A 57671-nucleotide genomic window follows, 5' to 3' on the forward strand; every position below is an offset into this window, starting at 1 on the left:
GCAAAAAATCGATCAAGTGAAAGACCAGGCTGAAAAAGAAATTGAAGCCGCCAAGGAATCGGTCACCGATAAGACCCAAACAGCCGGAGAGTATGTCGACGACTCGGTGATTACCACGCAAGTCAAGGCGGCGATTTTAAACGACCCGTTGCTGAACGCCTCCCATATTGAGGTGACCACCGTCAAAGGCGTGGTGACATTGAGCGGCACAGCGGATTCCGAGCAAAGCATCAGCAGGGCGGTGGAAGTAGTCGGCAGCCAGAAACATGTGAAAGCGGTTGAAAACAATCTGGTTGTTAATGTTTTACCGGATAAAATTTAATATATTTTATCTATTATTGTTGTTGCATTGTTGAATGCGGTTCTTGTTATAGTCGCCTTTAATGAAAGGATCGTATAAATGCAATTAGAGATGTAACTGTATTAAGGAACGACCAAAGCTCGCCAGCTTCTCGGGGAGCCTTGGTACTTTCAAAAATCTAAATACCAGTAGACGCGATAGCGCATAAGCAGGAGCGACAGATCTTGTATGCTATATGCATTGTCGTTATTTCTTACGACCCACAAGGAGCAATTTTTATGAAACGGTTATATTTGGCGCTTATTTTTCTCTGCATACTGAGCAGTTTCTCTGTAGGTGCGGAAGAGTTTATTATCAAGCCGCAAACCCAAGGCGAGGTTACGTTTGTCACCGGTGGAGTCGGGGAGAATGAACGGAATGCGATGCAAGCCATGCGGGCTGAATACAATTTGAATCTGCTATTTTCGGTAAGGGATACAGGGGAATATCTCAGTGACGTGACGGTTCGTATCACGGATTCACGGGGTAATACGCTGATGGAATCTGTGTCTGATGGCCCTATGCTATTCGCCAAACTTAAGCCTGGTCGTTATATCATTAGCGCAGATCGAGGAGATGGCCAGGTAATCCATAAAAAGGTAATGGTCAAGCAGCGAACTGCACTGTCGTTTACTTGGCCTCAAGAGCAAGGGAACTAGTACTCAGTCAATCTTGTTATGCCGTGTAAAAATTGTTTAGCTCAGCGTAAATCCGCTCATCTCTTCGACAGGCTCAGGACGAACGGATTTACTTTTACCCGCCAAAATAGAATTGACTGAGTACTAGGCGGTGTCTCGTTTTTCTTCTGAGTATTTTGGTGCTGTTTTTCAGATAGGTTCTTCATTGATAGCGGGTCCTGCCAGCTATTCTGATTGGGTGGAAATGTCTGCTGTCGATGGAACATGTTGGGGAGAGGGAAGCAAACGATTGAACTCTGTTTTGACTACTTGGTAACACTCGCAGACCCGTTCTTCCAACCCCGTTCGATCCAGCACCGTGATACGGCCACGGCTGTAATCAATCAATGCAGCTCGCTGCAATTTTCCGGCAGCCTCTGTGACGCCCTCGCGGCGTACGCCGAGCATATTGGCGATTAATTCCTGAGTCATATTCAACTCATTTGAAGGGAGTCGGTCGAGGCTTAATAGCAGCCAACGGCAGAGTTGTTGGTCTAGGGAGTGATGTCGGTTGCAGACTGCCGTTTGTGCCATCTGGGTAATCAATGCCTGGGTATAGCGCAGCAATAAATGATGTAGCGTTCCGTAGCGACGCCCCCCAAAGCGGTCGAATTCCTGCATAAGCAAGTTCGCCCGCAGCCGGTAAGCGTAGCCAGCACTCTGCACAACCGCACGATTAGGCATAGTTCCTCCTCCCATAAAAAGTGCGACGCCAATGATGCCATCGTTACCGACCACGGCGATCTCGGCCGATGCACCATTCTCCATAACGTAAAGCAGTGATACGATACTGGTCGTGGAAAAGTAGGCATGAGACAACTTGTCCCCCGGCTCGTAAAGGACTTTGCCGAGCGGCATCTGGACCAGTTCCATTTGGAGGGAAAGGCGCTCGTATTCATCCGGGGGCAGGGAACCGAGGAGATGGTTTTGTCGAGGGCTGTGTAGATCAGTCATGAATGATATCCATATTTGTGGGTCAAGATTGAATGGCTCCACCAATGAGGCTTAGGCTGGGTGGAAAATCCGAAGAGACAGGGTAGAAATAGTCTTTGTATTTTATAGCACAGTGAGCGTTTTAGCTTCAAATTACTGATCGGGATCGGTTGGATAAAACAGTGTAGAACCAAGTGGCGGTCATCGGGGAATTGATCCCCTGAATCGCCGAGAATTGCTTCGGGATTGGTACTTACTGCCTCAGGTCTGGAGCGTGATCGTAATAGCTCCATTCGATGAAGGTCTATTCGATGTTATTCGGTGGAGAACCAAGGCGAATTGAATCCAGCTTAGCGAAATCTATACCTAATCATCGACATTAGCTTTATGTGCGTTAGCGTACTGACACCGCTTGGTGTTGTAGTTATATTATTGTTTAATTCGGCCTGTGTGCGTTTATGGAACCGTCTTTGATCTAATCACTAATTCAAGGCGAGACTACGTTCTCTTTTAGAACGATGATCAGCACAACCGGAATGTTGCTCTCCTTATAACTGCGAGATATACACATGGCTAGAACCCGCCGTATCCATCTAATCAACCCGAAAGCCGATACTTTTGCGACCCGACCCTTATTCTTCGGTAAGGCGCTTTATTCTCCTGTTGCAGGACTTTTAGCTATAGCGGCACTGATTCCTGAACACGACTACGAAATCATTCTGACCGATGAAAACATCGAAGCTATTGATTTCGATCTAACTGTCGATATGGTGGGTATTTCATCAATGACGTCCTATGTAAACCGGGGTTATGAAATCGCCGATACGTTCCGGGCTCGCGGTGTTCCCGTCATCATGGGCGGCGTGCATGTCAGCTATCTGCCGCAAGAAGCGCTCAAACATGCCGATGCGGTAGTGGTCGGAGAAGCCGAGCTGATCATGGACAAAGTTCTCGAAGATTTGCTCCACGGTCGGTTAAATGGTATTTACAAGGCCGAAAACCTGCATTCGATGATCGACATGCCGAAACCACGGCAAGGATTGCTAAAAAGCAACCGCTACATTAACAAGGGCTTCGTCCAGACCTCCCGGGGCTGTCATCACGGCTGCACCTTTTGCGCCGAACCGACGATGTATGGCCTGCGCTTTCGCTACCGGCCCATCGAAGATCTTATTGCCGAGATCGAGCACATCGAAGAGCGGGTGATCCTGCTCAACGACGCCGATTTTTTCGGTACGCCGAGTCGGGCCATCGAGGTCATGAGAGCATTCAAGGGCCGGGGGTTGAAATGGCAGGCCGCCGTGAACAGCCGTGACGCCAAGGATGAGCGCCTATTGGAATTGGCGGGGGAAAGCGGCTGTTTCATGCTGTCCATCGGCTTTGAGTCGATCTCGAAGCAAACCCTGCGTAACGTGCATAAGTGTCAGAACGATCCTGAATCCTACCACGAACTGGTCGAAAAACTGCACCGATACGGCATCATGGTGCTCGGCCTGTTCATGTTCGGCTTTGAAGGCGACGAACCGACCGTGTTCGACGAAACCTTGAAGTTCAACATAGATGCCAAGTTCGACATGTGCGGCTATTCGCTATTGACCCCATATCCTGGCACCATCAATTGGTTTGAGATGATGCGCCGCAAGCAGATCGTCTCTTTCGACTGGGACAAATACGATCAATCCCACATCGTCTTCAAGCCGGCCGGGTTATCGGCCGATCAGTTTTACCGCGGTTACCTGAACACCTATGACGGATTTTATACGCTGCCTTCAATGCTGCAACGTTTCCCGTGGGACGGCTCCCGCAACCGCGCTAACTGGGCCATCTACAATGCATTCTTCCGCAAAGGCGGCGTTGTGACCCGCGATCCCGATCAACTCATCGCAAGGCCGACGCCTGAACCCGAATTCGCGGCTATGCCGCCGCTGATGCCGCAAAAAGCCGCGTGGCGTGAACTGGTGATGGGGGCGACTGGAGAGGCGGGCGGGTGAGTGATTTTCGAATAACGCGGCTTGCCGGGTTTTCCGGTTTCCGTTGCTGTAAAGGCACGGAAGCCTATTACATGGCGAACAGATTTATACTTTAAAGCGCTCATATTTTCGGTTTTTGACAGGTTGCGCATGCCTTTAGAAATTATCATAAGAATCAACCTAACAGGTACGCATAGCGCACCCCGCGGTAAGTTGAAAAAACCGAAAACTCAACCGTTCAGAGTATGTGTTCTATACCGTACAGACTAAGTTTGACCTGGGCGATACACTATTTTGTGCTTAAGGCATATTTTCATGGATATCATGATCGACCTCTTACTGGCTGTTGTGATACGACTATGAATTTTGTTAATACTGAGGTTTTTAAATTATTTCGTAGTCATGTATTTGATTGTCGAGAGTATCCGGGCTAATGCATTATCGTTTCATCGAAGGAGTGATCTCAGGGCCAAAGCATACTGTTTTGGTTTTCAATTTAAAGCGTTTATCTATCAGGAGAACTACCATGTCAACTGGCACAATCTTACTTATAATTTTAATTCTTATGTTGATCGGGGTCATTCCAGCGTGGCCACATAGCCGGGGATGGGGCTACGGACCTAGCGGAGGGCTTGGACTGGTGCTGGTTATCTTGTTGGTCCTGGTCTTGATGGGTGTAGTCTAGCCGCGGATTAACATCTTCTGTCCGTACCTTCGGAGCAAAGCCGATGCAGGTTGTCTCATTACCAAGGTGAGAGGTTTATAAACCAAGCTGAAAAATATGCACCTAATCTGGCATATTATCCGGAAATTTAGCTTGTTTTGAGCCTGTTAACCGACCAGAGAACTCATGCATCAGCAATGCGCCAAGTATGAGTAGTGTGCCTATTGCCACTTTAACGGTCAGCGGTTCATGATTAACGGCATGCCCCAATAGCAAAGCCATGACCGGTGAAACTAAGGTAATCAGTGCAACCTTGGTAGCACTCTGATGGATGAGTAAATAGTAATAAAGCACAAAGCCGATCGTCGTGGCTATCACCCCCAAGTAGACAATAGATGCCAGACTGATGGGTGAAATTTCAGTGGGCCAATGACCATCAAATGTTGCCCAGGTAATCAGATAAGCCGGCAGAGACAACAACAGGCCGCCAGTGACCTGGGATAATGCCGGTATTTTTCCATCAATGCGTTTGACCCAAACCGAACTGACAGCCTGCAAAAATGTAGACACCAGTACGCCGATGATACCCAGCACTGCGTTATGACCCAATTGCCATGCCGAGCCGAACATGATCCACAAGCCGCTAATGCCCAGAATATAGGCCAGAAGGTTGCCCAGAGTCAGGCTCCGCTCACCTAGCCAGATCGCCGCCAGTAAAGCGGTCATCAACGGCAAAAGACCGAATATCACCGAAATCCAGCCGGAAGGAATAAACTGCGCCGCCCAATAAACCACCAGCATCGATCCGTAAATTTGCACGGCCACGGCAAGATAAGTCTGTCGCGCTTTACGATGCCAGGCCAGGCGTTGTCCGGACAGACCCAGCATCAATAAGATGCACGCCGTACCGATTGCCATTCGCCCGGTTACCCCGAACAGAAACCCCGGTCCTTCGCCGCTCCATTTGATAGCCAGCGGTGTCGTCGCCCAAAGTAAAACAATACTGATGTAGGCCAGATGTATACGCATCAATTTAAATCGGGTGCTGTAAAGAAAGAGGATGGTACCGATTTTCGATAGTGCCATTCATCAATGGATAACTTACTTGGCCGGCGCTAATTCAAAAATAATGAGTTCGGCGGCATCGTCGCCCACGTTTTCTACCGACATCAACTCACCCGTTTCCCAAAAAACGTCACCGGCAGAGTAGGTGTTGGCTTTGCCGCCCTCGACGACTTTTAATGTGCCTTTAACCACATAACGAGGTCCCGGTCCTTCATGGGTATGCCAAGGTGTTTTAAATGCGGGTGGGAACGCCACCCGTATCATTTTGGTATCGATGTTCGCACTGGAAAGTTCCAGTTTCTTTTCTAATAAAATAGTTCTATTCAGGCCGGTTTTCTCTAGGGCCGAGGCAGCTTGTATGCTGCTCAAGAATAGCGCTGTAAACGTTGCCAGAATAAAGCACGTTGATTTGATAGTTTGAATTTTTAACATCTACCGACCTCTCGATTTTATGTTTTAGGGGGATAAACTTAATGCGTAAGTTGTTAACTGCTGTTCTATCGCTTGATCATTTTGTAGCTTATAGCTTTCTTAACGCCGTTTAAATAAAAAGTATACGCTACTGCCTGTTTTTTCTATTTGTTAAATTCTTTAAATGCACACAGAATATGCGCATCATTATAACGCTTTGACCGACTTACCAAATTAAAGAGACGATAGGATTATTGCTCTGGATTTTTTAACTACCAGCATTTAAAACACAACACCGCACTCACGCATGAATATTGACAACATCACTCAAGTAAAAAACTACTTGCTTAATCTGCAAGACCAAATCTGCACGGCGCTTGAGTCTGTAGAACCTGACGCCCGCTTTATTGAAGATCTTTGGGACAGGGCTGAAGGTGGCGGCGGCAGAACCCGCGTCTTGGCAAATGGGCAGGTTATCGAACAGGGCGGCGTTAATTTTTCGCATGTATCCGGTTTTAAGCTTCCGCCTTCGGCAACGGCTAAGCGACCGGAACTTGCAGACCGGCAGTTTCAGGCGATGGGCGTGTCGCTGGTCATTCATCCCAACAATCCTTACGTGCCGACATCGCATGCCAATGTGCGGTTTTTAATCGCGGAAAAACCAGGTGAACCGACTATCTGGTGGTTCGGCGGCGGTTTTGACTTAACGCCGTTTTACCCGTTTAAAGAAGATGTGCTGCACTGGCATCAAACCGCCCGCGCTGCCTGTCAATCTTTCGGCGATGACATCTATCCGACTTACAAAAAATGGTGCGACGAGTATTTTTTCCTTAAACACCGTAATGAAACCCGTGGCGTAGGCGGGCTGTTTTTCGATGATTTGAACGAATGGGGTTTTGAGAAATCTTTCGCTTTTATGCAAAGCGTGGGCAATCATTATATCGATGCATATTTGCCTATCATACAAAAACGCCAGGACATGCCTTATGGCGATAGGGAGCGCGATTTTCAGCTATACCGCCGGGGGCGTTATGTTGAATTTAACCTGGTTTATGATCGCGGCACCTTGTTTGGTTTGCAATCGGGCGGACGTACCGAATCGATTTTAATGTCCATGCCCCCGGTAGCTCACTGGAAATACAACTGGCAGCCAGAGCCGGGCAGTGCGGAGGCCATGCTCTATGAGGAATATTTAAAGCCCCAAAACTGGCTGGGTGCTTGAGTAGGTAATAAAAAATATACGAAAATTAAAAAATTCTTACCACGAAGAAAAAACAAAGCAAAAACTTCGTGTCCTTCGTGTGTTCGTGGTGATATGTTTAATACTTCCTGCTTAATCATTAGAACTTGCCTGAGACTAAATTGAAACCTATAATCGAGCATTTTTGTAATGGGCGGCAGGTTGCGGCCTATTTATTCCTTTAATTACAGACGGAAGCAATGACTAGCCACATTATGCCAACCTACGGCCGTTTACCCATAACCTTCGAACGGGGAGAAGGTGCATGGTTGTTTGATCAAAATAATAATCGCTACCTGGATGCGGTATCCGGCATAGCGGTGTGCAGCTTGGGTCATGCTCATCCTGCCATACATCAAGCTATCTGCAAACAAAGTGAAAAACTGCTGCACACCTCAAACCTGTACGGTATCGCCGTTCAGGAACAGTTGGCCGACAAACTGGCCGAAAAAAGCGGCATGGATAATGTGTTTTTTTGCAATTCCGGTGCGGAAGCCAATGAAGCAGCAATCAAATTGGCGCGCAAATACGGTTACGAGCAGGGTATAGAAAATCCGGCGATTATTGTCATGGAAAGAAGTTTTCATGGTCGCACGCTGGCAACGCTGAGCGCGACCGGCAACGCTAAAATCCAACAAGGCTTTGCGCCGCTGGTTGAAGGCTTTATTCGTGTGCCTTACAACGACGTCAACGCCATCGAACAAGCGGTTGAGCAGAATAAGAACGTCGTTGCGGTGTTGGTTGAACCGATACAGGGTGAGGGCGGCGTCAACATTCCTGCCGCCGATTATCTTAACCGAATCCGCAGTCTGTGCGACCGGCATAACCTGCTGATGATGCTCGATGAAATTCAGACCGGTGTAGGCCGTACCGGTAAGTTTCTCGCGTTTCAGCACAACGCCATACTTCCGGATGTCTGCACGCTGGCTAAAGCCTTGGGCAACGGCGTACCCATTGGCGCCTGTCTTGCCCAAGGCAAAGCGGCCAAGGTATTCACCGCAGGCAATCACGGCTCCACTTTTGGCGGCAATCCGTTAGCCTGTAGCGCGGCTTTAGCGGTCTTGGCGACATTGGACGCTGAAAACCTGATCGATCAGGCCGCGCAAAAAGGCGATGCTATCTGTTCTGCATTTAAAGACCGGTTACAGGGCAATGCTCATGTTGTCGATATTCGTCACAAAGGCCTGATGATCGGCATCGAACTCGACAGTCCATGTACTGAGTTAGTGCAAGCAGCGCTGCAAAATAACTTGTTGATTAATGTTACCAGTGAAAAAACCATTCGTTTATTGCCGCCATTAATCATTAACGATCAACAAATCACTCAACTTGTAGAAACCTTATCGGCTCTTATTCATAAGCATACAGACACTCCCTATGAATCCTAGACATTTTATCAGCCTGCTTGACTTATCCGGCGACGAATTGCGTAGCTTGATCAACAGAGGCATCGTCCTAAAAAATAACCGTGATCCTGATTACCAACCGTTAAAAGGTCAGGTCTTGGCGATGATTTTTGAAAAATCGTCGACGCGCACCCGCATTTCATTTGAATCCGGCATGAGTCATTTCGGCGGCAGCGCCTTGTTTTTATCGCCCAGAGATACCCAGTTGGGCCGGGGCGAACCGCTGCAAGACAGTGCCAGAGTCATTTCCAGTATGGTCGATTGCATCATGCTTAGAACCGATAAGCACGAAACGGTGACCACCTTCGCCCAATATTCAAGCGTCCCTGTGATCAATGGCTTGACCGATTTACAGCATCCCTGCCAATTACTGGCCGACATGCAGACTTATTTTGAACATCGCGGCGACATCAAAGGCAAAACGGTGACCTGGATCGGCGACGGCAATAATATGTGCCACTCCTATATCCATGCGGCAACGGTGCTGGACTTTACGTTGAATATTGCCTGCCCAAAAGACTATCAGCCGTTAACAGCCATCGTCGAAGCTGCCGGAGAACGCGTCCGGTTTTTTGATACGCCTTTGGCCGCCGCTCAAAATTCAGATCTGGTGGTCACCGATGTTTGGGCCAGTATGGGGCAGGAAGAAGAACAAAAACAACGCGAGATGGCCTTTAAGGATTATCAGGTCAACGCCGAGATCATGAAAGCTGCGAATAGTGACGCGCTGTTTATGCACTGTTTGCCCGCTCATCGGGGTGAGGAAGTCAGCGCCGAAGTGATTGACGGCTCTCAAAGCGTTATCTTTGATGAAGCTGAAAATCGCCTGCATGCACAAAAGGCACTGCTGGAATTTCTCCTGTGCAAAAAATCACGTTAGAATTAACCTTAATCGCATCGGTCCTCTATCGATTGCGACGCATCTACCATTCCTGGCAGTCGGTCGCATAGGTTCCTTACCGATTGCGGCACTTCCGCCATCCCTGGCAGTCGTCAGGTGAACAACCCTAGAGATTCAAGTGAAAAAAATACTAAACTCGTTTTTTATCTTACTGGTAACTTTTGGTTCGGCCCAAGCTGAAACCGTCTATGTTACCGACAATTTGAATTTATCACTCAGGAGTGAAGAAAATAACAGCAGTAAAGTTGTAAAGCTGCTTCCGACCGGCACCCCCCTTACGGTAATAGAAGAAAACAGAAGCACCGGATTCGCTCACGTCCGACTGAATGATGGCACGGAAGGCTACATGCCGATCCGTAATACCATGAAGGAACCACCCAGCCGTGCTCAATTAGAGGTTGTCAACAAAAGTATGGCGGCGTTGCAGTCTGAAAATGCCACACTCAAGGCCGAACTAGCCACAGTAAAAGAATCCATTACGCCCGGAACGACTCTTGAACAGTCTTTGGCAACAGAACGGGATCAGTTAAACAGGGAGCTCAACGAGCTGAAAAAAACCGCGGCCAGCACCATCGAGTTAAAAAACCAGCGCGATGAACTTCAAGAACGCGTGGTTAATGTTGAACGGGAATTGCAACAATTCAAGCTTGAAAATCAAGCGTTGCAAGATACCGCCAATCAAGACTGGTTTTTATACGGCGGCATACTGGCTCTTATCGGTGTTATTTTAGGATTTATTTTGCCTAAACTCAGCTGGCGCCGTAGCAGAAGCAGCTGGGATTCGTATTAATTAAGGCAAAAGGCGAAAGGCAAAAGGCAAAAAAGCCCGGTTCCTTCGCCTTTCGCCTTTCGCCTTTTTCGCCCTTAGACTTTAATTTTAATTATGAGTGACAAAAACACCCGCACTTTCTCTTCCCTGGTCGTTGATGGCATGGAGCGCGCACCGAGCCGCGCCATGTTGCACGCCGTCGGTTTTAACAATGAAGATTTCAAGAAACCGCAAATAGGCATTGCTTCCACATGGAGCATGGTCACGCCTTGCAATATGCATATCAACAAGCTGGCCGATGCGGCAGCGGTTGGCGTTAACAATGCCGACGGCAAGGCCGTGATCTTTAACACCATCACCATTTCCGATGGCATTTCAATGGGCACCGAGGGCATGAAATATTCGCTGGTGTCCCGCGAAGTGATTGCCGACTCGATTGAAACCGTGGTCGGTTGCCAGGGTTTTGACGGTGTCGTCGCGATCGGCGGCTGCGACAAAAACATGCCGGGCTGCATGATTGCTTTGGCACGTTTAAACCGCCCGGCTGTGTTTGTTTACGGCGGAACGATTATGCCCGGCTGTCACAAAGACAAAAAACTGGATGTGGTTTCCGTATTTGAAGCGGTCGGCGCCAGAGCCAACAACCAGATCGATGATGCCGAGCTGGCTGAAATTGAAGCCAAAGCTATACCGGGAGCGGGTTCCTGCGGCGGCATGTACACCGCCAACACGATGGCGTCGGCCATTGAAGCGCTGGGCATGAGCTTGCCTAATAGCTCAGCTCAGGCAGCCATTTCAAACGACAAACGTCTGGATTGCGAACGCGCCGGCGCGGCCGTTTTGGAACTATTGAAAAAGGATATCAAGCCCAGAGACATCATGACCAAAGCCGCGTTTGAGAATGCCATTACCGTAGTTATTGCACTCGGCGGCTCGACCAATGCGGTATTGCACATCCTGGCGATGGCTAATTCAACCGGCGTGGATATTACCCTGGACGACTTCACCCGCATCGGCAAACATGTACCTATGCTGGCCGATTTAAAGCCCAGCGGCCGTTATTTGATGACCGAATTGATCGAAATCGGCGGCATACAACCGTTGATGAAAATCCTGCTGGACAAAGGGTTGCTGCACGGCGATTGTTTAACCGTTACCGGCCTTACGCTGGCGGAAAATCTGGCTGATGTTAATCCGTATCCTGAAGACCAGGATGTGATTCATTCTCTGGATAATCCGATCAAAAAAGACAGTCATTTGGTGGTGATGTACGGCAATCTGGCTTCAGAAGGCGCGGTCGCCAAAATTACCGGCAAGGAAGGGCTAGTGTTTACCGGCACAGCCAAAGTGTTCGATGCCGAAGAACAGGCGTTGAAAAGTATTTTAAACGGCGATATCGTCAAAGGGGACGTCATCGTTATCCGCTACGAGGGCCCCAAAGGTGGTCCCGGCATGAGAGAAATGCTTACTCCTACCTCGGCGGTCATGGGCAAAGGTTTGGGCAAGGAAGTGGCGTTAATTACCGACGGCCGGTTTTCCGGCGGCACCCACGGTTTCGTGGTCGGGCATATCACGCCTGAAGCTTATGTCGGCGGCGCACTGGCGATAGTCGAGAATGGCGATACTATCACCATCGACGCGGAAAACAACGAATTGAAACTGCATGTCAACGAACATGAAATAGCTCGTCGTTTTGAAAAATGGACACAACCCGCGCCGCGTTATACCCGTGGCGTGTTGGCGAAATATGCCAAGTTGGTGAGTTCTGCTTCGTTAGGCGCGGTTACGGATAATTTGGATTGATGTATGGTACTCATCGCGTACCTTTTCAATTTTCTGGCTATTCTAAAATTGGTACGCGATGCGTCGTACCCTACTCGGCTAGATAATTTGGAGTAACCATGAGTGACGAAGTAAGGTTGAATCATTTTTTTTCCGTATTACGGGAGAAACACAACGTATTTTCGGATAATTATACTTTCTTTGCTCCCAAGCTAGCTCCCCGGTTTAATAGCTTTAAATTTATCCGTCCAGATGAGATGAAGCTATCCGAAATTCTGGCTATGCTGCTAAATCCGCAGGGAGATCATGCACAGGGAGATATTTTTTTGCGGCTATTTTTCGCGGAAATAGATCTCACCTACCCAATTTATAAGAGCAACATTAAAATTGGCTGTGAGGTTTCTACAGACAGGATAGAAAACAAATCGCGACGTATTGATATTGAAATCAATTTTGGTGATCAATTCGGGCTTGCCATTGAAAATAAGCCTTGGACATATGACCAATTTCAGCAACTTAGTGATTACGCTAAGCAAATGCAAAATAAATTTGGTGAAAACTGGTGTTTAATTTATCTGTCAGGGGACGACTCGAATCCTAGTGAAGGTAGCGTATCTCCAGCGCAGCTTGAGACGTGGGAAGAAAATAACCAATACAAAAAAATAAATTTTGGTCAGATTTTGGAATGGCTAAAAAAGTGTGAGGCACAATGTCAAGCGGATCATGTGCGGCATTTTTTACGCGATTTTATTGGTTATTGTAGAAGTGAATTTTTGGGAGAGACAGACATGGTAGATGCTAATTTGATAAAAGATTTTGCCTTAAAATGCGAAAACCTAGAATTGTCACTTGCTATTGGGCAACAAATGATAGCTATAAAAGAAGAGTTGCTCAAAAAATTTGTGGCGGATTTAGAAACACAATTTAAAGATGCTCTCCCAAGCTGGGAATTCACACCGGACAAAAATTTTAGCTATTGGTCGTGTAAGCGGAATCCTTTTAAATTTCATAAGGTAGAGTGGGAAAATTATTGTCTCGCAATTGAATTCGATAAAAATCAATGTATTGGACTGGCTTTTGGGGTTCGTAAAATGGATGACAATATTCCTGATTTGCCTGATGACGTTCTTAAAAATTTGAATGAGAAATTAAATAAGTCAGGGTTAAAAAGTTCATGGTGGCCTTGGTATCAAAATTTCCCTTCGCCATATTTTGAGTGGTGGAATAATATTGAGCCTTGGCTTGATATTCAGTCTGGAGAAATGGCTAAGAGAGTCATAGATGAAATTGTGGCGTTGGCACATGAATCAGAAGCAATTATTGATGAAGCAGAGCTTGCCGTAGGATGGGCTTTAGTCCCGTAGGTTGAGTTAGTAGCTTATTGAGCGTAGCGAGATAACGTAACCTACATATACTCCTGGAGTTTGAAAATCAGCAAACATTGCGCACATCTGACTGAAATGAGGGTGACATAATGAATACAGCCGAATTAATTTACCAAAAAGCAAAGGCATTGCCCGAAGTTGAGGCGCGAGAAATTCTGGATTTCATGGAATTTTTGGAAACCAAGCGCCGAGGCGAAAGCGAAACTGCTTATCTTTTGCAAGAACCGGAAAATGCCCGAAGACTGTTGGCGGCGGCGGACAACATCCGGGCTGGACGATGCGTTGAAGCACGGGAATTGCTGCCCGATGATTAATTTCGAGCAGCAAGGATGGGAAACTACCTGTTTTGGAAGCAAGCCGACAAGACCAAGGTTAAGCGTATCAATCAGTTAATCAGGGATATTCAACGCGATCCATTCGATGGCATTGGTAAGCCCGAAGCCTTGCGCCACGGGTTGACGGGATTATGGTCACGCCGTATTGATGACGACTGCATGGGTGCAGGAGGTAGAGCAATGCAGGAGCAATTGCCGAGGACATCGGCTGATTTATTCAGTGAGCGACAGAAAAATCATCATTGCCCAATGCCGTTATCACTATGGTGATTGAAGCTGGAACTTGGGAACTAGCCAATAACATTCTTGCCAAACAAACCATGAAACCACAAAACTCATTCGTCAGCTGGTTTAGGGATTCATCCCCCTACATTCACGCCCACCGCAATAAAACCTTTGTTATTTTCTTTGGTGGCGAAGCGGTGCTGGCTGATGATTTCGATCACCACGTTCACGATTTCGCCTTACTGAACAGCCTGGGCATACGCCTGGTTTTGGTCCACGGCATACGTCCGCAGATCGACCAGCGGCTCGTCAAGCTGGACGTTTCCGCCCGTTTTCACAAAAACCTGCGCATTACCGACGATGTCGCGTTGCAATGCGTTAAGGAAGCCGCCGGACTGGTCCGCGTGGAAATTGAAGCGCTGCTATCTATGGGGCTGGCCAACTCGCCGATGGCGGGGGCTAAAATCAAGGTGGCCTCGGGAAATTTTGTCGTCGCCAAACCGATAGGCGTGATCGACGGCATCGATTACTGCCATACTGGGGAAGTTCGTCGTATCGACGGTGCGGCCATTCATCAGCAACTCGACCAGGACAATGTGGTGTTAATCTCGCCGGTCGGTTATTCGCCGAGCGGCGAAGTCTTCAATCTGTCGGCAGAACAAGTCGCTACGGCGGTTTCGATTACGTTAAAAGCCGAAAAACTGGTTTTGTTGACCGAACAAAGCTGCTGCAATCCCGATAACGGCGAGCAAATCCAGCAAATGACCACCGCCGAAGCCGACGCTTTTTTACAGCAACACCCGGACATATCAACCGATATCAGCTTGCCGCTCAAAGCCGCTATGCAAAGCTGCCAATCCGGGATCGACCGTGTGCATTTAATTAATCGGGCCATTGACGGTGCGCTGCTGCTGGAGTTATTCAGCCGCGACGGCATAGGCACGCTGATCAGCTCGACGGCTTTTGAAGAACTGCGCCCGGCCACGTTGAACGACATCGGCGGCATTCTGGAGTTGATCAAGCCGCTGGAGCAGCAAGGCAAGCTGGCCAAGCGCTCCAGGGAAAAAATTGAAATGGAAATCGCCGACTATATTGTTATCGAACGCGACGGCCTGATTATCGGCTGTACCGCATTACATCCTGACGTGCAAGGCCGGTTCGGCGCCATTGCCTGCCTTGCTGTGCATCCGGATTATCAGGGATCGGCCAGAGGCAATCGCATGCTTGAATATGTCTATCGCAGGGCGGGAGAACTCAGGCTTAAGAAATTATTCGTGTTGTCTACGCAAACCATGCACTGGTTTATTGAACGGGGGTTTTTATCGTCATCTATTACCGATCTCCCCGATCAGCTCAAGGTGTTATATAACCCGCAAAGAAACTCTAAAATTCTTTGTAAAGAAATCGCATAGAATCTTCCCATGACCAATAACCCCGCCTGTATATCAATCCTGCAACTATCTGATTTGCATATTCTGGCGGAACCGGAAGATAAAATGCTGGGAATTAATACTGAGCATTATTTTCATGCCTGTCTTGAGCAGGCCTTTACTGAAAATCGTCATTTCGATTTGATTTTGCTGACGGGTGATTTGGCTCAGGATCCTTGCCTTGCAAGCTACCAACGCATCTTAAACAGCCTTGAAGTCTATGGAACGCCATGTATCTGCCTGCCCGGCAATCATGACGATTATAAGTTTATGCAGCAGATATTTAATACCGACAGGATTAACTGCCGCAAACAGGTTAAGCTGGGTAATTGGCAGCTGATTAGCCTGAACAGCCAAATACCTGGAAAACCCGGTGGTCGTTTATCAAATGAGGAATTGGCATTTCTTGAAAACTGCTTAACTGAAAACCCAGATCGCCATGCGCTTGTCGCAGTCCATCATCATTTTCTGGAAACTAAAAGTCCCTGGATGGATACCATGATTATAGAAAACAGTCGGGAGTTATTGGCGATAATTGATAAATACCCGCAAGTAAAAGTCATAACTACGGGGCATATCCATCAAGTCATGGATATAAAGACAGCAGCTCTTCGGGTATTGGGAGTGCCTTCAACCTGCTTTCAATTTGCACCTGAAACCCTTGAATTCAGTGTGAGCGATGCGGCTCCGGGTTATCGATTAATAGAGCTGTATGCAGACGGTCGGGTTGAATCCGAGGTTGTCCGTTTGCCGGAGCCATTGACCGAATTGCGGGCAAATGCACATGGATATTGAAAACAGGGTCAAAGCCATATATGCGCTGAAAAATGAAGCGCATCGTTCTCGTTCGATGTAAAAGACAGGCTGGTTATTTCCGGGACTAAACAGCTAATCGATTAATTTTTAATGCCAATACCTTTATGCAAAAGATAAAGGCTAAATAATGTCAGGGTAATAATAAATCCACCGGTAATGATAAATGTCATCTGAATATCAACATCCGTCACACCTATCAAGCCGTAACGAAAGGCGTTAATCATATATAAGATAGGATTTCCCATAGAGATATTCTGCCAAATACTGGGCAACATATTTACCGAATAGAAAACGCCTCCCAGATAGCTTAACGGAGTTAATACAAAGTTCGGGATAATCGAAATATCGTCAAAACTCTCGGCGAGTATCGCATTGATAAAGCCAGCCAAAGAAAATACAGTGGCTGTCAGCACGGCGATTGACAGGGCAATAGCGATGTTATTAACGGTAATATCTGTAAATAACAAAGAAATCAAAGTTACAACAATACCCACCAGTAATCCGCGGATGATGCCGCCGCTTACATAGCCGCCAAGAATCACCCAGTTGGGTATCGGGGCAACCAGTAGTTCTTCAATATTACGTTGGAATTTGGTCGAGTAAAACGAAGACACTACATTGGCGTAGGAATGGCTGATAACCGACATTAAAATAATGCCGGGAACGATATAGTCCATGTAGCTGGCGCCGCTGATAGTGCCTATACGGTCGCCGATTAACTTGCCGAAAATCAGAAAATACAGTGCGGTGGTGATAGCCGGCGGCAGTAAGGTTTGCGGCCAGATACGGATAAATCGGAATATCTCTTTGGTAACAATGGTTCTAAAGGCAATAGAGTAATTCATTATTTATTACCTGTCGCTTTTGAGCCGATGGGGTTTGAGTCAATCAAATCCATAAATAATTGTTCCAACCGATTAGTCTTGTTTTTCAAGCTGGTGACTTCGATATTCTGTGCGGTTAATTGACTGAATAGCTTATTAAGGCTGTGCTCTTTAGGTACGGCGACACTAAGCGTCTTGTCAGTCACACGCTCAATTTGGCAGCCTTCAAGCACAGGCGCCGCAGCAATAGGGCGAGCCAGATCCAGTACAAAATGTTCGACATGCAGTCTCGCCAGCAAACTTGCCATATCGGAATTTTCGACAATTTTCCCATGATTGATGATAGCGATATTGCGACACAGACTTTCCGCTTCTTCGAGATAGTGCGTGGTTAAAATGATAGTCGTGCCTTGCTGATTCACTTCCTGCATCATTTGCCACATGGAACGGCGTATTTCTATATCGACGCCTGCGGTTGGTTCATCAAGAATCAATAACTTGGGCGCATGCACCAGGGCGCGGGCTATCATGACCCGGCGTTTCATGCCGCCTGACAAGCGCCTAGAAACAGTATCGCGCTTGTCCCATAAATCCATTTGTTTAAGACAGTATTCGGTGCGTTGCAGCGCAAGTTTACGCGACAGCCCGTAATAGCCGGCCTGATTGAGCAAAATACTCTTGACGGTGTCGAACTGATTAAAATTGACCTCCTGCGGAACCAGGCCGATACAGCTTTTGGCTTTTGCTCGCTCACGTCTTAAGTCATGCCCGAAGATACTGACTGAGCCGCTGGATTCATTGACCAGTGAGCTGATAATGCCTATAGCCGTTGACTTGCCGGCGCCATTCGGTCCCAGCAAGGCAAAGAAATCGCCGGCCTCAACATCAAGATCAATGCCTTTTAAGGCTTCAAAGCCGTTATTATAGATTTTTCTGAGATTACGCAGAGATAATGCATTCATGCTGAAACTAACACTTAACGGAAGCCTTTAAATAAGTTAAATTACGCGTTGCATCCATGTGTTTGGATGGTTAAAACCGTGTGATTTTATCAGATATTAACACGCTTCATAGACAAAACTGGATAACTAGTGCTGAAGAAACCTCCCGAAACCGTTGCTGCTGTAGACTTGGGGTCTAACAGCTTTCACATGATTGTTTGCAGTTTAACAAATGGTAATTTACAAACTCTCGATCGTCTTAAAGAAATGGTCAGGCTTGCGTCCGGCCTGGATAAAAAGAATTACCTCAAGATCGATACTCAAGAAAGGGCTTTAGAGTGCCTGGAACGGTTCGGTCAAAGGATCCGTAACTTTCCGCCGGAAAGCGTCCGCGTTGTCGGCACCAGTACCTTGCGCATGGCTAAAAACTCGCAACAGTTTTTGGAAAAGGCTGAAAAAGCGCTAAACCATCCGATCCATATCATTTCGGGCATCGAAGAAGCCCGCTTGATCTACCAGGGTGTCGCGCACAGTCTGGGCAGTAACGCCAATTTACGGCTGGTTATGGACATAGGCGGCGGCAGCACCGAATACATCATAGGCTCTGGCGACACGCCCAGAATAAAAGAAAGCACGCCCATGGGCTGCGTGCTGGTAAGTAACGCCTTTTTTAAAGACGGGAAGCTATCCGGAAATGCGTTCATACAGGCAACTTTGTTCGCCGAACAACAGCTTGAGCCGATTCAGAAACAATTTCAGCGCAAGAACTGGGACGAAGCCATCGGCGCATCAGGCAGTCTAAAGGCCATTGATAAAGTTCTTCAGGCCAAAAACTGGAGCAATAACGGCATAACCCGCGAAGGATTGGAGCATTTGGTCGCCCATATTAATCAGTGCAGTCATATTGATGAACTTAACTTGCCGGAACTCGATCCTGAACGTCTTCCTGTATTTCCAGGCGGTGTCGCCATCGTCTACGCCACTTTCAAAAGCTTAGGCATTGAGCAAATGACTGTTTCCGATGGAGCGCTTAGGGAAGGGCTCATTCAGGATTTACTGGGTCGGCTCTATGATCATGATATTCGCTCCGCAACCGTGCAGGCCTTGGCGGATCGTTATCATATTGATAAAGAACACGCCGCTCGCGTTAAACAGACGATCAGCTATATTCTGGAGCAATTGGGTGAAGATTTTTGCGGGCCTAACCACGAACACGTTGTGCAATTTTTAAACTGGGCAGCAGACCTGCATGAGATCGGTCAAGACATCGCCCACAGCCAGTACCATAAACACAGCGCTTATATCATTGAGAATGGTGACTTTGCAGGTTTTTCCAGACAGGATCAGGTTCTGTTATCAACCATTGTAAGATCGCATCGGCGTAAGCTCTCTCGCTCTCTTTTTAGTGGACTACCGTCTCCGTGGAATGTTGATGCGCCCATTCTGACTATTATTTTGCGACTGTCGGTATTGTTGCACCGCAATCGTCAGGAACATGACAAACCCGATTTTAAAATATCGCTAACAAAATCAAAAATTCGCTTGCAGTTTCCAGACTATTGGCTGACTCAGGCGCCGCTGACCCATGCCGATTTGATTCAGGAAGCCGACTATTTAAAATCGGCAGGATTCAAGTTGGAGTTTTCTTAACCGCCGGATTATGAAAATTTTATTCGGCAATCATTCGATGCGTTGCTCTCAGTATACCGTTACGCTGCTCCATGCACTCGTGCGCATTTTGTTATATGGCTTTTGTGCATTATTAATTTTATGCATGATGTTGGTTCTTTTTGGCGTTGGCAACAAACCCGAGCTTGAAGTGGGATGGTCGCCTACCCGTGAAGACTTGGTCAGGGCAAAAAAAATCCTGCATGAAGGTTCTAAAACCAAACCTGATGAGATCGGTATCATTGAGTTAACCGAAGCCGATCTCAATCTTGCCGGCAATTATTTGTTAAACCGCTACAGCAAAAGCGCAGCCGATTTGGATTTTAAAAACAATGAGCTGAGATTTAAAGTCACCATTACTTTGCCCGAAAACAGCCTAGGCAAGTATTTAAACATCAGTTTTAGATTAGGCAATATTGAAGGCAACGATCTTCCCGTAATAACCAAATTTAAAGCCGGAAAATTGTTGTTGCCGGCAAAATTGGCCGCTTTTGTTATCGACACTGTTATTCAGCACTCATCGTTGAATGAATATTTCATTCTGGCAACCCGGCCTATCAAGGCGGTTAAAATTGACGCGGAAAAACTTACCATTACCTACTATCCGAACAAGGATACATTGATTCAGGCGCGAAACTTCCTGACTCACACAGGCGACAATTCTACGTTGAATATTTACCAGCAAAAACTCGCGGACATCGTCACCAAACATGACCCGGCATGGCGCTTATCGCTGGCGGACTTGTTGCGCCCATTGTTTGAACTGGCTTACCAGCGCTCTACACTGGAAAGTGCCATAGATGAAAACAGGGTTGTTATTTCCGCGATCAATGACTACGTCAATAAACAGGAGACCAAAAAACTCCTGTCTACGCCTGATTCTACGCCGACGGCCGGGCAACAATATGCTGCTTTTTTATACAAGCGCATAGATCTGGCTCAACATTTCATAGGTTCAGCAGCGCTTACCGCATCGGTAAACAAGCAAGCGGCCCAGATTGCCGGTGAAGAAAAAGAATTAAGCGATGCACACGGCGGTAGCGGATTCAGTTTTATTGACTTGGCTGCCGATAAAGCAGGTACACGCTTTGGTGAAATGGCAACATCATCGCCGGAAAATGCCCGGAAAATGCAAAAAGCCATGTCACGGATAAAAGATTACAGCGATTTTATGCCGGACCCCAGAGACCTTCCCGAACATATGAATGAGGTCGACTTTAAACAGCGCTTCGAATCCGTAAACAGTCCCGTTTATCAGGAAATTTCAAAGCAGATTGATGCCCGTATTTCGGCAACACCCATTTATAACGTAGAATAAAAAAAGGGAGCGTAAGCTCCCTAAATGCAATTTCGGGAATGACCGACCGGTCATTCCCGAATCATCAACTTCAATTAAAAGTAGAACCTGATGTGCCAGGCAAAACAGGCATTTTCTGTTTAGGGAATTCACCGGTCAAACCATTCAAAAAAGCTACAATATCCGCAACTTCTTCTTTAGTTAAATCCTTGCCCAATTGCAGTTTTGCCATCAAGGTTACCGCGCTATCCAGCGTTTTAACCGAACCGTTGTGGAAATAAGGCGCAGTCAAAGCGATGTTACGTAAAGTCGGTACTTTAAATAAATGCTCATCGGCTTGATTTTTGCTGACTTCCGCTAAACCTTTATCCTTACTGATATGATATTGCGCTTCCCAGTAACCGTTGGGAATGACAGGAAACTTCTGGAACACTCCGGGGCCATTGAACGCCGGGCCGCTATGGCAAGTGGTACAACCCAATTCCGCAACTTTTTCCATGCCGCGAACCTGTTGCGCCGATAAGGCTGATTTATCGCCGGAAACATACTTGTCATAAGGACTGTTAGGCGTAATCAAGGTTCTTTCATAAGCCGCAATCGCTTTAGTTACAGCGTCTTTAGTAATGGTATCCGTACCAAAAGCCTGCTCAAAAGGCAGCTTGTAACCTTCAATCGACTTCAAGCGCGCGACAACCTCATCCCAGTTTTTCATGCCCATTTCAATCGGATTGGTCACGGGACCTGCTGCCTGCGCTTCCAGACTTGCCGCTCTGCCATCCCAAAACTGGACGGTATTAAACGCAGCATTCCAAACTGTCGGCGCACTACGTCCGCCCGTTTGACCGTTAACACCCATAGAATTCGGCCTGTTGTCTTCTCCGCCCAGCATGGTGTTATGACAAGAAGAGCAGGAAACTGTACCGGTAGAAGATAAACGCGGATCATGATAGAGCATTTGACCTAACTCGACTTTAGCCGGAGTAGTAGGATTATCAGCAGGTGCATCAACCTGTGTCGGTAAAGCATCCCAAGCCGAGGCTACCGAAATTGAACTTGCTAACGCCAACGCGCTAACCAGCGAACGAATTTTAAACATACCACTCTCTCCAATATTATTTGTTATTAATGTGAGGGGAACCCTAAGGAGCCCGGTAATCTTACTGTACATCCAATGGGATTGTAAGATATGCAGCGGATAAGGTACAACCAAATTTCCTTGCATGAGTTTAACCGTCTGGTTATAGGGGAAATGCTTGCTTCATGGGATTCCCGGCGCTACGAGCTACTTGCCGTCATTCTATGGGTTGCTCTCTATATATTTAAGTAATAAACAACTGTTGTAGTACACGTTAAATGCCAGGAAAAAGATGACCTTAACAACTATCTATTGTAAGAGCCATCAAAAAACCGTCCGGCAAAAAAATATCCGGGCTCTGTTATGTTATTACTGTTGCCTATCGACCGTAGTAATAGCCGGTAAAACTTAAGCTCTTGCTATGGACGGCGTGTAGGAGTAGAGCGCAAACAGCAGTCGCTTTACGACTATGGGGGTGGCGTCGTCGTTTCTCTGGCCTTTCCCCGCAGAAGAGGGCACAGAGGCGCGGAATTTTGAAATGCAATAAGCAATATGAAATTCATCATGCGCCGCAACTCAATCTTATTCAAAATGGACCTCTATCGCCGGTTATTGTCTCGATTTTTACCCCGACTAAAACTTCTTTCATTATCAGTCAGCGGGGGTTTACACTGCACCGTGAGATAAGGGAGTCAAACCTTAGATTGCTCTGCACACTGCAACAGGAGATTAATAATGCGCAAAATAATGATCAACCAAATCGCTGAAAATACCCCGTCTTCCGATCTGAATTTTCTGGATCTGGAGCAGTTGGCTCAAGTAGAGTTTACTTCGGAGTGTCTGGAGTACCCTATAGAATCGGCCTTATTGTTGACGGAGGATTCGGGGTCGGGATGGCGGGCGGCAAGCGGCGGTGAGCAAACGATCCGTCTGTTCTTCGATCAACCTCGCACTATAGAGCATATTTTTCTGATATTCGATGAGCCGCAGCAATCGCGGACCCAGGAGTTTGTCCTGCTTTGGCTGATGGATAAAGAAAGCTCTTATCGAGAGATTCTGCGTCAGCAATATCACTTTAGTCCGCCCGACACCACGCGTGAAATCGAGCATTATGAGGTCAGGCTTAATCAATTAAAGGTATTGGAATTAAGAATAATTCCAGACATCAGTGGGGGTGAAGCTTGTGCCAGACTTAAACAGTTGCGTCTCGCGTAAATGCCGATTCTAATAGTCATGGCTGTCCAATTGCATACGAATAGCCAAAACAAATAATAAAAAATAGCATGAGCTTATGAGCTTATAGCTAAATCAACTAAAGAGGAGAGATAGTTATGATGTTTCCAACATCTGCATCAGTTGTTATCGCATTATTGATGGGTATTGTAGGGGGCGCATTCGTGATTTGGGAATTACGACGCGTTCTTAGCTATGACCCCGGTAATGAAGCCATGCAAGCCATTGCAAAGGCTATTCAAGAAGGATCGGCGGCTTTTTTGTCGCGTGAGTATCGTGTCATTGCGATTTTTGTCGTTATCGTCGCTACGGTTATTTCCACATTTTTGCATTGGCAGACTGCACTTTGTTTTGTGGTGGGCGCGATTGCATCGGCAGGCGCGGGCTATCTGGGTATGTATGTGGCGGTTCGGGCCAACGTCCGAACTGCAGCGGCAGCCGGTCGCAATCTGCATGAAGGGTTACGCGTTGCCTTTGGCAGCGGCTCGATTATGGGCATGGCTGTGGTCAGTTTTAGTCTGGTCGGCATGACGGTATTGTTTTTGATATTTAACGGCAATCCGAATCAGCTTACTTATATTACCGGCTTCGGTTTTGGCGCCAGCAGTATTGCGCTGTTCGCCAGGGTCGGCGGCGGCATTTATACCAAAGCCGCTGATGTGGGCGCTGACTTGGTAGGTAAGGTAGAACAAGGCATCCCCGAAGACGATCCACGTAATCCCGCCGTCATTGCCGATAATGTGGGTGATAATGTGGGTGATGTCGCAGGCATGGGGGCCGACTTATTTGAAAGTTATAGTGGTTCCATTATTGCTGCCGCAACGCTGGGCGCGGCATTGGGTGCAAAGTCGCCGGCTTTTATCGGCTTGCCTTTTCTGGTTGCCGCCGTAGGCATAATTGCCAGTCTTTTTGGTATTTATATGGTGACCGGCGAAGAACAAAAACAGTCGGAAAACGGTAATAATTCCAGAACCGCCCGCATAGCCCGGTTTATCGGGCAATATGTAATAAAAATTGATGAAAATGCCAGTCTGGATGATTTGTTGAAAGCGTTACGCCATTCCGTTTGGGGTGCTTCAGTGATCATTCTGGGACTTTCTTTAATCGCTGTATTGATTTCGGGTGTCAGTTTCAATTATTGGCTGGTTATTCTGGTCGGTTTGGTGGCGGGTAATGCCATTGCTTATGTAACCGAGTATTACACGGCGTACACCGAAAAACCCACGCAAGCCATTGCTCACGCAACGCAAACGGGCGCGGCAACAACCATTATCCAAGGTTTGGCCGTGGGCATGATGAGTACCGTATTTCCGGTATTGATTGTCGCGGCGGCTATCTTGCTGAGTATCTGGCTGGGTCATAAAGCCGACGGCACTATTGCTGCAGGTCTCTATGCGGTAGCTCTGGCGGGTGTGGGGATGTTAAGTACTCTGGGCGTTACGTTGGCGACTGATGCTTATGGGCCTGTAGCCGATAATGCGGGCGGCATTGCTGAGATGAGTCATTTGCCCAGTGAAGTGCGCCATCGCACCGACGCGCTGGATAGTTTGGGTAATACTACTGCCGCTACCGGCAAAGGCTTTGCGATAGGCTCGGCGGTATTGACGGCGTTGGCCTTATTGGCCGCTTATGTGACGGCCGCAAAAATCGACAATTTGAATATTCTGGGGCCTACCATGCTGCCGGGTATCCTGATTGGCGCGATGATGCCTTATCTGTTTTCCGCACTGACCATGATGGCGGTGGGCAAAGCGGCTCACGAGATTGTTGTTGAGGTGCGTCGCCAGTTTCGCGAAATTCCAGGCTTAATGGAAGGTACAGGGCAGCCTGATTATGCAACTTGTGTCGGTATCAGCACCGAAAGCGCTTTGCGTGAAATGATATTGCCCGGCGCATTGGCGGTTGTTGTGCCGCTGGTTGTGGGGCATGTATTGGGTAAAGAAGCCCTGGCGGGTATGCTGGTCGGCACCATGTCTTCCGGCTTCCTGCTGGCGGTGATGATGGCTAATGCGGGCGGTGCCTGGGACAATGCGAAAAAATGGATTGAAACAGGGCAATATGGCGGTAAGGGTTCCGACTCTCACAAAGCTGCTGTGGTCGGCGATACTGTCGGTGATCCGTTCAAAGACACCAGCGGCCCGTCTTTAAATATTTTGATTAAGCTGATGACCATAGTCAGTCTTGTGTTTGCTACTTCATTTGGTTCGGGGTGGTTTAACTTTTAAAAAACGCGTCCATTATGGTTATGCCATTTGCCTGTTTTCGATTAGGCAAATGGCAGGCTCGGATGCAAAGTTGCTACTAAGCTAAGTTTTGGAATCTAATTTGCGAGGTTGATATGTTTAAATGGCTGAGTGTTTTGTTCATGATGACTGTTTTGTCCGGCTGCGGTTATAACACGCTACAGTCCGGCGATGAGGGTATTAAAGCGGCATGGGCAGAGGTGCTAAACCAGTACCAGCGCCGTGCCGATCTGGTGCCTAATCTGGTGAATGTGGTGAAAGGTTATGCTGCTCACGAAAAGGATGTGCTTACCCAAGTTACCGAGGCTCGTGCCAAAGTCGGGTCGTTACAGGCCACGCCGGAATTGGTTGATGATGAGCAGGCATTCCAGAAGTTTATTGCCGCTCAGGGGCAGATGACCAGTGCGATTTCACGGCTGCTGGCAGTGGCCGAAAACTATCCGCAACTGAAAGCCGATGGTTTGTTCAGGGATTTGCAAGCGCAACTGGAAGGTACGGAAAATCGTATTACCGTGGCGCGTAATCGCTATATTGGTGCGGTCAAGGATTACAATATTACCGTGCGCTCTTTTCCTTCCAACCTTACGGCGATGATGTTCGGTCACAAAGCCAAACCGAGCTTTACCGTAGAAAATGAACAAGCTATTGCAAAGCCGCCTACAGTCGACTTTGGTGCGCCTGCGCCGGCTGGCGGACAGTAGAATGTTGTCTGCGATATTTCCCCGCGTCCGTTACGGGCTCGGGTTTTTCCTGCTGTTGTTTTGTATGGTGTCTTGGGCGATAGTCGGTGTTCCCGAGCTATCGCGTCGAGTCACTGATCTTACCACTACACTCAGTGCCGAACAGATAACTAAATTGGAAAATAAGTTGGCGGCATTTGAAGCCAAAAAAGGCAGTCAGATCGCAGTATTAATAGTCCCGACTACTCAACCTAAAGATATATCTGAATTTGGCATAGAGGTTGCCGATTTATGGCAAATAGGCCGCAAAGGCGTCGATGACGGGGTCATTCTAATAGTGGCAAAAGATGATCGAAAGTTGCGCCTGGAAGTTGGCTACGGTCTGGAGGGTGTTATTCCCGACGCAGTTGCCAAAAGGGTGATAGCCGAGACCATTACGCCGCATTTTAAGGAAGGCGACTACGCGGGCGGGATTGATGCAGGCGTTACGCAGCTAATGATGTTGATTGAAGGAGAGGCTTTGCCGGCACCGTCTGAAAATTCAGGTGAAAGTCTGGGTGAGGGATCTTTTATGTTTGTTTTGATTGGCGGCTTAATCGCAGGTTTTGCGCTGTCGGCCATGATGGGCCGAGTCATGGGAGGCATGCTTGCTGGGTTGGGTAGTGGTGTGGTAGCTGCACTGGTTTTGGGATTAGCTTTTTCGGCAGCGTTATTTGTCGGCTTAATGGTTTTTTTTATCGTTGGGGTTCGCTCAACGGGTGGACGCGGTTGGTCCAGCGGCGGGGGCTTTGGCGGGAGTAGTGGTGGCGGTTCATGGGGCGGTGGCGGTGGCCGCTTTGGCGGAGGAGGGGCGTCAGGATCATGGTAAATATTAAGCGTTGGTTTCGGCATGCCTTTATGCTGCCGTGGCGATGGCGGGTGTTGTTCCCCAAGGCGGTACTCGGAGATATAGAAAAAGCAGTAAAATATTCCGAGCATCAGCACAGCGGAGAACTCCGTTTTGCCATTGAAAATGTACTTGCATTGAGTCAGGTTTGGCGTGGTATATCGGCTCGTCAGCGTGCGATAGAGGTGTTTTCAGATTTACGGGTCTGGGATACTGAACAAAACAGCGGCGTTTTGATTTATCTGTTGCTGGCGGACCGTGAAGTCCATATTGTCGCAGACCGGGGTATTGCCAAGTGCGTAGAGCAAGTCGAGTGGGATGCCATAGCCCAGGATATGCAACAAGAATTCCTGCGCGGTGATTTTCTGCGTGGGTCGCTGCAAGGTATTGAACGTATTACAATGTTGCTGGCTACTCATTTTCCACCCGGTGCGGATAATCCCAATGAGCTTTCCAATAAGCCTGTTATCGTTTAGCATTGATAGCTTAGCCTCTTTAATTAATTATCTTGCCTATCTTTTATTGGCTGAAGATAGGGCTTTTAGTTCTATCCACTCATACAGGATAGTCATTTAGGATTGACGAATTTGTTGTTTCCATATACTATTGCGCGGTTATGTTAGCTCGATTACCTGAATATATAGACCCCTTGCACCTGGCTGATAAGCGTGGTGAATTAAAGGGGCAAATACCTGTAAGTAGCTTGGATCGTTTGGCCGACGTGCTGTTCAACGATACAGGAGCTGTAGCTGTGGATCTTTTTTTTGGTCGGGAAGGAAGATTGGCCAAAGTTGAAGGGCAAATAGAAGCGGTTCTGGAACTTAAGTGCCAAAACTGCCTGCAAGGAGTGCAATGGCCTGTCAAAAACACCATCAAGCTAGGTATTGTTACTTCAATAGATCAAGCAGACAGATTGCCCGAGGATTATGAGCCGTTGTTAGTTGATGAAGAAAAAATCCTTTTAAAGAGCATTATTGAAGACGAATTGTTACTTATTTTGCCTGCATTCCCCAAGCACCAGCACAATTGTCTCGCCCATAAGTCGGGCAATAATAAAGTAGACTTTTTACTGAATGAACAGCAGTCGTCCACCGAAAACCCTTTTTCCATCTTAGCCAAATTAAAAAACACTGGAGATTTATAATGGCCGTACAAAAAAGTAAAGTATCGCGTTCAAGACGTGGTCAACGTCGTTCACACGATGCGTTAACAGGTAGAACTTTGTCTCAAGATCCAATGACAGGTGAAACTCATATTCGTCACCATGTTACTCCAGATGGTTTCTTTAAAGGCCGCCAAATCGTAAGCAACGGCGACGAAGATTAATAAATCTTTCCACCTTGCAGCATGATGATATGCCGAAGTTGATCAAATCAGGTCAGGTTCGGCTTTTTTATAATAACTCAGGAGTCATCCGTAAGCGTGAGCCTAACAATTTCGATTGATGCAATGGGCGGGGATTACGGTCCTGAAGTCACCATTCCGGCATCATTGGATTGTTTAAAAAACAATCCAGACTTAAAACTGATCTTAGTGGGCGATGAAGCTGTTCTCAATCCGCAGTTAGCCCATGCATTAATTGATTACCAAGACAGACTCAGTATTCAGCACGCATCCCAGTGTGTTGAAATGGATGAGTCTCCATCCAAAGCGCTAAAAAATAAAAAAGATTCGTCAATGCGGGTTGCTATCAACCTGGTCCGCGACGGGCGCGCAGATGCTTGTGTTAGTGCCGGCAATACCGGAGCCTTAATGGCGACTGCCCGTTTTGTACTAAAAATGATTCCGGGTATTGATCGGCCCGCGATTATTTCCACATTACCTTCAATTAACGGACATACCCATGCACTTGATCTGGGGGCCAATGTGGATTGCACTGCGGAGCACCTTTTTCAATTTGCGGTAATGGGCGCCGAGTTGGTTAAGGCGGTAGAAAATATTGATAACCCCAAGGTGGGATTATTAAATATTGGCGAAGAAGACATGAAAGGTAATGAGCAGGTTAAGGCGGCCGCAAAGTTACTGGAGAATTCATCGTTAAACTACATAGGCTATGTCGAAGGCGACTCCTTAAATGCAGGTCATATCGCAGTTGATTTGATTGTTGCCGATGGTTTTGTTGGTAATGTCGCGCTCAAATCCATTGAAGGTGCAGCAAAAATGATTGGAACTGCGTTGAGAGAGGCTTTTGGCAAAAACATTGTCACCAAGTTGGCGGGGTTGCTGGTCTATCCGGTACTCAAATCATTTAAAAAACGCATCGATCCGCGCTTGTATAATGGAGCGAGTTTTTTAGGGTTGCGCGGCCTGGTTATTAAAAGCCATGGCGGTGCTGATGTGCTGGCGTTTAAAACAGCTATTCATCTTGCTGAAATTGAAGTCAAGAAAGATGTTATTAGAAAAATAAGCGAACAAGTCGAAAAAACTTTGGCTCTGAGAGAGAATGCATGACTCGTTATTCAAGAGTAATCGGTACCGGTGGTTATTTACCGGAAGAAGTTCGTACCAATGAACAAATATCACAAACTGTTGATACTTCCGATAGTTGGATTTTTGAGCGTACCGGCATTAAAAGCCGTCGCATTGCGGGAGCTGATGAAACAGCCTCAAGTATGGCTGAAATTGCTGCAAGACAAGCCATAGAAGCCGCCGCTTGTGATCCCGAAGAAATTGATTTGATTGTTGTTGCGACCGGGACGCCTGATCGTGTTTATCCTAGTACCGGCTGTTTATTGCAGCGGCGCTTGGGTATTAAAAACTGCGTCGCCTTTGATGTGCAGGCCGCCTGTTCAGGTTCGATTTTTGCGTTGAGCATTGCCGATCAATATATAAAATCGGGCGCAGCCAAGAAGGTTCTTGTTGTAGGGTCTGAAATCTGTTCGCGCGTTGTTGACTGGACTGATCGGGGCACTTGCATCTTGTTCGGTGATGGCGCAGGCGCGGTATTGCTGAGCGCATCGGATGAGGCCGGTATTTTATCGACGCATATTCATTCTGACGGTGAATATGAAGATCTGCTGTATTGCCCGAATCCTCAGGCGGCTACCGAGGCGAATAAACATGAAGCCGGTTACATCAACATGCGTGGTAACGAAGTGTTCAAGGTGGCTGTCAACACGCTGGGCCGCATAGTCGATGAAACCTTGGCTGCAAATAACATGCAGCAATCCGATGTTGACTGGTTGGTTCCTCATCAGGCGAATACGCGGATTATTGCGGCGACAGCAAAAAAATTAAAAATGTCCATGGATCATGTTATTTTAACCCTTGAAAATCAGGGTAATACTTCATCTGCGTCCGTGTTGCTCGCCCTCAATGAAGGTATTCGGGACGGTCGTATTCAGCGCGGACAAGTCGTTTTGCTTGAAGCATTTGGAGCGGGATTCACTTGGGGTTCTGCATTAATTAAATACTAAAAGCGTATGGAAATGAATAACCAAATTTATAACTTAGCTTTTGTTTTTCCAGGTCAGGGTTCGCAATCTGTCGGTATGTTGACTGATTTGGCTGCCAGCTATCCTGAAGTTAAACATACTTTTGAAAGGGCATCCGATGCGCTGGGCAAAGATTTATGGTCTATTGTCGCAGAAGGTCCGGAAGACGAGCTTAATCAAACGCATAATACACAACCTGCAATGCTGTCCGCCGGTGTGGCCGTTTGGGAGGTCTGGTGTAAACACAGTAATGTTCGTCCCGCATGGATGGCAGGACACAGCTTGGGCGAATATACTGCCTTGGTGTGTTCGGGCGCCATGTCGTTTGAAGATGGCATAAGGCTGGTTGCAGCAAGAGGGCGACTGATGCAGGAAGCTGTGCCTGCCGGTGTCGGCGCAATGGCGGCAATTTTGGGTCTTGAAGACCATCAGGTTGTTAAGGTTTGCGCCGATGCGGCTGAGGACGAAATAGTTTCGGCAGTTAACTTCAATTCGCCGGGGCAGGTAGTCATTGCAGGTAATGTTGCTGCCGTTGAAAGAGCAATGCTTGCGGCAAAAGCAATAGGCGCGAAACGAGCTGTATTGTTGCCGGTTAGTGTTCCTTCGCATTGCGCATTAATGGAGTCAGCGGCCAAAAAGCTGGATGAACAATTACAACATACTATGATTGACACTCCAAAAATGACGTTGATTCATAATGTGGATGTTGCATCGCACAGCGCCCCTGAAGTCATCCGTAACGCATTAAAAGAACAACTCTATAAGCCGGTGCGTTGGGCCGATAGTATCAAGTTTATGCATGATCAGGGCGTTACCTGTTTTGTTGAATGCGGTCCGGGCAAGGTGTTAATCGGGCTGAACAAACGCATCGCCAAGGATGCCGAACAACTATCTATTTATGATCCGGAAACATTAAATAAAGTATTGGAGCAACTCAATGGATAAACAAGTAGCTTTAGTAACGGGCGCCAGTCGTGGCATCGGTCGGGCAATCGCAGAAAGATTGGCGCAGGATGGTTTTTTTGTTATCGGTACCGCCACCACAGAGAATGGCGCTGATTCAATTTCAGCCTATCTGGGCGAGCATGGCAAAGGCCTAAAGCTTGATGTCGCTAATCCGGATTCTATTGCAGACGTCATGAAAATTGTTAATGACGAGTTCGGAGCGCCGACCGTGCTGGTCAATAATGCAGGTATCACTCGGGATAATTTGTTGATGCGCATGAAAGACGAGGAGTGGGATGATATTATCAATACCAACCTGACTTCGGTTTTTCGTATGAGCAAAGCAGTACTGCGCGGCATGATGAAAGCCAAAACAGGTCGTATTATCAATATTTCATCTGTAGTAGGTTCAACCGGCAATGCAGGGCAGGCAAATTACGCCGCAGCAAAAGCCGGAATGGTTGGCTTTGCCAAGTCTATGGCCAAAGAAGTGGGTTCGCGTAATATCACCATCAATACAGTGTCGCCTGGGTTTATCGATACTGATATGACCAAGGAACTGAGTGATGATATTAAGAATACCTTGCTGTCGTCTATTCCCCTGTCTCGTTTGGGTAAGGCGGAAGAAATAGCGCATACGGTTTCATTTCTGGCTTCTGATGGCGCAGCCTATATCACTGGTGAAAACATTCATGTAAATGGTGGCATGTTCATGCCGTAAGAGGTGTTGCCTATAGGCCGTATCAGTATGTTCATGCCTTAATATTGTGACATTGGCGCAATATAAAGTATAATTCCCCCGCCGTCTGGAATTTCCGGAGACGGGATTTCAAATAAAACTAATAACAATACTATTGTAGGTCTCAGATTAGACGCTGGGAAACTTACATTGTTTGAGGACAATAATTATGAGTAACATTGAAGAACGAGTAAAAAAGATTGTTGCAGAACAATTGGGTGTTAAAGAAGATATCGCTACTGATGCTTCATTCGTAGATGATCTTGGTGCTGATTCTCTTGATACAGTCGAACTCGTCATGGCTCTTGAAGAAGAATTCGAATGCGAAATTCCAGACGATGAAGCTGAAAAAATAACAACTGTTCAGCAAGCTATCGATTACGTAGTAAAAAACGCTTAAAACTGATCTTTAGTTGATGAGCTTATAGGTTGGGTTACGACTGCATGGACGCAGGAGGTAGAGCAATGCAGGAGCAATTGCCGACGACTACATGGATGCAGAAGGTAAAGCAACGCACGGAGCGATTGCCAAACGTAGCGTAACCCACACTTAGTGCTTCGATGTCATGTTACGATGCACTTCGGCCTATATAACCAACTCTTTATCCCTCCTTTATTTTTCTTACGGTAAATCACATTGAGCAAACGTCGAGTTGTAATAACTGGATTAGGCGCAATCACGCCTTTAGCTAACACGGTCTCAGAAACATGGGACGGTATTATTAATGGTAAAAGCGGTATAAGCCCAATTGATTCCTTCGACATTTCTTCTTTTGCCACCACCTTTGGCGGCGTTATAAGAAATTTTGATATTAGCCAATATATTCCCGAAAAAGATGCCAAACGTATGGATGGTTTCATCCATTACGGTATTGCAGCGGGCTGTCAGGCGATTGAAGATTCAGGTATTGAAGTAACCGAAGCTAATGCCGAACGTATCGGCGTTGCTATCGGATCGGGTATCGGTGGTATTACCGGTATTGAAGAATGTTATGCCGTTTACGACAAGAGTGGCCCACGACGTATCTCGCCGTTTTTTGTTCCCGGCAATATCATTAATATGATTTCAGGCAACCTTTCAATCAAATACGGATTAAAAGGTCCAAATTACGCCATTGTTACCGCTTGTTCCACAGGCACGCATAACATTGGCGATGCTGCACGTTTAATTAAATACGGCGATGCCGATGTCATGATTGCGGGCGGTGCTGAACGCTGCACGACATCACCGACAGCAATGGGCGGTTTTGCTTCGGCAAAAGCCTTGTCCCGTCGCAATGATGATCCGCAGGCCGCCAGTCGCCCCTGGGATAAGGACCGTGACGGCTTTGTGTTAAGCGATGGCGCCGGTGTTGTGGTTCTTGAAGAACTGGAACATGCCAAAGCGCGCGGCGCAAAAATTTATGCTGAATTGGTAGGCTTTGGCATGAGCGGTGACGCTTATCACATGACTACGCCTTCCGTCGGTGGCGAAGGCGCTGCGCGGTGCATGAAAAATGCGCTGCGTGATGCCGGATTAAATGCCGATGCTGTCGATTACATCAATGCGCATGGCACATCAACACCGGCCGGCGATGTGGGCGAAACTCAGGCGATGAAAGCCGCATTGGGCGACCATGCCTATAAAGTTGCCGTCAGCTCAACAAAGTCTATGATTGGTCATTTATTAGGTGCTGCGGGCGGTATTGAAGCAGTGCTGACCGCATTAAGCATCAAAAATCAAATTGCTCCGCCAACCATCAATCTGGAAAACCAAGATCCGGAATGTGATCTGGATTTTGTGCCGAATATCGCAAGAAACATGAAGATTGATGTAGCCATGTCCAATTCATTCGGTTTTGGCGGCACTAATGGCTCGTTAGTTTTTAAACGGTATGAGTAATTAGTTTTCAGGTAAAAAACTGAAAACCGTGAATCAAAAAAATGATTCTCATCAATGGTGAAAGCAAGGAGCATATCGAAATATCAGATCGCGGTTTTCAATACGGCGATGGATTATTCGAAACCATTGAAATTAGAGACGGACAAGCTGTTTTTCTCGAACGTCATTTGCAACGGCTAAAATCAGGCTGCCAACGGCTTTATATCCCTTTTCCAGATTCAGAATTACTAAGCTCTGAAGCTGGAGAGCTTTGTCGTCGATGGGTCAGCGATACCCACTCCGTTCGAGCGGTGCTCAAAGTTATAGTCACGCGCGGCTCGGGGGGGCGAGGTTATCGTCAACCCGATGTCATTCAACCTACTCGCGTATTAAGTCTTCATCCTTATCCTGACTATCCGGAAATATACCGGGAGCAGGGCATCGTCGCCCGTTTTTGCGTTACCCGTTTAGGTTTGAATCCCGCCTTGGCAGGCATTAAGCACCTGAACCGGCTTGAGCAGGTAATGGCGAGAGCTGAATGGAATGACCCGGCCATTCAGGAAGGGCTTATGCTTGATGTCAACGATCATGTTATTGAAGGAACAATGACTAATTTGTTCTACATTAAAAATAACAGTCTTTATACGTCAGTGCTGACTCAATCAGGCGTTGCCGGTATTATGCGCGGCATTATAATGACGATTTCAGCTGACCATGGCCTTTCGGTAATTGAACATGCATTTACGAAAGATGAGCTGCTATCGGCTGATGACGCATTCGTCTGTAATTCAATTATTGGCATCTGGCCCATCAAACAAATCGAAACCACGTACTTTTCAGTTAGTCCAATAACCAAGAATATTAAAATCCAGCTGGACAGGTTTATCAATGACGAATGCATTGCTGCAGGAGGTAGAGCAATTGCCGAGAGCACCAACAGTAGGCGTTTTAGACGAGGCACTCAACAATGAACAATAAAGTCATCGGTTTTACCTTGTTGATGCTAAGTTTTGCAAGCGGCTGGGTGTGGATGGACTATCAGAGTGCGTTGCATCATCCTGCGCTGGTCGATAAAGCTGTTACTATAGAAATTGAAAAAGGCGACTCGCTTGACCGCATTAGCGATAAGCTTGTAGCCCAACAACTGGCTGTTAAACCTTTCTGGTTTAAAGTCATCGCCTTTCAGGAAAATGCACTCAAAAAGCTTAAAACAGGGGAATATGAGTTAACTTCAGGCTTAACGGCACCTCAAATATTAGCTTTATTCGTGCAGGGAAAAACCAAGCAGCACGCTATCACTTTTCCTGAAGGTTGGAGCTTTAAAGAAATGCTGCATGAAATTGAGAAAAACTCCAATCTTGAGCATACGTTAAACAGTGTCGATTTTGGAAGTGTAATGGCCAAATTCAAGTCTGATATGCAGTCGCCTGAAGGTTTGTTTTTTCCCGATACCTATTTTTTTGAAAAGCATACAACCGATGTGTCTTTATTAAAAAGAGCCTATGACAAAATGCAGCTGGCATTGCAACAGGAATGGCTTAATAAAGAGGAAGGCCTGCCTTTTAAAACACCTTATGAAGCCCTGATTCTTGCTTCGATTGTAGAAAAAGAAACCGGATCAGCTGCTGAAAGACCTTTAATAGCCGGTGTGTTTATCCGCAGGCTGGAACAGAATATGTTGTTGCAAACTGATCCTACCGTCATTTACGGGATGGGTGAAAGTTATCAGGGGGATATTAAATCTAAAGATTTAACCACAGCCACGCCGTACAATACTTATGTTATTAGCGGCTTGCCGCCAACGCCGATCGCCATGCCGGGACGCGATGCACTTTATGCCGTCCTGCATCCTGATAAGGGGGACAGTCTTTATTTTGTAGCCCGTGGTGATGGAACACATGTATTTTCGGCAACCTTAAAAGACCACATAATAGCCGTTGACCAATTTCAAAGGAACAAGAAATGATCCGAGGTAAGTTTATTACACTGGAAGGTTGTGAAGGAGTGGGCAAGACTACCAATATGGTATTTATCAAAGACTACTTAGAGCAGCATAACATTTCTGTTGTTGTCACGCGCGAACCCGGCGGCACCAGGCTTGCCGAAAAAATACGCCAATTATTGCTGGACAACAAAAGCGAGGCCATTTCAGAACAGGCAGAATTATTGATGATGTTTGCGGCAAGAGCCCAGCATATCAAACACGTTATTGAACCGGCGTTGGCACAAGGAAAATGGGTGCTTTGCGATCGATTTACCGATGCGACATATGCCTACCAGGGCGGCGGCCGAAACATGAAAATCAGTACCATAAAATGGCTGGAAAATCTGGTGCAAGGTACATTGAGACCTGATTTGACCCTGTTATTGGATGCGCCGATTGAAATAGGCATAGCGCGGGTCAGAGAACGCGGAGCTCTGGATCGTTTTGAATTAGAAAAAATCAGTTTTTTCGAAAATGTCAGGCGGGCTTATTTATTACAGGCCGAATTATATCCCGAACGCATCAAGCTGATCAAAGCCAACCAACCGTTAGTCGACGTGCAAAGAGCCATTACCGATGTCATTCGTGTTTTACTCGGTTTGTGCACCCTGAACTGCCCTACGTCTTCCAAGCATGGCATCATGAAATGACTGTTCCTAACCGGTTATTACCCTGGCAACAGCATCAGTGGGAGCATTTATGCAGTTATATTGCGCAGGAACGCATTCCCCAAGCATTACTCATTACCGGCAATAAGGGACTGGGAAAACGTCAGCTAGCCAATCAGTTTGCCGTTGCCCTGCTTTGCGCAACACCGCAAGCCAATGGTATGGCTTGCGGTGTTTGCAGCAGTTGTTTATTGGTTAATGCCGAAACTCATCCCGACTTTATTCATGTACAGCCCGAGGAACCTGGCAAAGGCATTACTATCGGACAGACACGCAGCCTGATTACCCGGTTAACTTTAAAGCCGCAGTTTGATACTTATCGCGTTGTTGTCATTAATCCGGCCGACAAGATGAACAATGCGGCGGCGAATGCATTCTTAAAATGCCTTGAAGAGCCGACCGAGCGCACCGTGATCATCTTAATTACCGAAAAACCCACCAAATTGCCCGCGACTATTATCAGCCGTTGCCAGAAGCTGGCGATAACGACGCCGGATACGGGAGCTACCCTTGCGTGGCTGGAGAAGATATTTCTGGAGAAAACATTGCAAGGTGACACCAATCCGAATATGACTCTGCCTGGTAGTTTAGCTTTAGCCCAAGGCGCGCCTTTACTGGCACTGGATTATGCCAATGATGAGACATTAACGTTACGTAATGAATGTTTCAATGCCTGGATGGCAATAGCAAAACAGCTTAAATCTCCGGTCATTATTGCCGAAGACTGGCACAAACTACCCGCATCGCCGTTAATATTATGGATTACGTCCTGGATTATCGACTTGATTAAGTGTTTTTATCATACCAATGCCGAAAATTTGTATAATCCGGACTTAAGTGAGCCGTTGCAAGAACTGTCCCAACGACTAGAATTAAAAGGACTTTATAAGTTATACGATTTATTATTGGCAGGCCGCCAACGACTGGATACCCAGATCAACAAGCAGTTATTGTTTGAAGAAATTTTAATACAATGGCACGAACTAAACCGGAGTAAATGACCATGGCAGATGCAGGGCCCGGACAAGGCATATTGTCCCTTTCAATTAAAGATAAAAACGCTTTGTACGCAGCCTACATGCCTTTTGTCACCAACGGCGGACTGTTTATTCCCACCAATCGGGAATATGAAATGGGGCAGGAAGTCTTTATGCTGCTCAATTTAATGGACGAAACCGAACGCTTACCGATAGCCGGAAAAATAATCTGGATAACGCCGCCCGGCTCGGAAGGTTACAGAGCCAGTGGCGTTGGCGTACAATTTAGCGATCAGGACGGTGGCGTGTCACGCAACAAAATAGAAAACTATCTGGCCGGTGCTTTAGAGGGTGATCGCTCTACGCATACTATGTAAACAAGACAAAAGGCGAAAGACTAAGGGCACAGAACGTTGACGCTCAGGTTTTTTCGCCTTTAGCCCTTAGCCTTTCGCCTGCTTTTATAAAAACTTTCATGTTAATAGACTCCCATTGCCATCTGGATCGTATCGATCTGGCACCCTATCAAAATGATTTTGCCTGTTTCATGCACGAAGCGTCCAACAGCCAAATTGAACACCTGTTATGTATCGCGATAGATTTGGAAGCCTATCCGGCAATGCTGGCTTTGGTGTCCCCTTATCCGCAAATATCCGTGACCGTGGGTGTGCATCCTAATGTTCAGGATGGTCAAGATCCCAGTGTTGAAGAGCTCATCGCGTTAGGTCAAGCAGACAAAGTTATCGGCATAGGTGAAACCGGTCTGGACTATTTTCGTAGTGAAGGCGATTTAGGCTGGCAACACCAACGTTTCAGAAATCACATTAACGCCGCAAAAGTGTTGAAAAAACCGTTGATTATCCATACTCGTGAAGCCAAACACGATACGCTACGTCTATTGGAAGAAGAGAGCGCAGACGAAGTAGGAGGGATTATCCACTGTTTCACCGAAGACTGGGAATTCGCCAAAAAAGCCCTGGATTTGAATTTCTATATTTCTTTCTCCGGTATAGTGACTTTTAACAGTGCCAAGGAAATCCAGGAAGTAGCCAAAAAAGTACCCTCCGACCGTTTTCTTATTGAAACCGATTCGCCTTATCTGGCCCCCGTACCGTTCCGCGGCAGGCCCAACTATCCAACCTACGTACGCTACGTTGCAGAAAAACTGGCACAATTGCGTGGAACAACGATAAATGAAATTGCGGAGTCATCGACTGAAAATTTTTATCGATTATTCAAAATTGCTTAGCTTTAGATCATTGCTCGCTTTGCGGGCGAGGCTATATAAGGCAAAGCAAAGCTAAAATTTTCGAGAATACCGTATCCGGTCATAAAGCTGTTATTCAATTGTTATCCTAAAAGTGAATCAAGGGCTTTTATTGAAGCGACAGGTGTTTATTATTTTGATTCAGCGGTAACGGGGTACTTGTGCGGGTTTAGATTCACGGCAATTTGAATCCCGCCGCAAGCATGATGAAAAAGCCACGTATCAATCCAGGCAGGGCATTAATCGCAGTGTGCCATGCGCTTCATATTAACAACTATTACGCGTATATAATTAAAGGTTTGAAGAAGAATCAAGCCGCGCCGTAATGCGTAAACTGTTACACGCCATCCATGGCATGCTGAAAGCTAAAAAAGAATTTGACGGGGTTCGCTCTTACAAGTTTCCTGTTGAAGAAAAATCATAAAATTCTATGATTTTTGCAAAACTGGGCTTGTGTTTTAAGAAAGTGCCTACGAATGATGCACCCAATCCGCCCCCAAAGTCCCTTGCAGATCTTTCAGATAAGCCGGGTTGTTGATCTCGGCCAACATGCGTTCAGCCGCTTCGAGTTTTTGGCTTAATCCGGTGCGGCTGATTGAATCATTCTGCTCTGTTTTACTCAATTGCTGCTGAATATAAGTCTTGTGCTGCTGCCAAAGTTCGTTGTCACGTTGCTGTTTGATTTCAAGGCGCTGTTGATACCAGTCGCTTTGCAGCAAATAGTCGCGGGTGAACATCGCGCGAATAGCCGGATCGCTGATGGATTGGCCTGCATAGTGACCCTCGGCCATAATGTGCAGCAGCGCTTTCAAGGGCGGGCAGGCATTATCAATGGAACCGTCCTGGAAATACTGTTGCGCTACCCGTTGCTGTGCTTCGTACACGTTGTCGATGCCGTCAACATAGCTGGGCATATCCTGCGTTTCCGGTTTCAACATAGCATCGTCGAATACCGCGGTCGGGTAATCGAACATCTTGCCGAAATTGGTATGCACAAACCGTTCGGTGATGCGATAGCCCAATCGGCTTTGGAATACGGTGCGACCTTCGTATTCAAAATCCTCCAGCTTTTCCAGCTGTCCTTTTGCAATCAAATACTGCGGGTTGCGCTGGTCTACAGGCAAGCGTGACCAGATTTCAGGGATCAGCAGACTGATGTCATGGTCGATTTGGCGTTTGGAACCTATGAAACCCGCCGCCGTGGAAAAACCGTCATAGCTGCATAATATGAACGAAACCAGCGCGGTATTCAGATCGGCGGTGGTGGATAAGGCATTGAAAGGGCCTTTGGTCAATGCGCCTTCGGAACCTGCGCCGGTGGTGGAGGGCGATTTTCCGGTCAGGCTGCAAATAAAATCCATAAACAGCTCAGGCAATTCCTGGTAATGGATCGGATTATAGATAGCCAGCGGCCGGATGCCTGCCTCCAGATCGGCGGGGTTGTTGCGGCGTCCTGTCAGTACTGCGTTAACCGGGAAATAAACGGTTTGATCGGTATCAAGTCCCCGTGCCAAACGAGTGGACAGTTCCGCGATATAGCGCATTTTCGGACTGGCTATATCCGGGCGAAGTTGCAGATAGCGAACGTTGAGGCTGGGCTTTCCGTCAACCAGACGAGGATGCGCCGATGATACAAAGTATTCGCCATCTTTGCCGTTGACGGCCTGAAGGATGACGTTTTGCATCGGTTCGCTGAATTCGTCAAAGTGTATGACGTCTTCGATGAACTCGCGGGCGTCTTGCGGGGTGAGTGGTTGAAAATTGGAGATAAAATTATCCGTGCGCGAAAAATCCAGCTCGGTTTGTAAATCAGTGCCCCTGTGTATTGCATCATCAGGACGTTGAAAGAAACTTTGCTCGCAATTATCGACCAGTTTGACGCTGGGATTTTTATAATCGGGATTAAGCCCGGTAAGATAACGTACCGGCACAACGGTAGATGCGGAAATGTCGTCTTCCATTTGGACTTTGGCCGAGGCGATAAAATCCTGGCGCAGTTTGAAAACCCGCCATGCGCCTTTTTCGTCAAAGCCTACGCGCAGGTAGCTGGCGATCAGTTTGCGGCCTTGAAACTTTAGTTCGTTACCGGGGTGGCTGTTGACCATATCGACGGAGAAATATTTTCTCCAGTCCGATCCCCATTCTTCCTTGTAAAATCGCTTGATCATCAGTGCGACTGCCAATATATGCTGGGGTATTGTCGCCAGCCACTGGTTATGGGCGCCCGAAAATTCGGTTTCAGACGGCGTCAGCAGTTTAATGACCGAACCCAAAGTACGTTCATTGCTGAGCAGGTGGCGTTGGTCGAGTCCATTTAGGGCAGGATTGCGAAACCGGGTGGAATAATCGTGATTGAATATAGCGGTGACTATATCCATGTCTTTATCGAAATTATCGACAAAAACAGGGCCGGAAATGACAGCTCCCGCAATCGATTTTGAAATTTCCGATTTGCCGCCGCCGGATACGGTGCTCGGTTTATGGCAGAAAGTGCCTTCCTGATGGGTGCCGATCAAGCGCCAGCTGGGCGCAGTAGGATGGCGTTCCATGTGGATTTTAAAGCCGTTGGGGTAGACATAGGTGTAGCCGAACAGCAATTTAAGTGATTGCATCTGGCGCTTATGCGTCCAGCTGACTTGCTGTTGCTGAATGTTAAACTTCGCCGAATTGGGAATATAAATAATGTCGGGATAGTTTTTGTCGACAGCATAGCCTTCGTCTTTAGGATCTATGACCGACGACAGTTGCCGACAGACTTTGTCGAAAGAATAATGCTCGCTGATATAGGAGGTATGCGGCAAAAAGATTTCGCCGAGAATGACCCTCGGGAAAGCCAGGGCACCGCCTGAATGTTCTTCTTCAGCGCCGCCGTAAAGGTTGGCTGCATAGCTGATATGCGACTTGATTTCTTTCTTGCTGTAACCGAAATAGTTGTCGGCAATGATGGTAACGATCACACCTTGCATATTGCGGCATACCAGTTTAAACGGTTGGCCGTTATTGTAGAGTTCGTCTTCCTGTTTCCAGCACATGCCGTCTTTGCGTTGGCGCTCGGTTGCATCATCAAAATGCGGCAGGCCGAGATCTTTTTTCCGGCAATGAACCAGGTGCGAAGCGAGAATAATGCAGCCGGTGTGTCCGGTCCAGTGATTGATATCCAGTGCGGCATCGTTTTCGGGCAGGAACGGGTTTCCCGCATTACCGAAAATGGATTCGACAAAATCCAGATTAGCGACCAGTCCCCCTGGGGCGAAAAATCGGACTTCCATGGTTTTGACCGGCATAGTTGCTGAAACTTCCGGACATACGATAGGTCTCATCAGCGATGATACCCAGAGTTTTGCGGTGTTTGCTTGGGCGCTGGTAAAGGGCAGGGACAACAGGTCGTCGGGAGGCGTCAGGGCTGCGCGCAGCAACGCTGCGTAAGCTTCTACCGGCACTTCGCTTTTATCGGCCGGAACCGGAAGGCCGCCGGCGGCAATGTGAAATACGCCTTTGGTGGTGCGTCGGTCATTTTTCGGATTATGCAGAACGCCTTGCTGTATCCGGTAAGAATCCACATAAGCCGAATGAAATTCGTTATGCTGGAAAGGCAGGGATAATTCCCTCGCCAGTCCTTTTTGTTCCAGAACAAAGGTTTCACCCGGCAAGCTGACAGTCCCGTCTATGCCGTTTTCAGTCAAGTAACCGTTAAGAAAGTCTTGTATGCGTTGATCGGCCGGACAGCGGTATTTGGCCAGCGCTAACAGGCGACGTTGTTGGGAATAGTTTTTTAACAAACCGCCTGCAATTTTTAGATATTGCGGGTCGTTTTCGACTTCACAAGTTGGCTGCCCCAGGGCCGCAAGTTGCAGGTTGATGTGTTGTAATTCTTCCAGTCGCTTTGGGGTGGATGCGTCAGGCTGGGGTTGATGGGTAAATGAGTTCATGCGTATCGGTTCCTGCGATTTTGAGTGACAACTAGGCTGGGGCTTAGTTTAATTTAAAACGGAAATGTTCAGGCAAACCGTTTTCTCGCATTGTACCAGTTACTTTATGAATAAAAATCCTCAAATTTCTTGATAAAAATATTTAGCTTATCGCCGGGCAAATGATTGATGCCTGCCGCAGCTTTACGTCCGCCGCCGGTTGCAAAGGCGGAACACAGTTCATCAGCGCCGATTTTATTAGATAACGGCGCCCTGACGCCAACCTGGTAATCGTCGTCCTTATTATGGGTGATTACCGCATGGGCTCTGGTTGGATTAAGATTAGCCAGGAAATTCCCGAATACGCCGTTAACACGCCTTGCCCAAGCGGTATCGGGCAGGATGAACACGGTGACAGCGTCGCTTTGGTACTCCGGGGCAAGGCGTTGGGCATTTGCCATGTCTTCTTGATAGCCCTGTTCCAGTTGCGTAAAGATGTCATGATTGCCGCTGATAAAGTCGAAAGGGGATTGGAATCCGGCCATTTCCCGATACAGTTTGTCGGGGGCAAAATGCAGGTCATCGACGCAGCTGCCGTAACCGTTGTAGTTGATGTAGATGCCCAGATTTTCCAGGGTTTTGAGTTCTGTTGGGCTGAGATTCAAGGAGGCGGCCAGCTGTTCGGCGCTGTGGTTTACATTGTCGCCAAAGGCTGCCGTTATTGCCCATAACGGGTATTTGCCATTCAGGTATTGATTGACCAGCAAGCTGGTGCAGGTCGCGCTGTCGGTGTTAATCAGAGTTTTTAAGTGAGGATGCTTTGGAATGTCGCCGGGTTGATGGTGATCGACATAAAAAATATGAGCTCCCTGGCTTAAAAACTCATTAACTCTAGCACTGTTTTTTTGCAGGGAAATATCCAGCACTGTGATGTGGTCGCCTGAACTTACGCTAAATTTATCCAGTAATTGTATGTCGCGTTTAATGCCGGTAATGAGCTGTGATGTCAGCGGTCGATCAAGGCGCAGTTGAATCAGGGCGCAAATCCCGTCGGCATCGCCATTGAAGACATCGAAATACATGATTTATACCGTCGATTGCATCAGTGTATGAACAATTGCCGGGGCGGGCAGGATGTTTCGATCGCGTAATAACGATATGACCTGTTGCACGCTTTCTTCGAGCGTAAGCTGATGCGTGTCGATTTTTAAATCCGGGTTTTCGGGTTCTTCGTAAGGCGAGGATATACCGGTAAAGTCTAAGATTTCGCCTAGGCGCGCTTTTTTATACAATCCTTTGACATCCCGTTGCTCGCAAACCGTTAACGGACAAAAACAGTAAATTTCAATAAAATCGCCCTGCGGCATCAGGCTTCTTGCCGTGGCACGTTCCGCTTTAAACGGCGAGATAAACGCAGTCAATGTTATTACGCCCGCTTCAATCAGCAGTTTGGCTGTTTCACTGATGCGGCGGATGTTTTCCTTACGGTCTTGATCGCTAAAGCCCAAGTCGCTGCATAAGCCGTGACGTATATTATCGCCGTCCAAAACAAAAGTATTTAAGCCGCTTTGATGTAGTCGCTCTTCTACGGCATGGGCCAGCGTCGATTTGCCGGAGCCGGAGAAACCGGTAAACCAGAGGACGACTGATTTATGGGTGTTTTTTTGTTCGCGGCGTTGCCGGGTTACGGTGGCTCGGTGCCATACAGTGTGGGTACTTTTATTTAACGGCTTATTCATGAGTAATTGAAGACAATGTCTTTATTCTGTGAGAGCAACACCGATTTTAACGGTGACCTGCCAATGTGCGATTTTGCCTTTTTCTATGTGACCACGGGTTTCAACGACTTCAAACCAACGCATGTTACCGTTAGTTTCGCCGGCCTTACTGACGGCATTTTCGATAGCTTCCTGTATGCCGACGGCTGATGAGCCGGTCAGTTCTATTTTTTTATAAACATGGTTAGACATGATCTTTACCTTTGTTGAGTGTAATAAAAATCCAGTTCCTGCAAGCGTTCAGGTGTACCTATGTCCATCCAGAACCCCTTCGCTTTTTGCCCTGAAACCCGGCCGCTTGCTATGGCTTGGCGTAGTAAAGGCCCCAGTTTGCCGGGGCCGGTGGGTATGTTGTTGAACAGTTCAGGACGATACAGCCCGATGCCGCTGAAAGTAAGTTGTTCGGTACTATTTGAGACGACCAATCCGGTATCAGCTAAGCCAAAGTCACCTTTTATATTATGCGCCGGATTATCGACCAGAACCAGATGAGCCAAATCGACGGTCTGGTTTTTGAGTTCGGCAAACGGAAAATCTGTCGCTATATCGCCATTGACTACCAAAAACACCTCATCGCCTAATAAATGCAGCGCGTTAATAATACCGCCAGCCGTTTCCAACGCTTGTTCGCCTTCGGGTGAATAGCTTATGTTTGCGCCAAGCTCATTGCCGTTGCCCAGCTGATCTTCTATTTGCAATCCCAGATGGGCATGGTTAATGACTATATCATTAAAGCCGGCTGCGACCAGTTGTTTGATTGTATATTCGATCAGCGGTTTGCCTGCGGCGGTAAGCAGGGGTTTGGGGGTATGGTCGGTGAGCGGGCGCATTCTTTCGCCGCGCCCTGCCGCTAAAATCATGGCCTTCATAGAGCAGAAGGGCAAGGCATGACGCTCTGATTGCCGTATGCAGGCAACACTTGATCGAGCAGGAAGCCATTGAACTCGGCAAGTTCAGGATAAGCCGCGCAAACAGCGGTGACATAGTTCAGTGTGCGCGGTATGTCGTCAAGGTAATTGGACTTGCCGTCTCTCAAATGCAAGCGGGAGAAAATACCGATAGCTTTAAGGTGACGCTGTAGCCCCATCAGGTCAAACCAGCGTTTAAATTGGGCCGGAGTGCAATTAATGAGGCCTGCCAGTTGGAGTCGTTCAAAATAGTTAAATCGCCATTGTTCAACCTGTTGCTCAGGCCAGGCTATATAGCAATCGCGCAATAACGAGACCAGATCATAGGTGATAGGGCCGATGACGGCGTCCTGGAAATCGATGACGCCGGGTGAGTCACTGTCTAAAACCATCAGGTTGCGGGAATGATAATCTCGGTGCACGCAGGTGCTGGGTTGCTCCAGAGCCGATGCGGTGAGAATGGTACGCGTTGTCTCCCAAACCGGTGCGGGAATTTCAATGTCCAGCAACTGTCCTAAAAACCATTCGTCAAAAATAGCCAGTTCCCTGTGCAGGAGCGGTTCGTCATAGCTGGGCAATCCGGAGTTTTGTACAGGTATTTGGGTTTGCAGTTTGAATAAACTGTCGAAAGCAGTTTGATATAAATCGGGAGCGGTGGCTTCATTAAGCTGATCGAGAAAACACTGATTACCGAAATCCTCCAGCAGTAGAAATCCGTCAGTCATGTTTTGTTGAAAAATGGTCGGGACGTTAATCCGAGACTGCGTTAGTAGCTTGGCAATTCTAATGAAAGGTTCAATATTTTCTTTGGCCGGCGGGGCATCCATGACAATAAATTGTTGCTCGGCAACTGCTCCCTGCATTGCTCTCGGCAACCGCTCCCTGCGTTGCTCTACCTCCTGCGTCCATGCAGTCGTCGGCAACCGCTCCCTGCGTTGCTCTACCTCCTGCGTCCATGCAGTCGTCGGCAATTGTTCCCTGCATTGTTCTGCCTCTCCCATCCTTGGGGTCGTACCTCCTGCATCCATGCAGTAGCCTGAAGTTTTGACTCTAAAGTAACGCCGAAAGCTGGCATCGCTGGAGGCGGGGTCGCATGCAGTGATGGTAAGCAATAAATCGTTTTCAAGCCAGTCGAACATCGATATTGTTCTTAAGTCTTCAGGCATCATGATGGTAGGATAGATTAGTATAATGTAGGGGTAGTAAGGTAAAATTAACGTCCGGCATTTTATTCGATTTATGATTCACTACGCTACTAAACTTGATATTACCTATGCGCCGCCGTTTAATACTGTTTTTTTTACCTTCTATTTATGCACCTGTCAGCATTGCCAACGAAGCAATCTGGAATTGCGCACAAGATAAGGATAGCAAAGAGTGGGTTTGTGTGGGTGATAAAAAACCTGCGGAGAAAACCAGCGAGGCAAAGGTGCCTGCCAGCACTGAGCCCCTCGGCAATGCTCAGGAGAGTCCTGTCAAAGACGTACAGCCAGCGCCCACAAAGGCCGTTGAAAGTGCTCAGCCGGTCGTAGCAGAGCCTGATCGCGCGCCGGTTGAGGCTGTTGAGACCCAGCAGTCCGTCCCTGTCGAGAAGGCCGCGGCGGAGCTTGGCGTGCCTAAACTTCCAGTTAGTACTGATAGCGATAAAAACACCCGGCAAGTTAGCATGGAGACTAATCCCATCGCTCCGCCTTCGGCCGATACCAATTCAAAAAGACCACTTCAAACTGATGCTAATCGTCCAGGTTGGACCTGCGATGCCAAGGCCGCAGACAAAAACTGGGATTGTAAGTTGGTCGGCGCCGATCCTAAGGGGCAGGCGCGTATTATTGAAACCTCTGAACCCGGCATGAGTTTTCTTACTCCGGCGTTTGACCATAATGAAGAGCTAACTTTTAGCAATCTTAAATCACAATTGAAATACGATCCCTGGCAAAGCTGCACAGCGCCTGATGGTAAAAAGCCCGGCTTTGTGCCGGAAAAGGATTTGAGGGAGGCATCTCCTCTGGATATCGATTCCGATTATGCAGAAATATTCGAGAATGAAATCTACAATTACACCGGTAATGTTGAAATGACTCGTGCGGATCAGCGTTCATTCTCTAATAAAGCAAGTTATGACACAGTGTCGGAGACCTTGGATTTACAAGGTAGTGTTTACTATAGCGAAGATGAATTGGCCTTGCACAGTGAGTCGGCATCCCTTAACTTGGCTTCCGATCAGGCACGCCTCCGGGAAGCCTTGTTTATATCTCCGGCTACGCCGCTCAGAGGTCGGGCGAAAACGATTTATCGGGAGAGTAGTTCCCTGTCTCGATATAAAGAGGTTGCTTATACCAGCTGTCGCCCCGGTAATCAGGACTGGGTTGTGCATGCGAGTGAGCTGAAAATGAATAAAATTAGCGGTCAAGGCTCCGCTAAAAATGCCTGGCTTGAGTTTAAAGGTACGCCTGTGTTTTATTCGCCTTATCTTTCTTTTCCGATAGACGACAGACGGATTTCCGGTTTTCTTGCGCCTTCATTCGGTAATACGCAGCGGGGTGGATTCAGTCTGACAACGCCGTATTATTGGAATATAGCTCCCAATTACGATGCCACTTTCCGACCACGATATCTTGCAAAAAGAGGGGCCATACTGGGTGGAAATTTTGGCTATTTAACAGAGATGACAAAAGGAACGGCAGATCTGGAATTTATGCCTCATGACAGTCTTCGTGATAAGTCGCGGTATCTGGCAGCAATTAAGAATACGACCCAATTTACATCCCATATTAATTCAAACATGGATTTGAATTATGTGTCGGATAAAGATTATTTCTCTGACTTAGGTAATGCGCTTAGCATGTCGACCTACAGTAGTTATCTTTTAAGTCAGGCTAATCTGGGTTATGTTAATAATGGTGTTTCTTTAACAGGCCATGTCGATAATTATCAATCGATTGATAAAGCGATAGCCAAAGAGGGGATACCGTATCGGAGGTTACCGCAGGTTAACCTTAATTTGAACCATTCATTCAAATTTATGCCGTTGACAACCTTGCTGGATGCTGAATATGTGTATTTTCAGCATGATCCTGTAGTGTATGTAACAACAGTGGAGAACGGAGTACCAGTAAGACGTGTAACAAAAAATTGGACCGGAGTACAAAATGAAGTTGATAGCACGCCGGTGAATGGACAGCGAACCAATATCAGGCCGTCAGTCAGTTTCCCATTGCAAACCGCCAGTACTTTTTTAACGCCTAGGCTTTCTTTCCAGTCTACTCAATATTCTCTAAGCAATCCAAGTGGAGGCCCAATAACACTGTCAGGCCAAGTAGTTTCTTCAAGTCAGTCCAGAAATCTGCCGATTTTTTCTACTGATACCGGTCTTTATCTGGAAAAGGACACGAATATTTTCAATAGATCATATTTGCATACCCTTGAACCCAGATTGTTTTATTTGTATGTACCCAATACAGATCAAGACAATATTCCTCTATTCGATACTGCGCCGAATGATTTTTCCTTTAATAGCATGTTCCTGGAAAACCGCTTTAGCGGCCAGGATAGGGTAGGGGATGCTAATCAGCTAACGGCAGCCTTAACAACGCGCTTGGTCGATGCTAAATCCGGCAAGGAAAAGCTAAAGCTCAGCGTGGGTGAGATTATTTATTTTCAGGATAGAAAGGTTATTTACCAGCCTAACTACCAGGAAATTTTGCCGGGCTATTTTCCTAATACCGATAAATTTTCAAATCTGGTAGCTGAGCTCAATGTCGAGCTGACGGATCATGTTTCGGTAGGTTCCGGGACGCAATGGAATCCGCATTTGAGCGAATTTGTCAGGCACAACGCCATGCTCCATTATATTAATGAGCCTGGTGAGGTTGTTAATATGGGCTATCGGTATAGAAAAAATACAACTTATCCGGATTTACTGGGGGCGAGAACTTATGACATTATTCAAAGCGATGTTAGCGTTCACTGGCCGATTTATAACGATTGGTCTGTGGTTGGGCGTTGGACGTATTCATTGCTGAATAATTCAACTCAGGAAAGTTTTTTTGGCGTGGAAAAAGAGAATTGTTGCTGGCGTTTTCGTGTTATTGGACGACGCTGGATTAACAGTATAAATCTTAATACAAGCCCAAATACACCCCAAAATATTCAAAACGCCCTTGCTATCGACGCCACAGGTATAAGTCAGACAGGTGTTTTTCTTCAGCTAGAACTTAAGGGGTTGACAGGTATTGGGGAAAAGCTGGATGAGTTTTTTGAACAGCAAATTTATGGTTATCGGAAACCTCAAGAATGATCAAACAAGAAAACATGAAAAGATTTATTGTTACAGTAATGCTGTGTAGTTTATTGTTCGGCAGCTTTTTAGTTCACGCTGAAATTCTTGATACCATCATCGCTGTGGTTGAAGAGGACGTTATCCTTGAGCGTGAATTACAAAAAGAAGTGGCGGCTATTGAGCAAAGAATACAGCAAAGTAATGCCGCCGTTCCGCCTGTTTATGTGCTGCGTAAGCAAGTACTGGAAAAAATGATTGTTGATAAACTCCAGCGGCAGTTAGCGGAAAAAGCCGGAATTACTGTCAACGAAGAAATGCTTAACAGTTCGGCCTCGGATATAGCCCGAAGAAATAATATGGATTTGGATCAATTCAGGGCTGAGCTGGAAGGACAGGGCATTACTTATCAAAGTTTTTTGGATAATATGCGCAATGAAATCATCATTAACCAATTACGTGGCAGAGAAATAGGCGGACGCATTAAAGTGACTGACCGCGAGGTTGAGCACTACATGGAAACTCAGGATAAAATCGGCGAAGAGTCTTCGCAGTATCATCTGGGGCATATATTAATTGCAGTTAAAGAAGGCGCGTCATCGACAGAAATACAAAAAGCGATGAGTAAAGCCGATGATCTTGTCAAGAACCTGCGAGTAGGGCAAGATTTTACTCAAACAGCGATAAGCGATTCAGATGATGCGAATGCTCTAAAGGGCGGTGACTTGGGTTGGCGCACCATGAGTGAAATACCAACTTTGTTTGTTAATGAAATCAGGCAAATGAAGCAGGGCGATGTGTCCGAACCCATACGCAGTCCGAGTGGTTTTCATATTATTAAAATGATAGAGCTAAAAGGTACGGATAATCATATGATTATCAAAACCAAAGTTCGGCATATTTTAATAAAAACCAATGAGTTGGTTGATGATGCCGAGGCAAATAAACGTTTGCAGGCATTAAAAGTCCGCATTGCTGATGGCGATGATTTTGCTGCACTGGCTCGGGCGCATTCAGATGACAAAGGTTCGGCATTAAAAGGCGGTTTACTTGACTGGGTCAGCCCCGGCGATTTGGTTAAACCGTTTGAAGAAGCCATGGTAAAACTCGGCATTAACGAAGTGAGCGAACCTGTACAGACACAGTTCGGTTGGCACATCATTCAGGTCTTGGGCCGGGAAAATAAGGACGATAGTAGCGAGTTTAAAAAGAACCTGGTGAGAGAGGCTATTCGTAAGCGGAAAATCGAAGAAGAAACAGAGCTCTGGGTGCGCAGATTGCGCGACGAGGCTTTTGTAGAAATTTATCAAGATAGACTTTGAAACAGCGCGGTGCAGTTAGCCCTTTTATATCGGAATGATCACCAATAATAAACATGATTGCACGGCTGCAGGCGATAAGGTTCCAAGGATGAGGGAGGTAGAGCAACGCACGGAAAGAGCGCCAAAAGTAGGCGCTTTAGGCAATGCAGGAACAATTATAATCCAGCCAAGCATTAAAATGGTTCGCTATCGATTGGATGTGGGAAGTAAGCATCAGGTTACGTCCGAAGAGCTTAAAAAAATATTGATTGAAGAGTCTGGAGTCGACAAAAATAATATTAACAATATTAATATTCAGGGTGATTACACGCTTGTCGAGTTGCCCGATGAAATGCCGCAAGATATATTTCTGCATTTAAAGTCGGTAGAAATCAAGCAACATAAACTGGATATAAAACGGGTAAAGGCACGTAATAAAAGACGTAGCAACAACTACGGTCGACGTGGAAGACAGCGTACGCCTCCATCTAACAACAGTGGTTCCGATCAAGCCCGTGGCGTTTAAGCTAATCGAACAGATGCAGGGATAATCGCCTAGATATTGCAGATGTCCAGAGCGGGGCAATTACCGAGGAACAAATATCTGTCCACCAATACTCTACCTCCTGCATCTTACACTCGTAGGACTTTCGCTATACCCCGAATAAGCCTTAATTCCGGGGTTACGCAGTTCGGCCCGGGCTTGGTAGAGTGACTTTTTTCAAGGAGGTCGCTTTGACTTTTCGGTATTTTTGATTAGCCCCTTGACCAGTTTTCCCACACCTGCCGCGCCGTTATTCGGCTCTGTTTAAGGAAGTTGCTCACCACATCGTGACTGACATTGTCAAAATGCTCGGACAAGTTGAAGCAGGAAATTTGCTTTTGGGAAGCCGGTTCGACTGTTGAATCTTTAAAAAATATACCGCCGATTATGGCTGGTTCCGTGTCGTGGTGATAAACCACATCCCCGTGCAGTGAAAATATCAACTACTTCTTTGCCAACCTTAACAAATATCACTCTGTCTTAACCTGCATTGCTTTGCCTCGGTCGTACTTCATGCATCTTTGCAGTTGAAAGAGCGGTTCTGCTGGTAAGCGGTAACGGCAATCATACAAAAAATCAAATTTCATCGCTAAAAATGACAACTGTAAAAAAGCAACCAACGCTGTAAGGCGTATCCGTAGGATGCAATAGCGTAGCGTGTTGCATGGCGAGATTGTCACGCCGCAATACGCGATAAAGCTGCTATTGGGCCCTACGGGCTGATGTTCATGTAGGTAAGGAGCCCTCTTGTTACCACTTAACCGCAGTAAAAGCACGCGACAATACAGCTCTGGCCTCGAACATTGATTTTTTCGTATCTTCGGCGGCGCTGACAGCCTCGGTTTTGGCTTGTTCGGCACTGTGGGAATGATCCTGGATGCGAGCTGAGGCCTCTTGGGCCTGCGCGTGCAATTCCCGGGCATCATCACGCAGCCTCTGCGCATCATCGCGAGCCTGTTCAGCCAAGTTCTGGGCATTTTGAGTTTCGGAAAGTGCTTGTTGCAGTTGTGATAATACAAACTCGGCTTGAGCACGAAGACCCCGTATCCTATCCATCTCTGTTTGCGCTTCACTGCGCTGTTGTTCAATTTCTTGAGCGCGACTGGCTGACTGCTCACTAAACTGGGCTGCTTGAGTGGCGTGTTCCTGAGATTGACTCACTGTCTGGCCGGTCAAATAGGCGGATGCTTGAGCGTCGCTTGCAAACCGAGCTGCTTGTTGTGCCTCATCCTCCGCCTTAATGGCTGCCTGGGCTGCTGTTTGGGCGCTACCGTTTGCATCCTGAGCTGAGGTACCGGTATTTTCAGCCTGTTGTTGGGCCTGCTCGGCACAGTCTTGCGCCGTTCGTGCAGAAGCCTGGCTTTCAGTCGCCGCATGTGCGGCTGTTTCGGCGTGGGTGCGGGCTTGTTGCGCTTCATCCTCTGCCTTGCTGGCTGCCTGGGCCGCTGTTTGGGCGCTGTCATTAGCACTTTGAGCTGCGTTGCCGGCATTTTCAGCATGTGTTTCAGCATGATGGAGAACTAATGCGGCTTGATGAGCATGCTGATCAGCTTGAACTGCGCGTTCTGACGCTGCTTGTGCCTGTCGTTCAGCGGCTCGTTGAGATTGTTCAGCAGATTGACAGAAATCTTCGCAACGGTTTGCCGCCTCTCTGGCGCGTTCAGCTTCTTGATTGGCAATATCGAGTGCATCGGAAATATATTCGGACATGAGCGTTACCTTCTTATTTGGGTAATTTATTATTGTGGTTTAAAGTGCATTGGATTCTATCAGCAAAAGTATTGCCTGAACAGCATCTTGCATTGCCTTGATTTTATCTATTGTTTTGCCTCGCATTGGTCAGGAATTTATCGCCATGTAGCCGGTAGGTCGGGCAAGCAGTTTATGCCCGACATTAATGAGCATCAAACGTAGGGCAACGAAAAGATTACATTGCTGAATTAGCTTAGACAGCCATAAGTTTCTGTTCAAATGCCCCCGCTAGTCCCGTTACGAGCAATCAATGATCACTACGATTGATATTGTGTTGATGCTCAATACCTTCGGTTAAATTATAACCTTCGTTATTGAATAGATCTCCGGTAAAAAACAAACGCATATCTATAATCCAAGCAATTTTTTTTAGCTTATTGTTTTCTATAATAATGATTGAAAGTTTCTGATTGTTATCAATAATCTGACCCACAATTGTTTTTGGATTAGTAGGATCTTCTTTTAGCGCACCAGACACAATACGCTGAGCAGATTCCATTGTCAGCACTGGATTCGTAGTAGGTAGTTCAGCGTTCTTATCATTTTTAAGTGACTGCGCGTTAAAATAACCAATATCATAGACAAGCTTAAACATCAGACCAATCACAATCACGCCACCATAAACAGAGAGGCCAATTTTTAATCGCCTTCTAACGCGAGGATTTGATAGTTTTTTTATAATAACGCGAGTTCTCATATTCATTTTTATTGCGGTTCTATGGCATTATTTACATCTAATTCGGCGTTGTTGAATAAATCAAAATTGGCCCAAGCTCAACATGGTTGTGCAGTTGTAGTGCAATCCGTAGGATGCAATAGCCGGGTAGATTAGGCATGCTGTTTATGTCCGACATCAAGTCAGCGTCACATCAATATGCTTGCCCAGCGCCTTGGCCGCCGCCTCCAATTGATCCAGTCGGGAAGCATGCCTCAAGTCAAACAGCCGATCAACCTGTGGCCCTTTCCAGCCTAAACGACGTGCCAGTTCGGCCTTACGCACACCTTGTATCATCATTTCCCGATAAACGGCCAACTTAATGCCCTCCAGTGCGGAAGGCTTAGCAGTGCGTAAATCAGGACACACGGAAGGTTCCGGCAAAGGTTTTCTGGCATCGACATAAAATGACAAAGCGGTTTCCAACGCGTCAACTGCATTAAGTAAGGCTTCTTCCTCATTCTTGCCGAAAGTAATCGCTTCCGGCACATCGGGAAACGTTACTAATAGTGTGCCATCGTCTGGGGTCAAAATGACGGGATAATTAAACATAGTTGTCCTTTATTTTAAACCAAGTTGACGTTTAATGGCAGCTTCCAAGCTTTTGCCAAGTTCGGTAGCGCCGTGCATGGGTAAAGTAGACTGTTTTCCATTTAAAAATACTTTCAAATGTGAGTCCTTGCCTTTTTGAAAGGTTGTTCCTTGTTGTTCCAGTCATTTTTCATCTGCTTAGAATTCATGGTAAATTATAACACTTCTGTTGTTTTTTTCTTTGGTAAATGGTTATCCATTCATAGTTTCTCATACGCTTTCTCGTCTTTGGTCGGATTAAAAAAAGCGTGAAACTATAGCAACGAACCTTTTTCTTTTCCGATTAGTGTCGATTGCACTTATGAGTTGAATCCGCCTTATTGTTATAATGATAAAAGTGGTGCCCGATCTGTTTTATGGGTAACTTTTTAATTGAGTACATAATTGAGTACATATTTTTAATGAAAGAATCATCAAATGCTCTAAAACATAGCGAATCAAGCATCAATACCGACGCAACAAACATCCAATATATAAATACCCCAGACCAGCTGGCTAAATTGTGTGAACAGATAAAGAAAGAACCCTGGTTAGCTCTTGATACGGAGTTTTTACGGGAAAAAACCTATTACCCAAAGTTTTGCTTGCTGCAAATAGCAACACCGGAATGGGTGGCATGTATTGATCCCATCGCACTACCCTCCTTGGATATCCTTTTTGAAGTGATATACAGCCCATCCATTGTAAAAGTATTTCATTCCAGCAGACAGGATTTGGAGATTTTTTATCAATTAACCGGGAAACTGCCTGAGCCGCTGTTCGATACCCAAATTGCTGCGCCGTTGCTCGGTTTTCAGGAGAATCCGGGTTATGCGATGCTGGTTTCCAGCCTGTTAAATGTAAATTTAAACAAAGCGCATACACGGGCAGATTGGAGCAAGCGGCCGCTGATAAATGCAGAAATTCAATATGCTGCGGATGACGTGATTTATCTCTGCAAGATTTATCAAATGATGTTGCAGAAATTAGCCGAACTGGGACGAATCGATTGGCTGGAACGTGACTTTGCCGAGCTGGCAAATCCGGATCTTTATGAGGTAAAGCCTGAAAAAGCCTGGTTGAAAATAAAAGGTAAAAACAAACTGACCGGCAGGCAATTAGCCATTGTTCAAGCCTTGGCCGAATGGCGGGAAAAAACCGCGCAGTCTGAAGATCGACCCAAGAGTTGGCTGTTGCGTGATGAGATGCTGTTCGATTTAGCCAAACTGCAACCGGAAACAGTGAGCGAATTAGCCAATGTTCGCGGCATTAATGAGCGTGCGGTTAATCGTTATGGCGCAGAACTGTGTCAACTCATTACGGCCGCCAAAAATCGTGCGCCGATACCCTTGAATGAAAAAGGTCGGCCTGCTAAAAAGACTCAGCAGCAGGAAGCGATACTGGATATTTTGACCGCACTGGTCAGAATTCGCGCCGAAGAAAACGCATTAAATCCAATTATTCTTGCGACACGTAAGGATTTGGAAGTGCTGTTGTTCAATGACGATGATGAGTGTCCGCTATTGCATGGCTGGCGTTTTGAAATGGCCGGCAGGGAATTAGTCGGCTTGTTAAAAGGCGAGTTATTACTCGGGATTGAATCTGACAAGCTGGATATTATTGAAAAGAAATCTTTGGCATAGTTTTGTGAATTAGCTTTTAAAATCAGACATGGATGTACAACGGCGCAACAAGCAGATACCTATACTCACCAACTTGCTTTAAAGGGTTGATTTTATAGATATATTGAAGAGCTAGTAACCCACATCAAAGTTCCCTTGTAGTCTAACCCTGACTATAGGGGAACGTATCGTTCAGCTTTTATCCCCTTTAATAACCATCAGTTGTAGCCGTCAGTAAGACTAAAAAACAACAGCGCGGCAATAGATTGACAAATGTTGTTGTCAGCCCTGCTTTCTAATATTGTGTTTTAACACGCTAAGCTGATGCTTGCTGCGCTTGGTTGTCATATAATGCGCGTTTTAGTTTTTTATGTTCCCATAAGGAAAGTTAATATGAAGAAAATCATTTTGTTTGTTTCAGTTTTGCTGTTCTTTTTTACTTCAATAGCCAGCGCTCATGGCCCGGTGCGCCAAAAAGCCGAAGAGAAAATCACCATCAATGCGCCTGCTGAAAAAGTCTGGGCTCTTATTAAAGACTTTGGCGATATGTCCTGGCATCCCGATATTTTTAACACAACCATTACAGGCGGCAATACAAAAGGCGCGGTCCGTGTCCTGACCTTAAAAGACGGCGGTACAATTACCGAAGAGTTAAAAAAGTATGACGACAAGAAAATGTCTTATGCCTATAAAATCACTGAAATGAGTTCATCTAAAACTATCACTCATGCCGGTGCCGAAGAAAAAGTTCCTGCGTTACCTGTAAATGATTACGCAGCAAGCATCGAATTAGCCGATAAAGGCGGTAAGACTGAAGTTATCTGGAAAGCCGGTTACTACCGCGCCTACATGAACAACAATCCACCGGAAGAAATGAACGAAGAAGCCGCCAATACAGCAGTGAAAGCCGTTTTGGAAACAGGCTTGCTTAATCTGAAGAAATTGGCTGAAAAGTAAGGTTTAGCAGTGTTTCCAGTGAGCTACCGCCGCGCCAGTTCCCTGATGGTGTGCGGTATGCGCACCATCCTTGGCAATAAGGCTATGGCGATTTGCATCGCTATAGCCTTTTTATCTCCACCGCTTGCAGCCCAGCCTTTTGCTTACAGGGACGTAAGCAAGGGGCGTGAGCTGGGAGCGGCAAGCTTTGCCTACATCAGCAATCAATTGGACGATAGCGTGTCTGTTATCGATACGGCAACGGGTCGTGTAGTCGATACCATTGCTGT

At 46.8% G+C, this 57671-nt stretch carries 56 protein-coding genes (1 of these 56 running past the window's edge); 41 read left to right on the top strand and 15 right to left on the bottom strand.

Features of this window, described 5'->3' with window-relative positions:
- The coding region (locus Q8L79_RS12375; protein WP_305271702.1) for a BON domain-containing protein at window positions 1-322 on the top strand (322 nt) is incomplete at its 5' end.
- Window positions 323-579: 257 nt separating this feature from the next.
- Window positions 580-999: a carboxypeptidase regulatory-like domain-containing protein gene (locus Q8L79_RS12380; RefSeq protein ID WP_305271704.1), complete on the top strand. Its 420-nt coding sequence runs from the start codon at window positions 580-582 to the stop codon at window positions 997-999.
- Between the two features lie 204 nt (window positions 1000-1203).
- Here the strand turns inward: Q8L79_RS12380 and Q8L79_RS12385 are convergent, their stop codons facing one another.
- Complete coding sequence (locus tag Q8L79_RS12385) at window positions 1204-1971, bottom strand: Crp/Fnr family transcriptional regulator (RefSeq protein WP_305271706.1); 768 nt, start codon at window positions 1969-1971, stop codon at window positions 1204-1206.
- A 548-nt stretch (window positions 1972-2519) separates the two neighbouring features.
- On the opposite strand from Q8L79_RS12385, the gene Q8L79_RS12390 reads away from it, so the two are divergent.
- Window positions 2520-3941, top strand: a complete 1422-nt coding sequence (locus Q8L79_RS12390; RefSeq protein WP_305271708.1) for a B12-binding domain-containing radical SAM protein — start codon at window positions 2520-2522, stop codon at window positions 3939-3941.
- Between the two features lie 505 nt (window positions 3942-4446).
- Window positions 4447-4605, top strand: coding sequence for a DUF3309 family protein (locus Q8L79_RS12395; protein ID WP_305271709.1), 159 nt, complete (start codon window positions 4447-4449; stop codon window positions 4603-4605).
- A 102-nt stretch (window positions 4606-4707) separates the two neighbouring features.
- Here the strand turns inward: Q8L79_RS12395 and Q8L79_RS12400 are convergent, their stop codons facing one another.
- Complete coding sequence (locus Q8L79_RS12400) at window positions 4708-5613, bottom strand: DMT family transporter (protein ID WP_305271981.1); 906 nt, start codon at window positions 5611-5613, stop codon at window positions 4708-4710.
- A 72-nt stretch (window positions 5614-5685) separates the two neighbouring features.
- A complete protein-coding gene (locus Q8L79_RS12405) occupies window positions 5686-6081 on the bottom strand; it encodes a cupin domain-containing protein (RefSeq protein ID WP_305271711.1) in 396 nt (131 codons plus the stop codon).
- Window positions 6082-6367: 286 nt separating this feature from the next.
- On the opposite strand from Q8L79_RS12405, the gene hemF reads away from it, so the two are divergent.
- From hemF to cpdA, 10 genes are all read left to right on the top strand, one after another.
- Window positions 6368-7282 carry an oxygen-dependent coproporphyrinogen oxidase gene (gene hemF, locus Q8L79_RS12410; protein WP_305271713.1) on the top strand — a complete coding sequence of 305 codons (915 nt, stop codon included), beginning with the start codon at window positions 6368-6370 and terminating at the stop codon, window positions 7280-7282.
- Window positions 7283-7500: 218 nt separating this feature from the next.
- On the top strand, window positions 7501-8688 hold the full coding sequence (locus tag Q8L79_RS12415) for an aspartate aminotransferase family protein (protein WP_305271715.1): 1188 nt from the start codon (window positions 7501-7503) through the stop codon (window positions 8686-8688).
- The gene (gene argF, locus Q8L79_RS12420) at window positions 8678-9586 is read left to right on the top strand and encodes an ornithine carbamoyltransferase (protein ID WP_305271717.1); all 909 of its coding nucleotides are present in this window, start codon (window positions 8678-8680) and stop codon (window positions 9584-9586) included. The genes Q8L79_RS12415 and argF overlap by 11 nt, the downstream gene beginning before the upstream one ends.
- Window positions 9587-9725: 139 nt before the next feature.
- A complete protein-coding gene (locus Q8L79_RS12425; RefSeq protein WP_305271719.1) occupies window positions 9726-10397 on the top strand; it encodes a TIGR04211 family SH3 domain-containing protein in 672 nt (223 codons plus the stop codon).
- Window positions 10398-10490: 93 nt separating this feature from the next.
- Window positions 10491-12179 carry a dihydroxy-acid dehydratase gene (gene ilvD, locus Q8L79_RS12430; protein WP_305271720.1) on the top strand — a complete coding sequence of 563 codons (1689 nt, stop codon included), beginning with the start codon at window positions 10491-10493 and terminating at the stop codon, window positions 12177-12179.
- Window positions 12180-12277: 98 nt separating this feature from the next.
- The gene (locus Q8L79_RS12435) at window positions 12278-13522 is read left to right on the top strand and encodes a PD-(D/E)XK nuclease family protein (protein WP_305271722.1); all 1245 of its coding nucleotides are present in this window, start codon (window positions 12278-12280) and stop codon (window positions 13520-13522) included.
- 110 nt (window positions 13523-13632) lie between these two features.
- Window positions 13633-13857 carry a DUF2281 domain-containing protein gene (locus Q8L79_RS12440; RefSeq protein WP_305271724.1) on the top strand — a complete coding sequence of 75 codons (225 nt, stop codon included), beginning with the start codon at window positions 13633-13635 and terminating at the stop codon, window positions 13855-13857.
- A gap of 15 nt (window positions 13858-13872) precedes the next feature.
- Complete coding sequence (locus Q8L79_RS12445) at window positions 13873-14148, top strand: Txe/YoeB family addiction module toxin (protein ID WP_370869958.1); 276 nt, start codon at window positions 13873-13875, stop codon at window positions 14146-14148.
- A gap of 50 nt (window positions 14149-14198) precedes the next feature.
- Window positions 14199-15515, top strand: coding sequence for an amino-acid N-acetyltransferase (argA, locus tag Q8L79_RS12450; protein WP_305271983.1), 1317 nt, complete (start codon window positions 14199-14201; stop codon window positions 15513-15515).
- 9 nt (window positions 15516-15524) lie between these two features.
- Window positions 15525-16328: a 3',5'-cyclic-AMP phosphodiesterase gene (gene cpdA / locus Q8L79_RS12455; RefSeq protein ID WP_305271726.1), complete on the top strand. Its 804-nt coding sequence runs from the start codon at window positions 15525-15527 to the stop codon at window positions 16326-16328.
- 101 nt (window positions 16329-16429) lie between these two features.
- On the opposite strand, the gene Q8L79_RS12460 is transcribed toward cpdA, so the two are convergent.
- Entirely contained in the window at window positions 16430-17194 is a 765-nt protein-coding gene (locus Q8L79_RS12460) for an ABC transporter permease (protein ID WP_305271728.1), read from the bottom strand.
- The gene (locus Q8L79_RS12465; RefSeq protein ID WP_305271729.1) at window positions 17194-18135 is read right to left on the bottom strand and encodes an ABC transporter ATP-binding protein; all 942 of its coding nucleotides are present in this window, start codon (window positions 18133-18135) and stop codon (window positions 17194-17196) included. Before Q8L79_RS12465 ends, Q8L79_RS12460 begins: the two co-directional genes overlap by 1 nt.
- 129 nt (window positions 18136-18264) lie before the next feature.
- On the opposite strand from Q8L79_RS12465, the gene ppx reads away from it, so the two are divergent.
- Entirely contained in the window at window positions 18265-19764 is a 1500-nt protein-coding gene (gene ppx, locus Q8L79_RS12470; protein ID WP_305271731.1) for an exopolyphosphatase, read from the top strand.
- A 10-nt stretch (window positions 19765-19774) separates the two neighbouring features.
- Window positions 19775-21100, top strand: a complete 1326-nt coding sequence (locus tag Q8L79_RS12475; RefSeq protein WP_305271733.1) for a hypothetical protein — start codon at window positions 19775-19777, stop codon at window positions 21098-21100.
- A gap of 70 nt (window positions 21101-21170) precedes the next feature.
- Here the strand turns inward: Q8L79_RS12475 and Q8L79_RS12480 are convergent, their stop codons facing one another.
- Window positions 21171-22175 (bottom strand): cytochrome-c peroxidase, encoded by a 1005-nt coding sequence (locus Q8L79_RS12480; RefSeq protein WP_305271734.1) that lies wholly within the window; start codon window positions 22173-22175, stop codon window positions 21171-21173.
- A gap of 714 nt (window positions 22176-22889) precedes the next feature.
- On the opposite strand from Q8L79_RS12480, the gene Q8L79_RS12485 reads away from it, so the two are divergent.
- The 19 genes from Q8L79_RS12485 (at window position 22890) to Q8L79_RS12575 (ending at window position 39053) form a co-directional block, all read left to right on the top strand.
- Window positions 22890-23369 carry a carbohydrate-binding protein gene (locus tag Q8L79_RS12485; protein WP_305271736.1) on the top strand — a complete coding sequence of 160 codons (480 nt, stop codon included), beginning with the start codon at window positions 22890-22892 and terminating at the stop codon, window positions 23367-23369.
- 116 nt (window positions 23370-23485) lie between these two features.
- The gene (locus Q8L79_RS12490) at window positions 23486-25612 is read left to right on the top strand and encodes a sodium-translocating pyrophosphatase (protein ID WP_305271738.1); all 2127 of its coding nucleotides are present in this window, start codon (window positions 23486-23488) and stop codon (window positions 25610-25612) included.
- A gap of 113 nt (window positions 25613-25725) precedes the next feature.
- A complete protein-coding gene (locus Q8L79_RS12495) occupies window positions 25726-26331 on the top strand; it encodes a LemA family protein (RefSeq protein ID WP_305271740.1) in 606 nt (201 codons plus the stop codon).
- A 1-nt stretch (window position 26332) separates the two neighbouring features.
- Window positions 26333-27178 carry a YgcG family protein gene (locus Q8L79_RS12500; protein WP_305271743.1) on the top strand — a complete coding sequence of 282 codons (846 nt, stop codon included), beginning with the start codon at window positions 26333-26335 and terminating at the stop codon, window positions 27176-27178.
- Window positions 27172-27672 carry a TPM domain-containing protein gene (locus Q8L79_RS12505; RefSeq protein WP_305271745.1) on the top strand — a complete coding sequence of 167 codons (501 nt, stop codon included), beginning with the start codon at window positions 27172-27174 and terminating at the stop codon, window positions 27670-27672. The genes Q8L79_RS12500 and Q8L79_RS12505 overlap by 7 nt, the downstream gene beginning before the upstream one ends.
- A gap of 140 nt (window positions 27673-27812) precedes the next feature.
- On the top strand, window positions 27813-28340 hold the full coding sequence (locus tag Q8L79_RS12510) for a DUF177 domain-containing protein (protein WP_305271748.1): 528 nt from the start codon (window positions 27813-27815) through the stop codon (window positions 28338-28340).
- Entirely contained in the window at window positions 28340-28522 is a 183-nt protein-coding gene (gene rpmF, locus Q8L79_RS12515) for a 50S ribosomal protein L32 (RefSeq protein ID WP_006889999.1), read from the top strand. Before Q8L79_RS12510 ends, rpmF begins: the two co-directional genes overlap by 1 nt.
- Before the next feature lie 96 nt (window positions 28523-28618).
- On the top strand, window positions 28619-29647 hold the full coding sequence (gene plsX, locus Q8L79_RS12520) for a phosphate acyltransferase PlsX (RefSeq protein WP_305271751.1): 1029 nt from the start codon (window positions 28619-28621) through the stop codon (window positions 29645-29647).
- Window positions 29644-30612, top strand: a complete 969-nt coding sequence (locus tag Q8L79_RS12525) for a beta-ketoacyl-ACP synthase III (RefSeq protein WP_305271753.1) — start codon at window positions 29644-29646, stop codon at window positions 30610-30612. Before plsX ends, Q8L79_RS12525 begins: the two co-directional genes overlap by 4 nt.
- Before the next feature lie 12 nt (window positions 30613-30624).
- Window positions 30625-31575 (top strand): ACP S-malonyltransferase, encoded by a 951-nt coding sequence (gene fabD, locus Q8L79_RS12530; RefSeq protein ID WP_305271754.1) that lies wholly within the window; start codon window positions 30625-30627, stop codon window positions 31573-31575.
- Window positions 31568-32296: a 3-oxoacyl-ACP reductase FabG gene (gene fabG, locus Q8L79_RS12535; protein ID WP_305271756.1), complete on the top strand. Its 729-nt coding sequence runs from the start codon at window positions 31568-31570 to the stop codon at window positions 32294-32296. Before fabD ends, fabG begins: the two co-directional genes overlap by 8 nt.
- Before the next feature lie 187 nt (window positions 32297-32483).
- The gene (acpP, locus tag Q8L79_RS12540) at window positions 32484-32714 is read left to right on the top strand and encodes an acyl carrier protein (RefSeq protein WP_006890004.1); all 231 of its coding nucleotides are present in this window, start codon (window positions 32484-32486) and stop codon (window positions 32712-32714) included.
- A 237-nt stretch (window positions 32715-32951) separates the two neighbouring features.
- The gene (fabF, locus tag Q8L79_RS12545) at window positions 32952-34196 is read left to right on the top strand and encodes a beta-ketoacyl-ACP synthase II (protein ID WP_305271763.1); all 1245 of its coding nucleotides are present in this window, start codon (window positions 32952-32954) and stop codon (window positions 34194-34196) included.
- 41 nt (window positions 34197-34237) lie between these two features.
- Complete coding sequence (pabC, locus tag Q8L79_RS12550) at window positions 34238-35146, top strand: aminodeoxychorismate lyase (RefSeq protein ID WP_305271764.1); 909 nt, start codon at window positions 34238-34240, stop codon at window positions 35144-35146.
- A complete protein-coding gene (gene mltG / locus Q8L79_RS12555; protein WP_305271766.1) occupies window positions 35143-36141 on the top strand; it encodes an endolytic transglycosylase MltG in 999 nt (332 codons plus the stop codon). The genes pabC and mltG overlap by 4 nt, the downstream gene beginning before the upstream one ends.
- Window positions 36138-36809, top strand: a complete 672-nt coding sequence (gene tmk, locus Q8L79_RS12560) for a dTMP kinase (protein ID WP_305271768.1) — start codon at window positions 36138-36140, stop codon at window positions 36807-36809. The genes mltG and tmk overlap by 4 nt, the downstream gene beginning before the upstream one ends.
- Window positions 36806-37828, top strand: coding sequence for a DNA polymerase III subunit delta' (locus Q8L79_RS12565; protein ID WP_305271770.1), 1023 nt, complete (start codon window positions 36806-36808; stop codon window positions 37826-37828). The genes tmk and Q8L79_RS12565 overlap by 4 nt, the downstream gene beginning before the upstream one ends.
- A gap of 2 nt (window positions 37829-37830) precedes the next feature.
- The gene (locus Q8L79_RS12570; RefSeq protein WP_027150466.1) at window positions 37831-38181 is read left to right on the top strand and encodes a PilZ domain-containing protein; all 351 of its coding nucleotides are present in this window, start codon (window positions 37831-37833) and stop codon (window positions 38179-38181) included.
- A gap of 98 nt (window positions 38182-38279) precedes the next feature.
- Window positions 38280-39053, top strand: a complete 774-nt coding sequence (locus tag Q8L79_RS12575) for a TatD family hydrolase (RefSeq protein ID WP_305271774.1) — start codon at window positions 38280-38282, stop codon at window positions 39051-39053.
- Window positions 39054-39541: 488 nt separating this feature from the next.
- On the opposite strand, the gene Q8L79_RS12580 is transcribed toward Q8L79_RS12575, so the two are convergent.
- The 6 genes from Q8L79_RS12580 to Q8L79_RS12605 all read right to left on the bottom strand — a co-directional run bounded on the left by Q8L79_RS12580 (window position 39542) and on the right by Q8L79_RS12605 (window position 46834).
- Complete coding sequence (locus tag Q8L79_RS12580; protein ID WP_305271776.1) at window positions 39542-43000, bottom strand: hypothetical protein; 3459 nt, start codon at window positions 42998-43000, stop codon at window positions 39542-39544.
- A 104-nt stretch (window positions 43001-43104) separates the two neighbouring features.
- On the bottom strand, window positions 43105-44061 hold the full coding sequence (locus tag Q8L79_RS12585; RefSeq protein ID WP_305271778.1) for a DHH family phosphoesterase: 957 nt from the start codon (window positions 44059-44061) through the stop codon (window positions 43105-43107).
- A 3-nt stretch (window positions 44062-44064) separates the two neighbouring features.
- Complete coding sequence (gene cysC / locus Q8L79_RS12590) at window positions 44065-44718, bottom strand: adenylyl-sulfate kinase (RefSeq protein WP_305271780.1); 654 nt, start codon at window positions 44716-44718, stop codon at window positions 44065-44067.
- A 21-nt stretch (window positions 44719-44739) separates the two neighbouring features.
- Entirely contained in the window at window positions 44740-44949 is a 210-nt protein-coding gene (locus tag Q8L79_RS12595) for a dodecin (protein ID WP_305271782.1), read from the bottom strand.
- Between the two features lie 5 nt (window positions 44950-44954).
- Window positions 44955-45626, bottom strand: a complete 672-nt coding sequence (gene murU, locus Q8L79_RS12600; protein WP_305271784.1) for an N-acetylmuramate alpha-1-phosphate uridylyltransferase MurU — start codon at window positions 45624-45626, stop codon at window positions 44955-44957.
- Entirely contained in the window at window positions 45623-46834 is a 1212-nt protein-coding gene (locus tag Q8L79_RS12605; protein ID WP_305271785.1) for an aminoglycoside phosphotransferase family protein, read from the bottom strand. The genes murU and Q8L79_RS12605 overlap by 4 nt, the downstream gene beginning before the upstream one ends.
- Window positions 46835-46938: 104 nt before the next feature.
- Between Q8L79_RS12605 and lptD the strand changes: the two genes are divergently transcribed.
- The 3 genes from lptD to Q8L79_RS12620 are packed head-to-tail and all read left to right on the top strand — an operon-like array spanning window position 46939 to window position 51768.
- Window positions 46939-49962 (top strand): LPS-assembly protein LptD, encoded by a 3024-nt coding sequence (gene lptD / locus Q8L79_RS12610; RefSeq protein ID WP_305271787.1) that lies wholly within the window; start codon window positions 46939-46941, stop codon window positions 49960-49962.
- Complete coding sequence (locus Q8L79_RS12615; RefSeq protein WP_305271789.1) at window positions 49959-51263, top strand: peptidylprolyl isomerase; 1305 nt, start codon at window positions 49959-49961, stop codon at window positions 51261-51263. Before lptD ends, Q8L79_RS12615 begins: the two co-directional genes overlap by 4 nt.
- Window positions 51264-51297: 34 nt before the next feature.
- The gene (locus Q8L79_RS12620) at window positions 51298-51768 is read left to right on the top strand and encodes a DbpA RNA binding domain-containing protein (RefSeq protein WP_305271791.1); all 471 of its coding nucleotides are present in this window, start codon (window positions 51298-51300) and stop codon (window positions 51766-51768) included.
- A gap of 768 nt (window positions 51769-52536) precedes the next feature.
- Here Q8L79_RS12620 and Q8L79_RS12625 read toward each other — a convergent pair.
- From Q8L79_RS12625 to Q8L79_RS12635, 3 genes are all read right to left on the bottom strand, one after another.
- The gene (locus Q8L79_RS12625) at window positions 52537-53496 is read right to left on the bottom strand and encodes a hypothetical protein (protein ID WP_305271793.1); all 960 of its coding nucleotides are present in this window, start codon (window positions 53494-53496) and stop codon (window positions 52537-52539) included.
- Between the two features lie 289 nt (window positions 53497-53785).
- Window positions 53786-54241, bottom strand: coding sequence for a hypothetical protein (locus Q8L79_RS12630; protein WP_305271795.1), 456 nt, complete (start codon window positions 54239-54241; stop codon window positions 53786-53788).
- A gap of 150 nt (window positions 54242-54391) precedes the next feature.
- Window positions 54392-54805, bottom strand: a complete 414-nt coding sequence (locus Q8L79_RS12635; protein ID WP_305271797.1) for a type II toxin-antitoxin system HicB family antitoxin — start codon at window positions 54803-54805, stop codon at window positions 54392-54394.
- A gap of 440 nt (window positions 54806-55245) precedes the next feature.
- Here Q8L79_RS12635 and rnd point away from each other — a divergent pair, with 440 nt between their 5' ends.
- The 3 genes from rnd to Q8L79_RS12650 all read left to right on the top strand — a co-directional run.
- On the top strand, window positions 55246-56466 hold the full coding sequence (rnd, locus tag Q8L79_RS12640; protein ID WP_305271798.1) for a ribonuclease D: 1221 nt from the start codon (window positions 55246-55248) through the stop codon (window positions 56464-56466).
- Window positions 56467-56838: 372 nt separating this feature from the next.
- Window positions 56839-57402: an SRPBCC family protein gene (locus Q8L79_RS12645; RefSeq protein WP_305271800.1), complete on the top strand. Its 564-nt coding sequence runs from the start codon at window positions 56839-56841 to the stop codon at window positions 57400-57402.
- 18 nt (window positions 57403-57420) lie between these two features.
- A protein-coding gene (locus Q8L79_RS12650) for a YncE family protein (RefSeq protein WP_305271802.1) crosses the window boundary here: on the top strand, window positions 57421-57671 show its 5' end (the start). It continues 799 nt past the right edge of the window; only the first 251 of its 1050 coding nucleotides appear in the window; the start codon lies at window positions 57421-57423; its stop codon lies beyond the right edge, outside the window.

This window comes from Methylobacter sp. (assembly GCF_030680395.1).
GTDB lineage: Bacteria > Pseudomonadota > Gammaproteobacteria > Methylococcales > Methylomonadaceae > Methylobacter_A.

Coding starts and splice junctions, on each gene's coding strand:
- Q8L79_RS12380 (WP_305271704.1), top strand. CDS start 580: ATGAAACGGTTATATTTGGCGCTTATTTTTCTCTGCATACTGAGCAGT.
- Q8L79_RS12385 (WP_305271706.1), bottom strand. CDS start 1,971: ATGACTGATCTACACAGCCCTCGACAAAACCATCTCCTCGGTTCCCTG.
- Q8L79_RS12390 (WP_305271708.1), top strand. CDS start 2,520: ATGGCTAGAACCCGCCGTATCCATCTAATCAACCCGAAAGCCGATACT.
- Q8L79_RS12395 (WP_305271709.1), top strand. CDS start 4,447: ATGTCAACTGGCACAATCTTACTTATAATTTTAATTCTTATGTTGATC.
- Q8L79_RS12400 (WP_305271981.1), bottom strand. CDS start 5,613: ATGCGTATACATCTGGCCTACATCAGTATTGTTTTACTTTGGGCGACG.
- Q8L79_RS12405 (WP_305271711.1), bottom strand. CDS start 6,081: ATGTTAAAAATTCAAACTATCAAATCAACGTGCTTTATTCTGGCAACG.
- hemF (WP_305271713.1), top strand. CDS start 6,368: ATGAATATTGACAACATCACTCAAGTAAAAAACTACTTGCTTAATCTG.
- Q8L79_RS12415 (WP_305271715.1), top strand. CDS start 7,501: ATGACTAGCCACATTATGCCAACCTACGGCCGTTTACCCATAACCTTC.
- argF (WP_305271717.1), top strand. CDS start 8,678: ATGAATCCTAGACATTTTATCAGCCTGCTTGACTTATCCGGCGACGAA.
- ilvD (WP_305271720.1), top strand. CDS start 10,491: ATGAGTGACAAAAACACCCGCACTTTCTCTTCCCTGGTCGTTGATGGC.
- Q8L79_RS12435 (WP_305271722.1), top strand. CDS start 12,278: ATGAGTGACGAAGTAAGGTTGAATCATTTTTTTTCCGTATTACGGGAG.
- Q8L79_RS12440 (WP_305271724.1), top strand. CDS start 13,633: ATGAATACAGCCGAATTAATTTACCAAAAAGCAAAGGCATTGCCCGAA.
- Q8L79_RS12445 (WP_370869958.1), top strand. CDS start 13,873: ATGGGAAACTACCTGTTTTGGAAGCAAGCCGACAAGACCAAGGTTAAG.
- argA (WP_305271983.1), top strand. CDS start 14,199: ATGAAACCACAAAACTCATTCGTCAGCTGGTTTAGGGATTCATCCCCC.
- cpdA (WP_305271726.1), top strand. CDS start 15,525: ATGACCAATAACCCCGCCTGTATATCAATCCTGCAACTATCTGATTTG.
- Q8L79_RS12460 (WP_305271728.1), bottom strand. CDS start 17,194: ATGAATTACTCTATTGCCTTTAGAACCATTGTTACCAAAGAGATATTC.
- Q8L79_RS12465 (WP_305271729.1), bottom strand. CDS start 18,135: ATGAATGCATTATCTCTGCGTAATCTCAGAAAAATCTATAATAACGGC.
- Q8L79_RS12475 (WP_305271733.1), top strand. CDS start 19,775: ATGAAAATTTTATTCGGCAATCATTCGATGCGTTGCTCTCAGTATACC.
- Q8L79_RS12480 (WP_305271734.1), bottom strand. CDS start 22,175: ATGTTTAAAATTCGTTCGCTGGTTAGCGCGTTGGCGTTAGCAAGTTCA.
- Q8L79_RS12485 (WP_305271736.1), top strand. CDS start 22,890: ATGCGCAAAATAATGATCAACCAAATCGCTGAAAATACCCCGTCTTCC.
- Q8L79_RS12490 (WP_305271738.1), top strand. CDS start 23,486: ATGATGTTTCCAACATCTGCATCAGTTGTTATCGCATTATTGATGGGT.
- Q8L79_RS12495 (WP_305271740.1), top strand. CDS start 25,726: ATGTTTAAATGGCTGAGTGTTTTGTTCATGATGACTGTTTTGTCCGGC.
- Q8L79_RS12500 (WP_305271743.1), top strand. CDS start 26,333: ATGTTGTCTGCGATATTTCCCCGCGTCCGTTACGGGCTCGGGTTTTTC.
- Q8L79_RS12505 (WP_305271745.1), top strand. CDS start 27,172: ATGGTAAATATTAAGCGTTGGTTTCGGCATGCCTTTATGCTGCCGTGG.
- Q8L79_RS12510 (WP_305271748.1), top strand. CDS start 27,813: ATGTTAGCTCGATTACCTGAATATATAGACCCCTTGCACCTGGCTGAT.
- rpmF (WP_006889999.1), top strand. CDS start 28,340: ATGGCCGTACAAAAAAGTAAAGTATCGCGTTCAAGACGTGGTCAACGT.
- Q8L79_RS12525 (WP_305271753.1), top strand. CDS start 29,644: ATGACTCGTTATTCAAGAGTAATCGGTACCGGTGGTTATTTACCGGAA.
- fabD (WP_305271754.1), top strand. CDS start 30,625: ATGAATAACCAAATTTATAACTTAGCTTTTGTTTTTCCAGGTCAGGGT.
- fabG (WP_305271756.1), top strand. CDS start 31,568: ATGGATAAACAAGTAGCTTTAGTAACGGGCGCCAGTCGTGGCATCGGT.
- acpP (WP_006890004.1), top strand. CDS start 32,484: ATGAGTAACATTGAAGAACGAGTAAAAAAGATTGTTGCAGAACAATTG.
- pabC (WP_305271764.1), top strand. CDS start 34,238: ATGATTCTCATCAATGGTGAAAGCAAGGAGCATATCGAAATATCAGAT.
- mltG (WP_305271766.1), top strand. CDS start 35,143: ATGAACAATAAAGTCATCGGTTTTACCTTGTTGATGCTAAGTTTTGCA.
- tmk (WP_305271768.1), top strand. CDS start 36,138: ATGATCCGAGGTAAGTTTATTACACTGGAAGGTTGTGAAGGAGTGGGC.
- Q8L79_RS12565 (WP_305271770.1), top strand. CDS start 36,806: ATGACTGTTCCTAACCGGTTATTACCCTGGCAACAGCATCAGTGGGAG.
- Q8L79_RS12570 (WP_027150466.1), top strand. CDS start 37,831: ATGGCAGATGCAGGGCCCGGACAAGGCATATTGTCCCTTTCAATTAAA.
- Q8L79_RS12575 (WP_305271774.1), top strand. CDS start 38,280: ATGTTAATAGACTCCCATTGCCATCTGGATCGTATCGATCTGGCACCC.
- Q8L79_RS12580 (WP_305271776.1), bottom strand. CDS start 43,000: ATGAACTCATTTACCCATCAACCCCAGCCTGACGCATCCACCCCAAAG.
- Q8L79_RS12585 (WP_305271778.1), bottom strand. CDS start 44,061: ATGTATTTCGATGTCTTCAATGGCGATGCCGACGGGATTTGCGCCCTG.
- cysC (WP_305271780.1), bottom strand. CDS start 44,718: ATGAATAAGCCGTTAAATAAAAGTACCCACACTGTATGGCACCGAGCC.
- Q8L79_RS12595 (WP_305271782.1), bottom strand. CDS start 44,949: ATGTCTAACCATGTTTATAAAAAAATAGAACTGACCGGCTCATCAGCC.
- murU (WP_305271784.1), bottom strand. CDS start 45,626: ATGAAGGCCATGATTTTAGCGGCAGGGCGCGGCGAAAGAATGCGCCCG.
- Q8L79_RS12605 (WP_305271785.1), bottom strand. CDS start 46,834: ATGATGCCTGAAGACTTAAGAACAATATCGATGTTCGACTGGCTTGAA.
- lptD (WP_305271787.1), top strand. CDS start 46,939: ATGCGCCGCCGTTTAATACTGTTTTTTTTACCTTCTATTTATGCACCT.
- Q8L79_RS12615 (WP_305271789.1), top strand. CDS start 49,959: ATGATCAAACAAGAAAACATGAAAAGATTTATTGTTACAGTAATGCTG.
- Q8L79_RS12620 (WP_305271791.1), top strand. CDS start 51,298: ATGATCACCAATAATAAACATGATTGCACGGCTGCAGGCGATAAGGTT.
- Q8L79_RS12625 (WP_305271793.1), bottom strand. CDS start 53,496: ATGTCCGAATATATTTCCGATGCACTCGATATTGCCAATCAAGAAGCT.
- Q8L79_RS12630 (WP_305271795.1), bottom strand. CDS start 54,241: ATGAATATGAGAACTCGCGTTATTATAAAAAAACTATCAAATCCTCGC.
- Q8L79_RS12635 (WP_305271797.1), bottom strand. CDS start 54,805: ATGTTTAATTATCCCGTCATTTTGACCCCAGACGATGGCACACTATTA.
- rnd (WP_305271798.1), top strand. CDS start 55,246: ATGAAAGAATCATCAAATGCTCTAAAACATAGCGAATCAAGCATCAAT.
- Q8L79_RS12645 (WP_305271800.1), top strand. CDS start 56,839: ATGAAGAAAATCATTTTGTTTGTTTCAGTTTTGCTGTTCTTTTTTACT.